39 protein-coding genes and 3 pseudogenes (1 of these 42 running past the window's edge) are annotated in these 57,671 nt (G+C 63.9%); 22 read left to right on the forward strand and 20 right to left on the reverse strand.

What is annotated here, in order from left to right; all coding sequences use genetic code 11:
- Positions 1-126: 126 nt before the first annotated feature.
- Positions 127-775, reverse strand: a pseudogene (locus tag C7402_RS40620) (tyrosine-type recombinase/integrase).
- A 91-nt stretch (positions 776-866) separates the two neighbouring features.
- Here C7402_RS40620 and C7402_RS40625 point away from each other — a divergent pair.
- Positions 867-2,333: a metal-dependent hydrolase family protein gene (locus tag C7402_RS40625; RefSeq protein WP_244315052.1), complete on the forward strand. Its 1,467-nt coding sequence runs from the start codon at positions 867-869 to the stop codon at positions 2,331-2,333.
- 490 nt (positions 2,334-2,823) lie between these two features.
- Here the strand turns inward: C7402_RS40625 and msrA are convergent, their stop codons facing one another.
- The 3 genes from msrA to msrB form a co-directional block, all read right to left on the reverse strand.
- A complete protein-coding gene (gene msrA, locus C7402_RS40630) occupies positions 2,824-3,501 on the reverse strand; it encodes a peptide-methionine (S)-S-oxide reductase MsrA (protein WP_116614610.1) in 678 nt (225 codons plus the stop codon).
- 96 nt (positions 3,502-3,597) lie between these two features.
- A complete protein-coding gene (locus C7402_RS40635) occupies positions 3,598-5,403 on the reverse strand; it encodes a cytochrome c biogenesis protein DipZ (protein WP_116614564.1) in 1,806 nt (601 codons plus the stop codon).
- A gap of 36 nt (positions 5,404-5,439) precedes the next feature.
- Positions 5,440-5,973 carry a peptide-methionine (R)-S-oxide reductase MsrB gene (msrB, locus tag C7402_RS40640; protein ID WP_112174567.1) on the reverse strand — a complete coding sequence of 178 codons (534 nt, stop codon included), beginning with the start codon at positions 5,971-5,973 and terminating at the stop codon, positions 5,440-5,442.
- A gap of 206 nt (positions 5,974-6,179) precedes the next feature.
- On the opposite strand from msrB, the gene C7402_RS40645 reads away from it, so the two are divergent.
- Positions 6,180-6,941 (forward strand): response regulator transcription factor, encoded by a 762-nt coding sequence (locus C7402_RS40645; protein WP_112174568.1) that lies wholly within the window; start codon positions 6,180-6,182, stop codon positions 6,939-6,941.
- Entirely contained in the window at positions 6,938-8,437 is a 1,500-nt protein-coding gene (locus C7402_RS40650) for a sensor histidine kinase (RefSeq protein WP_116614565.1), read from the forward strand. Before C7402_RS40645 ends, C7402_RS40650 begins: the two co-directional genes overlap by 4 nt.
- Before the next feature lie 27 nt (positions 8,438-8,464).
- Here C7402_RS40650 and C7402_RS40655 read toward each other — a convergent pair.
- Positions 8,465-8,660, reverse strand: a pseudogene (locus tag C7402_RS40655) (2Fe-2S iron-sulfur cluster-binding protein); the annotation flags it as partial.
- 187 nt (positions 8,661-8,847) lie between these two features.
- Between C7402_RS40655 and C7402_RS40660 the strand changes: the two are divergent.
- The 3 genes from C7402_RS40660 (at position 8,848) to C7402_RS40670 (ending at position 11,669) form a co-directional block, all read left to right on the forward strand.
- A complete protein-coding gene (locus tag C7402_RS40660) occupies positions 8,848-9,795 on the forward strand; it encodes a LysR family transcriptional regulator (RefSeq protein WP_116614566.1) in 948 nt (315 codons plus the stop codon).
- Between the two features lie 152 nt (positions 9,796-9,947).
- Positions 9,948-11,150 (forward strand): NAD-dependent formate dehydrogenase, encoded by a 1,203-nt coding sequence (locus C7402_RS40665; RefSeq protein WP_116614567.1) that lies wholly within the window; start codon positions 9,948-9,950, stop codon positions 11,148-11,150.
- A 6-nt stretch (positions 11,151-11,156) separates the two neighbouring features.
- On the forward strand, positions 11,157-11,669 hold the full coding sequence (locus tag C7402_RS40670; protein ID WP_116614568.1) for an HPP family protein: 513 nt from the start codon (positions 11,157-11,159) through the stop codon (positions 11,667-11,669).
- A 110-nt stretch (positions 11,670-11,779) separates the two neighbouring features.
- Here the strand turns inward: C7402_RS40670 and C7402_RS46595 are convergent, their stop codons facing one another.
- Entirely contained in the window at positions 11,780-12,028 is a 249-nt protein-coding gene (locus C7402_RS46595; RefSeq protein ID WP_133254637.1) for a hypothetical protein, read from the reverse strand.
- A 38-nt stretch (positions 12,029-12,066) separates the two neighbouring features.
- The gene (locus tag C7402_RS40675) at positions 12,067-12,945 is read right to left on the reverse strand and encodes a LysR substrate-binding domain-containing protein (protein WP_116614569.1); all 879 of its coding nucleotides are present in this window, start codon (positions 12,943-12,945) and stop codon (positions 12,067-12,069) included.
- A gap of 274 nt (positions 12,946-13,219) precedes the next feature.
- Here C7402_RS40675 and C7402_RS46600 point away from each other — a divergent pair, with 274 nt between their 5' ends.
- Positions 13,220-13,549, forward strand: coding sequence for a hypothetical protein (locus C7402_RS46600; RefSeq protein ID WP_133254638.1), 330 nt, complete (start codon positions 13,220-13,222; stop codon positions 13,547-13,549).
- Positions 13,550-14,267: 718 nt separating this feature from the next.
- Positions 14,268-17,120, forward strand: a complete 2,853-nt coding sequence (locus tag C7402_RS40685) for a winged helix-turn-helix domain-containing protein (protein ID WP_244315053.1) — start codon at positions 14,268-14,270, stop codon at positions 17,118-17,120.
- A gap of 45 nt (positions 17,121-17,165) precedes the next feature.
- On the opposite strand, the gene C7402_RS40690 is transcribed toward C7402_RS40685, so the two are convergent.
- Positions 17,166-17,996 carry an enoyl-CoA hydratase/isomerase family protein gene (locus C7402_RS40690; RefSeq protein ID WP_116614571.1) on the reverse strand — a complete coding sequence of 277 codons (831 nt, stop codon included), beginning with the start codon at positions 17,994-17,996 and terminating at the stop codon, positions 17,166-17,168.
- 252 nt (positions 17,997-18,248) lie between these two features.
- Between C7402_RS40690 and C7402_RS40695 the strand changes: the two genes are divergently transcribed.
- From C7402_RS40695 to C7402_RS40730, 8 genes are all read left to right on the forward strand, one after another.
- Entirely contained in the window at positions 18,249-19,448 is a 1,200-nt protein-coding gene (locus tag C7402_RS40695; RefSeq protein WP_116614572.1) for an acetyl-CoA C-acetyltransferase, read from the forward strand.
- A 38-nt stretch (positions 19,449-19,486) separates the two neighbouring features.
- Positions 19,487-19,894 (forward strand): Zn-ribbon domain-containing OB-fold protein, encoded by a 408-nt coding sequence (locus C7402_RS40700; RefSeq protein ID WP_244315054.1) that lies wholly within the window; start codon positions 19,487-19,489, stop codon positions 19,892-19,894.
- On the forward strand, positions 19,891-21,039 hold the full coding sequence (locus C7402_RS40705) for a thiolase family protein (protein WP_116614573.1): 1,149 nt from the start codon (positions 19,891-19,893) through the stop codon (positions 21,037-21,039). Before C7402_RS40700 ends, C7402_RS40705 begins: the two co-directional genes overlap by 4 nt.
- 19 nt (positions 21,040-21,058) lie before the next feature.
- The gene (locus C7402_RS40710; protein WP_244315055.1) at positions 21,059-21,817 is read left to right on the forward strand and encodes an SDR family oxidoreductase; all 759 of its coding nucleotides are present in this window, start codon (positions 21,059-21,061) and stop codon (positions 21,815-21,817) included.
- 10 nt (positions 21,818-21,827) lie between these two features.
- Entirely contained in the window at positions 21,828-22,631 is an 804-nt protein-coding gene (locus tag C7402_RS40715; protein WP_116614575.1) for an enoyl-CoA hydratase/isomerase family protein, read from the forward strand.
- 20 nt (positions 22,632-22,651) lie between these two features.
- On the forward strand, positions 22,652-23,806 hold the full coding sequence (locus tag C7402_RS40720; RefSeq protein WP_116614576.1) for an acyl-CoA dehydrogenase family protein: 1,155 nt from the start codon (positions 22,652-22,654) through the stop codon (positions 23,804-23,806).
- A gap of 74 nt (positions 23,807-23,880) precedes the next feature.
- Positions 23,881-24,783 carry an SDR family oxidoreductase gene (locus C7402_RS40725; protein WP_116614613.1) on the forward strand — a complete coding sequence of 301 codons (903 nt, stop codon included), beginning with the start codon at positions 23,881-23,883 and terminating at the stop codon, positions 24,781-24,783.
- A 107-nt stretch (positions 24,784-24,890) separates the two neighbouring features.
- On the forward strand, positions 24,891-26,546 hold the full coding sequence (locus C7402_RS40730) for a GMC family oxidoreductase (protein WP_116614577.1): 1,656 nt from the start codon (positions 24,891-24,893) through the stop codon (positions 26,544-26,546).
- A gap of 231 nt (positions 26,547-26,777) precedes the next feature.
- Here C7402_RS40730 and C7402_RS40735 read toward each other — a convergent pair whose 3' ends face one another.
- A complete protein-coding gene (locus C7402_RS40735) occupies positions 26,778-28,643 on the reverse strand; it encodes an alkyl/aryl-sulfatase (protein WP_116614578.1) in 1,866 nt (621 codons plus the stop codon).
- 349 nt (positions 28,644-28,992) lie between these two features.
- Between C7402_RS40735 and C7402_RS40740 the strand changes: the two genes are divergently transcribed.
- Both C7402_RS40740 and C7402_RS40745 read left to right on the forward strand, forming a co-directional pair.
- Positions 28,993-30,108, forward strand: a complete 1,116-nt coding sequence (locus tag C7402_RS40740) for a porin (RefSeq protein ID WP_116614579.1) — start codon at positions 28,993-28,995, stop codon at positions 30,106-30,108.
- Positions 30,109-30,140: 32 nt separating this feature from the next.
- The gene (locus C7402_RS40745; protein WP_116614580.1) at positions 30,141-30,491 is read left to right on the forward strand and encodes a BON domain-containing protein; all 351 of its coding nucleotides are present in this window, start codon (positions 30,141-30,143) and stop codon (positions 30,489-30,491) included.
- A gap of 150 nt (positions 30,492-30,641) precedes the next feature.
- Here C7402_RS40745 and C7402_RS40750 read toward each other — a convergent pair whose 3' ends face one another.
- The 8 genes from C7402_RS40750 to C7402_RS40785 form a co-directional block, all read right to left on the reverse strand.
- Positions 30,642-31,874 carry an acyl-CoA dehydrogenase family protein gene (locus C7402_RS40750; protein ID WP_116614581.1) on the reverse strand — a complete coding sequence of 411 codons (1,233 nt, stop codon included), beginning with the start codon at positions 31,872-31,874 and terminating at the stop codon, positions 30,642-30,644.
- 39 nt (positions 31,875-31,913) lie between these two features.
- A complete protein-coding gene (locus tag C7402_RS40755; protein ID WP_116614582.1) occupies positions 31,914-33,335 on the reverse strand; it encodes an aldehyde dehydrogenase family protein in 1,422 nt (473 codons plus the stop codon).
- A 66-nt stretch (positions 33,336-33,401) separates the two neighbouring features.
- On the reverse strand, positions 33,402-34,712 hold the full coding sequence (locus C7402_RS40760) for an MFS transporter (protein ID WP_116614583.1): 1,311 nt from the start codon (positions 34,710-34,712) through the stop codon (positions 33,402-33,404).
- A 103-nt stretch (positions 34,713-34,815) separates the two neighbouring features.
- Positions 34,816-35,640, reverse strand: a complete 825-nt coding sequence (locus C7402_RS40765) for an SDR family NAD(P)-dependent oxidoreductase (RefSeq protein WP_116614584.1) — start codon at positions 35,638-35,640, stop codon at positions 34,816-34,818.
- Positions 35,641-35,684: 44 nt separating this feature from the next.
- Positions 35,685-36,107, reverse strand: coding sequence for a MaoC family dehydratase (locus C7402_RS40770; protein WP_116614585.1), 423 nt, complete (start codon positions 36,105-36,107; stop codon positions 35,685-35,687).
- Between the two features lie 16 nt (positions 36,108-36,123).
- Positions 36,124-36,564 carry a MaoC family dehydratase N-terminal domain-containing protein gene (locus tag C7402_RS40775; RefSeq protein ID WP_116614586.1) on the reverse strand — a complete coding sequence of 147 codons (441 nt, stop codon included), beginning with the start codon at positions 36,562-36,564 and terminating at the stop codon, positions 36,124-36,126.
- A 43-nt stretch (positions 36,565-36,607) separates the two neighbouring features.
- Positions 36,608-37,795 carry a lipid-transfer protein gene (locus tag C7402_RS40780; RefSeq protein ID WP_116614587.1) on the reverse strand — a complete coding sequence of 396 codons (1,188 nt, stop codon included), beginning with the start codon at positions 37,793-37,795 and terminating at the stop codon, positions 36,608-36,610.
- 41 nt (positions 37,796-37,836) lie between these two features.
- Positions 37,837-38,976, reverse strand: a complete 1,140-nt coding sequence (locus tag C7402_RS40785) for an acyl-CoA dehydrogenase family protein (RefSeq protein WP_116614588.1) — start codon at positions 38,974-38,976, stop codon at positions 37,837-37,839.
- A 345-nt stretch (positions 38,977-39,321) separates the two neighbouring features.
- On the opposite strand from C7402_RS40785, the gene C7402_RS40790 reads away from it, so the two are divergent.
- From C7402_RS40790 to C7402_RS40800, 3 genes are all read left to right on the forward strand, one after another.
- Positions 39,322-40,515: an acyl-CoA dehydrogenase family protein gene (locus C7402_RS40790; RefSeq protein ID WP_116614589.1), complete on the forward strand. Its 1,194-nt coding sequence runs from the start codon at positions 39,322-39,324 to the stop codon at positions 40,513-40,515.
- Positions 40,516-40,531: 16 nt separating this feature from the next.
- A complete protein-coding gene (locus tag C7402_RS40795) occupies positions 40,532-41,653 on the forward strand; it encodes an acyl-CoA dehydrogenase family protein (RefSeq protein ID WP_116614590.1) in 1,122 nt (373 codons plus the stop codon).
- Positions 41,654-41,715: 62 nt separating this feature from the next.
- The gene (locus C7402_RS40800) at positions 41,716-43,269 is read left to right on the forward strand and encodes an acyl-CoA synthetase (RefSeq protein WP_116614614.1); all 1,554 of its coding nucleotides are present in this window, start codon (positions 41,716-41,718) and stop codon (positions 43,267-43,269) included.
- A 296-nt stretch (positions 43,270-43,565) separates the two neighbouring features.
- Here the strand turns inward: C7402_RS40800 and C7402_RS40805 are convergent, their stop codons facing one another.
- Together C7402_RS40805 and C7402_RS40810 are read right to left on the reverse strand one after the other, a co-directional pair.
- Positions 43,566-44,456, reverse strand: coding sequence for a 4'-phosphopantetheinyl transferase family protein (locus tag C7402_RS40805; RefSeq protein WP_116614591.1), 891 nt, complete (start codon positions 44,454-44,456; stop codon positions 43,566-43,568).
- 198 nt (positions 44,457-44,654) lie between these two features.
- Positions 44,655-46,230, reverse strand: a pseudogene (locus tag C7402_RS40810) (IS3 family transposase).
- Positions 46,231-46,539: 309 nt separating this feature from the next.
- Here C7402_RS40810 and C7402_RS40815 point away from each other — a divergent pair.
- Positions 46,540-47,289, forward strand: a complete 750-nt coding sequence (locus tag C7402_RS40815; protein WP_208949081.1) for an alpha/beta hydrolase — start codon at positions 46,540-46,542, stop codon at positions 47,287-47,289.
- Between the two features lie 411 nt (positions 47,290-47,700).
- Here the strand turns inward: C7402_RS40815 and C7402_RS40820 are convergent, their stop codons facing one another.
- Positions 47,701-57,671, reverse strand: the 3' portion of a protein-coding gene (locus C7402_RS40820) for a non-ribosomal peptide synthetase (RefSeq protein ID WP_116614593.1). It continues 1,099 nt past the right edge of the window; only the last 9,971 of its 11,070 coding nucleotides appear in the window; its start codon lies beyond the right edge, outside the window; its stop codon occupies positions 47,701-47,703.

The following is a 57,671-nucleotide window of genomic DNA, read 5'->3' on the forward strand; positions in this document are numbered from 1 at the left end:
TCACGCCACCTGCCTGCGTCTCGGCCTAACTCAACTGCGCTCCCAACCGGGCATCACCGGTGGGCCGTTCTGCGCGTTTTTACACGGCCTCGGCCGGTTAGCGCCCGCTCGTCGGCCAGTTCACCGTCATACTTCGGTTTGCTCTGCCATTTCAAGGGCATCGTCTACCTCAATGCCTAGGTAGCGAACGGTGCTCTCGAGCCTGGTATGGCCGAGCAGCAATTGCACCGCGCGGAGGTTCTTCGTTCGCCGGTGGATTAACGACGCCTTTGTACGACGCATGGTGTGTGCCGAAGGCCGTATCGTCGAGGCCGATGGATGAGATCCATCGGTGGACCATGCGGGCATATTGGCGCGTCGAAATATGCGGTGACGCACGCATTCGGCTCAGAAACAGGTAGTCGGCCGATTTCAATCTCCGGGCTTTTATCCGGGCCTCCAAGCTTGGACGGGTCTGCTCGGTGATTTCGAACTGAACAGGTCGTAACGTCTTCTGCTGCATGACCATTGCGCGCGATCCAACGTGGCTACCCTGGCAGACATCCTGCACGAGCAGCCGAGTGAGATCGCATGCCCGTAGTTTGCTATCAATCGCAAGATTGAACATCGCCAATTCGCGGATGTTCGAAGACATCTGCAACCTCGTACGAATCGCCCAGATTTCCGGAGGCTTCAACGGCGGCTTCTGCCCAGTGAGCTTGCCCTTGTTCCACGGCACTCGGTTCGACGCTTTGAAGGCACGAGCGTTCGTTGATTGCCATACTTCCGTATGAATGTCGTTACTGTCCGCTGGTTGTTCCCTTTACCTGTTCAAAGGCCGTAATCAGCGCTTCCGTGCATGGTGTTCAACTCAAATGGGGGTGGATATGGCTTCCGGAAAGTACAGCGGCGTTAACCGAACAAGCCAGGCGTATTCCTGCTTCTGTAACAAGGCGCTTGCCCAGTATGCGAATCGTCGTATCGACGCCGACCTCGCGCGACGCGGATTCCTCATCGGCATGGGGGCGACCATGCTAAGTGCCGTGCTCCCGGAACTCGTTCGGGCGCAGGGTGCGAGTCCCGCCGCCGCTGCGCCGCAGCCCGTCACGTTTACAAACTTCCGACTGTTCGACGGCAAGTCTGCCGGCCTGCGCGATGGGATGTTTCTCGTCGTCGAAGGAAGCCGCATCTCACAGCTGGGGCAAGGCCAGCCGCCCGCTGCCGGCACGAACCGCACTATCGATTGCGGCGGCAAGGTGATGATGCCAGGGTTGATCGAGATGCACTGGCATGCCATGCTCGCCTCACTCCCGATCCAGACGATCTTGCAGGCCGACCTGGGCCTGGTGTATCTGGCTGCGAGTGCGGAAGCCCAGCGTACGTTGCTGCGTGGCTTCACGACGATACGCGATGTGGGCGGCCCGGCATTCGCGCTGAAACAGGCTATCGACGCAGGGATGATTCCTGGCCCGCGCATTTATCCGTCCGGCGCGATGATCACGACGACAGGTGGTCATGGCGATTTTCGCCCGCTCACGGACATCCCGCGTACGACGGGCGAAGTCAGTGCGCAGGAAAGGACCGGCGCGAATGCGATCGCCGATTCTGCGGACGAGGTGCGCTTACGCGTACGCGAGCAGTTCCTGCAGGGCGCAACGCAGATCAAGATCGTGGGAGCCGGCGGCGTATCCACGCCGCGCAGTCCACTCGACATGCTGACCTTCACCGAGCAGCAACTGCGAGCAGCCGTCGAAACCGCGGGCGATTGGGGGACCTATGTGGCCGTTCATGCGTACACGTCGGAAGCCGTGAAGCGAGCGGTGGCAGCAGGCGCGCAATGTATCGAACATGGTCATCTGATGGACGATCATGCAGCCGAGATCATGGCGAAGAACGGGACATGGTTAAGCACTCAGCCATTCGTGAACGAAGACGACGTCGGGCCGCTAGCGGGACCGATCCTCGATAAGTTCCGGGAAGTCATCGTGGGGACCAACAACATGTACAAACTCGCACGCAAGCACGGACTCAAGGTGGCGTTCGGGACCGACCTGATCTTCTCGCCGGCGGTGGCGGCACGCCAGGGTTTGATGATCGGTAATATGGCGCGCTGGTACAACGGCTCCGAGATTTTGCGGATGGTGACAGGGGGCAACGGGGAGTTGCTTGAGCTATCAGGAAAGCGCAACCCCTATCCCGCCAAACTGGGGGTGCTTGAGCGGGGCGCATGGGCCGATTTGCTGGTCGTCGGTGGCAACCCGATCGACAATGTGGGACTGCTCGCCGATCCCGACAAGAACCTGAAGCTGATCATGAAGGATGGGCGCATCTATAAAGATGCCATGCAGACCTAGACCTGCCTCTTCAGGTTGTTGACCAACTGACGGCGCATCATGCCGGCGGCTGGCTGGAGCGGAGCAACGTGAAGTCCGATACACGCCGAGATTAAACAGGCGCTACTGGCAGCGGACGAACTGCAAAAAGTCCGCTGTCTGACTTGATCTGACGTTTGAATGTCAATCAAAACCTCCTGATGAGCGGCCGCAGCCAACTCCAGCCTTTTGCGTTTTGCTTGGGTTCGCCGTGCCTTGTCGCGCCGCGAACGGCAGAAAGCAATCGCATTTCTTGGGCGCCAGCGCGTTGCGACACATTCACTGTCGCAACGATGACTCCTGGACCAGTGCTCCAACCAGACTTGCGAAAAGCCGGATGCATACTCATGTGCGTCGACGAGATGGGGGGCTCAAACTGTTTAAGCGAAGCAGGGTAAAGTCAAACAGAGTAGCTTTTATCTCTTGATCCAGGCTTTTCAATGGATGGCGCAATTGATGCGGTCTACGGAGACTATGGTTTGGTGCTCGCCGTGGTCTGAAACAACACAGGCTGGGTTCGATAAAGCGCGGGAAACAAGCTCTTCAATGCGTCGACCTTCGGCAAATCGTTGATCGCGATGTACGGGTAGTCGGGATGAAGGGCGAGAAAATTCTGGTGGTAATTCTCGGCAGGATAGAAGCCCTTGTACGGCTCGACACGCGTCACAATCGGACTGGCGAACACGTGTGCGCCCTGTAACTGTGCGATGTAGGCCTGCGCCACATTGCGCTGTTGCGCATTCAACGGAAAGATCGCCGAGCGGTACTGGGTGCCGTGGTCGGGGCCCTGGTAGTCGAGTTCCGTCGGGTTGTGCGCGACCGAGAAGAAAATTTGCAGGAGCTTCCCGTAGCTGATCACGGTGGGATCGAAGGTGATCCGCACCGATTCTGCGTGCCCCGTATCGCCATCGCTCACGCGCTCGTATTCGGCCGTATCGGACGCGCCGCCCGTGTAGCCGGACGCCACCTGCGTAACGCCGCGTACGTGTTCGAACACGCCCTGGACGCCCCAGAAGCAGCCACCCGCGATCACGGCGGTTTCCGTATGCGCGTTGCCTGCGTGCTCGTCCTGAACCGGCGCAGGAATGGACACTGCACGCTCGTCGGAATGGGCGCTGCGCTGCCAGAACGCGACGGCGGCCATCACCATCACGAGGGCGCCAAAGTGGGCGATCTTGCTGGATTTCATGAAAAGCGGATTCACGATGTCATCCTTGCCAGACGAAGCAAGTCCGGCCGGTGGGGTTTAACCGAAAGTAAATGCGAAGGCCTGCACGCCCGCATCGAGAAACTGGATCGCGAAGGTGTGATCCGCGACGCCTCCAGGCTGGCGAACGAGTTGATAGAGGCGCTGCCCTGTCACCGTCCCAGCGCCATCCGGCGCGACATCGCTGCCGTGTGCGCCCGCCGGCGCCTTGCCGTCCACCGTCACGCGAAAGCGCACTGGCTTGCCGTCGGGGCCGGGGCCAAGAACCAGATGCAGGTCTCGTGCATGAAAGCGATAGATGATTTCTCCGCCGGGTTTGGCGAGCGTCGCGTGCTCGCCGCCGACGCTCCACTCGCCTGTCAGTCCCCAATGGTTGAGAGCGGGATTCGACGGCGCGCGATAGTCGTGCGCGCGGTCCTGTGCGACGCCACCGGGCGACGCGAAGCCTTCGGCGCGCTCGAATCCGATATAGGTTTCGGGCGAGCGCATGTCGGCATTGTCGGCCTGTAACTGGACGCCGCGCTCTTCGGCGCCGCCCAGGCCGATCGGTACGTTCGCCGCATCCGCGTGGCCCGCTTCCACGAGCAGTTGCTGAATGACGCGTTCGGACTGGTCATACTCGCCTTCACCAAAGTGCTCGTAGCGAATCTGCCCTTTGGCATCGGCAAAATAATGGGCGGGCCAGTACTGGTTGTCGAACGCACGCCAGATCGCGTAGTTGTTGTCGATCGCCACGGGGTAGTCGACGCCGAGATCGTGAACGGCCTTGCGCACGTTGTCGATGTTGCGTTCGAAGGCGAACTCGGGCGCATGCACGCCAATCACCACCAGCCCTTTGTCGCGGTACTTGCTGGCCCACGCCTTGACGTAGGGAAGCGAGCGCAGGCAGTTGATGCACGAATACGTCCAGAAGTCGACGATGACGACCTTGCCGCGCAGGGCCTCGTCGGTCAGCGGCGCCGAATTCAGCCATTGCACGGCGCCCCCTAACTGCGGCAACTGGCCGAGCACCGGTAGCGCTTGCGTGGTCGCGGGGCGCATGGCGTCGGAGGCGCGCATCATGGTGCCTCCGGTCGCCGACATCGTGTTCGCGGCACCGGTCATCGCCATCGCGCGTTGGTGCGACGGTGCGAACGCATCGACGAGACGCTGCTCGAGACCACCCGTCGCCACCGTCGAAATGCGCGTGAGCACGCCCGTGTCCAGACCGAGCGCGATGGCGGCAACACCGGCGAGCATCGCCGCGCCAATACCGCGCCGGATCCACTGGCCCGCCCCCAGTGAGCGCTTCATCGCCGCGAAGACACGGCCGCCCAGCAGCAGCGCGACGGCGAGGGAAGTCGCCGCTCCGGCCGCGTACGCCAGCAACAGCAGCGTCGTGCCGATGCTCGCGCCTTGCAGCGCAGCGCCGGTCAGGACAAGGCCGAGAATCGGGCCGGCGCAGGGCGCCCACAAGAGTCCCGTGGCGACGCCAAGCAGAAACGACGAACCGATGCCTGGCGCGCCGTCGTGCTGCGCGGCGTTGGAGAGCCGGTTGCCCGCGTTCACGAGCGGCTGCATGATGCGATCGGCGAGACCGGGCAGCAGGAGCGTGAGGCCAAATACCGCGAGCAGCACGATCGCGAGCCAGCGGCCATACTGGTTGGCCTGGGCGACCCAGCCGCCGCCGACGGCAGCGAGCGTTGCGACCGCTGCGAAGGTGGCGGCCATGCCGCCGAGCAGCGGCAGGCCGGAGCGCACGAAGGGCTGATCGGCGCGTGCAAAGACGAAGGGCAGCACGGGCAGGATGCACGGACTCAGGATGGTGAGCACGCCGCCGAGATACGCCAGGACGATGAGTAGCATGATGGTGTCGGGAAGGACGATGCGGGTTCGATCGGTTCAGGCCGCGCCAGGCTTGAAGGTCATGGCGATGCCGTTCATGCAGTAGCGCAGGCCGGTCGGCTTCGGGCCGTCGTCGAAGACATGGCCGAGGTGGCCACCACAGCGGTGGCAATGCACTTCGGTGCGGACCATGCCGAACGAGCGATCCCTGTGTTCGGCCACCGCATGCGGGAGCGGCGCATAAAAGCTCGGCCAGCCCGTGCCGCTCTCGAATTTCGTCGTCGAGGCGAACAGGTTCGTCGCGCAACCCGCGCACGCAAAAATGCCGGCTCGGTGTTCGTCGTTGAGCGGGCTCGTGAAGGGCGGTTCCGTCCCCGCATTTCGCAGCACTTCGTACTGGGCGGGCGTGAGGAGCTTGCGCCATTCGGCATCGCTATGCACAACGGCGAAATGTTCGGCGGGCCCGGACGCCGCGCCCGCCGCCGCCGCATCGCCGTCAGGCTGAGCCGCCTTCACGCGCCACTGGCCGAGCGCGGCCATGACGGCGAGCGCGCCGCCGCCCGATAGCAGCAGCCGTCTACGGATATCCATCGTGCTCTCCTTGTGCGGTGCACCGCCGCCCGAGGGGTAGGCGGCGCGCATCCTTTACACGAAGCATAGGCAGCGCCCGATATCGAAGTCCTCACGAAAAGTAAAATTAATTGTGATAACTCTGTGGCGGAATTTCTGCACAATGGTTTTTTCATCGCGCTTCAATCCGGGGCGCGCTGCGCCCTATCGAACGAGCTGAACGACACATGGATCGGACCAAACGCGTACTCATCGTCGAGGACGACGCGGATATCGCCAACGTGCTCATGCTGCATCTGCGCGACGAGCACTACGAGGTGGTCCACAGCGCCGATGGCGCCGAGGGGTTGCGGCTGCTGGAGCAGGGCGGCTGGGACGCCTTGATCCTTGACCTGATGCTGCCGGGAGTCGATGGCCTCGAAATCTGCCGGCGCGCGCGGGCCATGACACGCTATACGCCGATCATCATCACGAGCGCGCGTTCGAGCGAAGTGCACCGCATTCTCGGGCTCGAACTCGGCGCCGACGATTACCTCGCGAAGCCGTTTTCGGTGCTCGAACTCGTCGCGCGCGTCAAGGCCCTGCTGCGCCGGGTCGAGGCGATGGCGAAAGATCTGCGGCTCGAAGGCGGCACGCTGATGCTGGGCGGCTTTTCAATCGATCCAGTCACGCGCGAAGCCCAGGTCGATGGCAAACGCATCGAGCTGACGCCGCGCGAATTCGACCTGCTTTATCACTTTGCGCGCCATCCGGGCAAGGTGTTCTCGCGCATGGAACTGCTCAACGCCGTCTGGGGCTATCAGCACGAAGGCTACGAACACACGGTCAACACACACATCAACCGCCTGCGCACCAAGATCGAAGCCGACCCGGCGCAGCCGGTGCGCATCCTCACCGTGTGGGGACGCGGCTATAAATTCGACCCGCTGGCGCCCGCGGCTTCCGGCAACGCCGCGCTGCGCGACGACAGCCAGGGAGGGGTGCCATGAACCTGTCAGTGACGCAGCGGATATCCATCGTGTTTGCGGTGCTCCTGATCGCGTGCTGCGGGGCGTCGGCCTGGTTGCAGATACGGGATTCGGACCTGCACGATCAGGAGGTCATCCAGGCGCTCTCCCACGACCTGGCCTTCCACATCGCCCGCAACTCCACGCTCATGGGCGCGGACGGTCCCAAGCCCGCGGCGTTGCGCACGTTGTTCGGCCAACTGATGGTGGTGAATCCGAGCGTCGAAGTCTATCTGCTTGACGCGAACGGTCACATCACCGGCGACGATGCCCCGCCCGGACATATCCGCCGCATGCAGGTCGACCTGCAACCGGTGCGGCGTTTTCTGGCCAACGAACCGTTGCCGATTCTGGGCGACGATCCGCGCAGCGCAGACGCGCGCAAGGTGTTCAGCGCCGCCGTCGTTCCAGGCGCCGACGGCCACCCGGCTGGCTATATCTACGTCGTCCTGATTGGCGAAGCGCGCGATGCACTGGCTTCGCGGCTTGCACAAAGCACCGTGCTGCGTACCACGCTCGGACTGATGGCCGTGGTCGCCTCGCTCGGCCTCATTGCCGGGCTCATCGCATTCGGACTGATCACGCGGCCCTTGCGGCGTCTGACCGATACCGTAAGCCGCTTCGATGCATCGATTCGCACCGGCTCGGAACCGGCGCCGCTTGCGCTCAGTCGCACGGCGGCATCCACGGGAACGCGCGACGAGATTGCCATTCTCGAACGCACCTTCGCCCAGATGGCCGATCGCATCGGTTTGCAGTGGCGCGAACTCAAACGGCAGGACCAGGAGCGGCGCGAACTCTTCGCGAACATCTCGCACGATCTGCGCACGCCGTTGACTTCCCTGCACGGCTACCTCGAGACCTTGTCGTTGAAAGACGAGAGCCTGGAGGGCGGCGAACGCCGCCGCTATCTGGCGGTCGCGCTTGCGCAAAGCACGAAGGTAGGGCGGCTTGCGCAATCGCTGTTCGAACTGGCACGGCTGGAGCACGAGAACGTCCAGCTGACGCTCGAAACGTTTCCCCTCGCGGACGTCGTGCAGGACGTGTTCCAGAAGTTCGAGCTGGCCGCGCAATCCCGGAAGATCCGCCTGAAGGCTCAGATTCCGCCGCGTTTGCCGGCGGTTTGCGCCGATCTGGGCATGATCGAGCGCGTGCTGACCAACCTGCTCGACAACGCAATCCGGCATGCGCCTGACGGCGGCGAGGTCAGTGTCGAACTGGCCGGCGAGGGCGACAAGGTGAGCGTCGTGGTCAGTGATACAGGTCCCGGAATCGCGCCCGAACTTCGTGCGAATCTGTTCCGGCGAGCGTTCAGTTCAGGCGACGTACGCCGCCAGGGCGGTTTGGGATTGTTGATCGTGCAACGGATGCTGCAACTGCATGGCAGCGTCATCGAGCTGGTCGAGCGCAACGATCGCGGCGCGACGTTCAGTTTCAAGCTGAACGCCGCGCCAGTGCGGGCGGCGCTCAAGACGTGATCGGCTTGCGCGTGCGGGCTCGCGCCATAGGTCGATCACGATGCGCGAGGAACGGGCGCGCGAGCAACACAATGCGATTTGCTGGTTCGCTGCGCTTTTTTTCCGTGTCGCTTTGCACGGTATCGCGGTGATCGACCACGCCTTCTCATACTGGCGTCGGGCACGCGCCGCAAATACCCATCTCGCACGACAGCGGCACGTTGACGCCGTCTTCCAGCAGGACAGGTCATTCGTGAACTCATCGTAATATATAGCAGAATATAGCGATGGGTGCGCCGCGCTACCATGCCCGGAGCACAAACACGATGACGTTTTGATCCATCAGTTGAAAGTGGCGCGCGCGATGGCACACATGCGCCAGTGCGCCCGCGCACGTGGATCAAGCCGCCGTCCGAACCAGGAGACAAGCAATGTTTATCCGGCAACTCAACTATCTGGTTACGTTGGCCAGGGAGCAACATTTCGCGCGCGCAGCGGAGCTTTGCAACGTAACGCAACCGGCGCTATCGTCCGCCATACGCAGTCTGGAGAACGAACTGGGACTGGTGATCGTCAGGCGCGGCCGACGTTTTCTCGGACTCACCGAGGAAGGCGAGCGGGTGCTGGGTTGGGCCCGTCAGACCATCGCTGCGCTCGACCATATGAGGCAGGATGTCTCCGCTGCGAACCTGCTAACCGGTACGGTCAGGGTCGGCGTGATTCCCACGACAATGCCCGTCGTGAGCCTGCTCATCGCAACCTGTCGGGAAACGCATCCCATGCTGAGGTTCGCTGTGCGTTCACTGAGCTCGGACGCCATCCTGCGGCAACTCGACGAATATGAACTCGATATCGGCTTTACCTATCTCGACGAACACACGCAGGCCGGTTTCGAGGTGATGCAGCTTTATCGCGAACGCTATGTCCTGGTCTCGCCGTCCGGACCGGACGAAAGTGTGCGCGCCGGTGCCGTTCGCTGGGATGCATTGGGCGAATTGCAATTTTGTCTTCTGGATTCCTCAATGCAGAACCGGCAGGTGATCAATGCTGCTTTCCGTCGTGCTGGCATTGAGCCCAAAATCGTACTCGAGGCGGACTCGTTGCTCACGTTGATGTCGAGCGTTCAGCATAGCGGGCTTCACACGGTGTTGCCGCATAGCGTGCTCAGCGTAACGGGCAGCGCCGGGCGGGATGCGGTAACACCGATCGCGCCGGAACTCACTCGCGAGATCGGCCTGATTGCACGCGAACTTCCCTCCCGCCCGCCGCTCGTTGCGGCCTTATGGAAAGCCGCCGGGCGTCTCGATTTGCAGACGCGATTCGACGCATTCCTGGATCACCCGCACGCGATTGTCGACGCGACAACTGCCGTTTCATAAGCCAGACTTATCTGGTGATACGTCGAAACGATTGGATCGACATTAAGCTTCTCGTCGACACTCTGTCCGTCGATCGATCGCAGGTAGCGCGATCGGACAGCCGGCGGCACCAGGCGGCCGGTTCCTCGCCAATCAGAGTGGAGACAGACATCGTGGCAAAAATTGTTTGTGTGCTGTATGACGATCCGGTCAACGGAATGCCGAAGCAGTACGCTCGCGACAGCCTTCCTGAAATTACGCGCTATCCCGACGGCCAGACGACGCCGACACCCCGCGCGATCGACTTCACTCCGGGGCATTTGCTGGGTTGCGTCTCGGGCGAACTGGGTCTGCGAAAGTACCTGGAATCGAACGACCATCAACTCGTGGTGACCTCCAGCAAGGACGGAGCCGACAGCGTTCTCGACCGGGAATTGCACGATGCCGAAATCGTGATCTCGCAACCGTTCTGGCCAGCCTACATGACGGCCGAACGTATCGCGAAGGCGCCGAAGCTCAAGATGATCGTCACTGCCGGGATCGGATCGGATCATACGGATCTCCAGGCCGCCATGGATCGCGGTATCACCGTGGCAGAGGTCACGTATTGCAACAGCAACAGCGTGGCCGAGCACGTCGTGATGACAACGCTTGCGCTCGTACGCAACTATATTCCGTCGCATAACCGGGCCAACAACGGTGGCTGGAACATTGCCGATTGCGTCGAGCGCTCGTATGACGTCGAAGGCATGCATGTCGGTACGGTTGCCGCTGGGCGCATCGGTCTGCGTGTGCTGCGCTTGCTCAAGCCGTTCGACATGAAGCTGCATTATCTCGATCGTCACCGGCTCCCCGAATCGGTGGAGAAGGAGCTGAATCTCACTCATCACGCGAGCCTTGAAAGCCTGACCCGCGTATGTGACGTGGTCACGCTAAATTGCCCGCTGCATCCTGAAACCGAGCACATGATCAACGCGGCGACGCTGAAAAACTTCAAGCGTGGCGCTTACCTGATCAATACAGCGCGCGGCAAGCTGTGCGATCGCGACGCAATTGTCGATGCGCTCAAGAGTGGCCAGTTGGCGGGCTACGGCGGCGACGTCTGGTTCCCTCAGCCTGCACCGGCAGATCATCCGTGGCGAAGCATGCCGCATCAGGGAATGACGCCGCACATCTCAGGCACGAGCCTTTCCGCTCAGGCCCGTTACGCGGCGGGTACGCGCGAAATCCTCGAGTGCTACTTCGAAGGTCGTCCGATCCGCGATGAATACCTTATCGTGCAGGGCGGCAAGCTCGCGGGTGTTGGCGCGCACTCGTACAGTGCGGGCAACGCGACGAAGGGCTCGGAAGAAGCTGCGCGCTTCAAGGCAGCCTAACCGCCCATGACGCCCCCGGTCGCAGCCTCTGCTGGCGCCAACGGGGTCTCGACGCGGCGTGCTCAGGCGGTCGGCATTCTGCTTGCCGGCCTGGGCGCATTCGTCGCGTTGGCTCTCGTGGGCATGCTGGCACAAGAGACCTCGGAACCCTGGATTCTCGGTTCATTCGGGGCCACCTGTGTCCTGCTGTTCGGCTTTCCCTCCAGCCCTTTCTCACAACCGCGAAACATTATTGGAGGCCATGTCCTGACGTCGCTGGCAGGCTTGCTCTGTCTGCATCTGTTCGGCCCGGGATATGTGCCGATGGCCGTCGCTGCCGCGTGTGCGTTGATGTTGATGATGCTTACGCGGACGGTTCATCCACCGGCAGGCAGCAATCCGGTGATTATTTTCGCAGCGCAGCCTGGCTGGTCTTTCCTGCTACTCCCAACGATGATCGGAGCGATCTCGCTGGTATTGATCGGCTGGCTCTATTGGACAGTCGTCAAACGCGGCGTGTGGCCACATCGGGCACGGTGAGGCGTTTATTGTTGGGTTGGTGGCGATCATCTCGCCGCTGGTGCAGATGGGCACGCGGGTGTTCATCTGCACAGCCGCGCGAGCCCGCTGAAGCGGCTGCGCGGAGCGATTCAAGGATCGAGCACAAGATACGACGTCCGGACTCGAGAGCTTGCGCTACTGCAATCGTCGGTGACGAAGATTGCATCGTCGTTCGGAATGGATGCGATGGCGCTCAGCCTTGCATTGATCCTGATGCGATCCGCCGCGGTGCGGGATACACCGTGGCATCCTTGAGCGCTGATCACTGGCACGTCAGCGACGAAAGCAGAAACGAGGCGTGAAAGCAGTCCGGTCAACATAAAGCCGGCGAGCGCCATGAGTGGTGACGCCTGGCAACGGGCTGCTTTTGCCGAATTTACGACGCGCAGGATTCGTTTCCGTCTTCGAGACGCGCACGCAGCCACGCGGTAAAAGTGTCGAGTTCGGCGGGGAGCGACCGGCCCGCCGCAGGCAGCGCCATCAGTCCGAAGGGGAGTTCGGCAAAGCCCCACGGGGCGATCAGTTGCCCTTCACTGAGTTCCTTGCGTACCAGCCGTTTTTCGACGAGCGCCACGCCGAGTCCGGACAGCGCAGCCTCGATGCACAGATGCGTGTGTGGAAACGAGATTTCGCCACCGTCGCCAATGCGCTCCGCGTTCTGCCTGTCCCAATGCGCCCACGCGTTTGTCGTGAACTCGTGCGCGATGCGAATGCCATGTCGTGCCGAAGCCGCGTATGCGGGGAGACAGACGGGCCCAAAGGCGACATGAGCAAGGCGGATGGCGCGTTCGCGATCGCTCTCGGGATAGGACGTGAGATCCCACGCGATGACCAGGTCTGCGCCCTCGGTTCGGATTTCCCGCGCCGACGTCATGGAAAGCCGGATACGGATATCGGGCTGGGCGCGGTAGAAATCCGCCAGATTGGGGACGAGCCAGCGCATGGCGAACGTCGCGCTGCACGCTACATGCAGGCCGGACTGTCGTGCCTGGTCGCGCACTCTGGCATAGCCATGTTCAAGTTGCTCGAACACCGAACTCGCCAGCAGATATAGCGCATGTCCTGTCTGGTTGAGGCGGATTCCTGTCCCGTCACGCGAAAAGAGCGGTGCACCGATATGGCTCTGAAGGAGTTTCAACTGGCGGCTGACCGCGCCGTGCGTGCGGCATAACTCGTCGGCTGTTTTCGTTACCGACTGATTTCTGGCGGTTGATTCGAACGCACGGAGTGCGGAAAGCGGCGGAAGTGAACGCAACGGAGTGTCCTCGGTGAGAAAAACTGACGAAGATCGCAAAAAAGTCGATTTTCACATGCTATCGCGCGGAGCTATCGTTTGGGCTGTAGCTCGCGATGATTGATGAGATGGGACGAAGAGACGGCTAGTGCGCGTCAGCGAGGCGTACGTGCGAGTTCAGGTCGTGCCGGATTGCCTCACTTGTGCTCGGGAAGACATCCGTCAGTAAATCTGTCAAAGACGCAGTCGTTGGCGGGCCGCGAGCGGACATAGATAACACCCGGGAGGTGAAACCATGCTGAAGCAGTTGCTCCCCGCCTTCGTGCATCAATGCGCGCCTGTGGATCCTTATCTACGCGATATATTGCGCCATATGCTGGGCGCGTGGCCGGACGATAGCGAGCGAGTGCTCTGGGGACGCCGCAACTATTTCATGGCGGGGCCTGGCCGGGTCGACGATTGCCTGCGCAAACTTCTCGTCGACGGTCTGGTTCGTGTTGGGAGTTGCGCGGCAGGAGATATCCGTGTCTACCACGCGACACCCAGGGGTTGCCTCGCGATTGGGCTCGATGCGACTCAAACACGTCGAGCACTGGAAGCGGCACACCAGGTGGAGATTTCTTAGCCGTCGGGTCCGGAGGCTCAAGTATGGGCAAGGGCGAATGTTGTGTCTCGGCTTTGGCCGAAATCCGACGTAGAGCAGACTTTCATTGTGAACAAGGGGACGGAAGCTTCTGGCTGAACCCGGAAGTAGGGGAAGCCGTACCGAACCGCCGGGGAGTTGGCGTCTCGAACTTCCGTAGCCGACCCGCAACGGTCATTGCGGGCCCGAAGCCTTACGACCGTACTCATGCCACAGCGGTCATTCGCGTTGACGTACTCCTCCGCAGAAGTGACTGCAACAATGCGCGTCGGAGCCCGTGATATCTGGCCCTCGTAATACGGCGCCGCTCAGGCGCTGCCGGCAGGAGGGCGACAGAATAGAAATTAGAGGCTGGTCACATCATTAACTGCCCACCGGTTTTAGGTGGGCCGGCTTCAGCCGTTCCGCGCTACTTTTCCCCCGTCCCCGCGTTTGCAGTACGCCTCGAGTGGAAGCCATCTGCAATGGCGCTTTGCCGGGGCTCGTCGGTATCCATTCGTGAGCCGGCATTCGACAGGGGCCGTTCGTGGTCCCTGCCTTTTTCAGTGTGTGGTGGGCTGGCGCGCGCAAGCGACGAGGTCATGTCTCTCGCGCGGTCCGAAGTGTAGTATTCGAAAGGTTCAAGCCCATGCCGTGGTGGTCCATGGAAACTGATTCCAGCATATCGGAGAGTCCGGCCAATCCACCCGGTGGCGTGAGCATGGCTACCCTCAAGCCGCTTGTCAGCAGCAAGCTGGCCGTGCCGCGTAGCAACAAGCGCACGCTGGCTCGCGAGGCGCTGACCGCCCGCATGCTGGCAGAACGCCGGCGCCGCTGCTTCGTGCTGCAAAGTCCCGCGGGGTACGGCAAGACTACCGAGCTTGCCGCCTGGTGCCGGGCCCTCGCGCCGCTCGGCTACGACGTGGCGTGGCTCTCGCTCGACGAGGACGACAACGATCCCGGCGTCTGGCTCGAATATCTGCTGTCCAGCGTTGCGCGTGTCGACGCGGCCATTTCGCGCGAAGCCACGTTGCTCGAAGACTTCGGCATGGACCAGGACGGCGTCGAGCGCACGGTCATCGCACTCGTGCGGGGCATCGTGAGCCACCGGCGCGAACTCGTGATCGCGCTAGACGACCTCCACCACCTCACCGACCCGCGCATACTCGAAGCGCTGCAATGGCTGGTCGACTACGCGCCCGCGAACCTGCATCTGGCGTTCGCGTCGCGCGGGCCGATTCCGCTTTCGATGGACCGCCTGCGTGCCCACGACATGACGCTTGAACTCAACATGGGCGACCTGCGTCTTTCCGCCGACGAAGCGGAGGGTTTCCTGAAGGCGCAACTGGGCGACGTCGATGCGGCGAGCGCGCGGCGGCTCAACGAGCTGACGGATGGCTGGGTCTCGGGGCTGCAACTTTTCTCGCTGAGCTTGAGGAAGAAGCGCCGCGCAGCTACGTCAGGCGCCATCGACATGGCCATTCAGGAGCAGGTGCGCGACGCGCGCACGTTCGCGCTCTTCTTCGAACGCGAAGTGCTCTCGAAACTCGCCCCGGCCGAACTCGACCTGCTGACACGCGCGGCGGCGTGTGACCGCTTCTGTGCCTCGCTGTGCACGGCGCTGCTTGCGCGCGATGTGCCCGATCAGGCCGGCACGCTGTCACTGCTCGAGCGCCTCGAAAACGACAATCTCTTCATCACGCCGCTCAACCGGACCGGGCAGGAGACCTGGTATCGCCTGCATCCGCTGCTCCAGCAAACCTTGCTCGAACGCTTCGAGAGCTGGAGCGAAGGCGCGCAGCGCGCCGTGCATGCCTGCGCGTGGCAATGGTTCCTCGCGCAGGGGCATCTGGGCGAAGCGGTGCATCACGCGCTCAAGGCGGGCGAGGCCGCGCAGGCGGCCGCGCTGATCGAGCAGTTCGCACAGTCGCTGTTCTTGCACGGCCAGATGCGCACGCTCGCGGCGCTCGTGCGCCAGTTGCCGCCCGCGCAGGTGCAGTCGAGCCTGACGCTGCGCATCTGGATGGCGCGGCAGCAACTGTTTCACCTCGAATTGGCGGCTTGCGCCGCGAGTCTCGACGCACTCGAAGCCGATTTGCCCGCCAACGCCGCCGCCGACGCCTTTACCGTGCTGGTGCTGCGCGCAGCGCTGGCGATCCAGCGCGATCACGCCGTCACCGCCATTGCATTACTGCCGCGACTGCTCGATCCGCCGCCCACGGCCGACCGCGTGACGCTCGCGGGGCGCAACAACGTCGTTTCGTGGATCTACATGCAGCGTGGCGAATACGAGCAGGCACGCGACATACAGTTCGCCGCGCAGGCCGATGGCGCGAGCGGTGGCGCGCCGCTGCTCGGAACCGGCGCCGGCTCGCTCATGGGGCGTTGCTTCGTAGGCCTGAGCTATGCGCTGGAAGGCCAGATGAACCAGGCCGAGCGCATCTACCGCGCCGTGCTGCGCGAAGCCGAGCGGCATGGCCGCTCCTGCAATCAGGCCGCCTGCGTGGCGGCGGCCTTGCTGAGCGAAGTGCTCTACGAACAGAACCAGAACGAGGCGGCGCGCGATCTGCTGGAACGGCGCGTCGATGTGCTCGAACGCGTGGCGGTGTCGGACGTCGTGCTGCGTGGGCTTCTCGTGCTGTCGGGCGCGCGCTGGGCGGCGGGCCACCGGCTCGACGCCTTCGCATGGCTCGAACGGCTGGAGGAAATCGGCGTGGCTTCAGGCTTGCCGCGTGTGCTCGGCGTGAGTCTCGCAACGCAGGTGTTTCGTCGTCTTGCGCTCGGCGAGGTGAGCGCAGCGCAGGCGTGTCTCGAACGATTGCAGGCGCTCGACGAAGATGCCGAAACGGGCAAACGCGGCGGCGAGGGTGCTGCGCACGAGCCGGCCAGCGGCACGGCTCTTTTCGACGGCTTACACTTCGCGGCGCGCGCCGCAACCGTGCGCTTCCTGATCGCGACGGGGGACCTTGAGCAGGCCGCGCTGCGTCTCGACGCGCTCGCTGCCTGGTGCGAAGCGTGCGGGCGTTTCGGCCTCGTTGCGCCATTGCGGCTGCAGCGCGCTGTGGTGGACCGGCGCCTCGCGCGGCCCGCGCCGGCGCGAGCGAACGTGATGGAAGCACTGCGTCTCGGACATCGGCTCGGCTTGCTGCGCAGCCTGCTCGACGCCGACCCATCGGCGCTTGAGCTGATCGGCGAAGTGGCGCGCGAGGCGCCGCTCGATCCCGTGCTGGCTTTCTATGTCGAACGCCTGCACGCCGCCCGGCCGCCGTGCGCCGAGTCCGTGGAAACGGGCGGCAATGGCAAGGCGCGGCGGCGCGCTACCCCGGCCGGCATCAAGGCGCTGAGCGAGCGCGAAATGGACGTGGTCGGCCTGCTGGCCGAAGCGCTCAGCACGAAGAAGATCGCGCGCACGCTGGGCCTCTCGCCCGAAACCGTGAAATGGCACCTCACCAACATCTACGGCAAGCTCGGCGTGAGCGGGCGGGACGAGGCGGTCGAGCGCATGCGCGACCTCGATTGGGCCGGCCAGCAGGAAAGTGGGACACGCGGCGGTTCGCTCGATCCGGCGGCGTAAATGCCTGAGCGGCTGTCTCGCTGAAGACTCGGTCGCGCGTCACGCTCATTCGCGCTGCTGGCGATCCCAGTCGTAGCGGGCGGGCTTGCCTTCCAGAAATGCGGCGATGGCCTCTGCGTGATAAGGCACGCTCGACGCGAGGGCCTGTGCCGCGCATTCCAATTCGGCGAGCGGCGCATACGGCGTCTCGAAGCTCTGGTTGAGCAGCCGTTTGGCGAGCCCCATCGCTTCGCGCGGAGACGTCACGAAGCGCCGTGCGAAGCTGCGCGCTTCCAGCGCGAGCGTCTCGGGCGAGTGAATCGCGTGCACGATGCCGAGCGCCTTCGCTTCCTCGACACCGAGTTTGCGTGCCGTCAGCGCGAGTTCCTTGGCGGCAGCCATGCCCACGGCGCGCGGCAGGAGCCACGCCGCGCCCAGATCGGGCACGAGGCCGACTTTCACGAACGACATGCAGAAGAACGCACGCGATGAGGCCAGAACGAAGTCGGCGGCCAGTGCGAGCGAAAATCCGGCTCCGGCGGCAGGACCGTCCACCGCAGCGATCACCGGGACTTCGAGGTTGCGCAGGCGCTGCATCCAGCCATGTGCTTCGAGCACGCGACGGCGGATCGCTTCGGGTGACCCCGTTTCGGGACGCTCACGCGCCTCGACCATCGACTTCAGGTCGCCGCCCGCGCAGAAGCTGCCGCCGATACCGGTCAGGATCAGTGCGCGAATGTCGCGCTCGCGTTCCACGGTATCCACGAGGTCGGCATAGTCGGCGCGCAGTTCCAGCGAAAGGGCATTGCGCGCCGCGGGGCGCTGGTGCGTGAATTCGGCTACGCCGTCTTCAATGCTGAGCGTGGCGTGGCGGAACTGGATCAGGTTTGCGGGCATCGGGCTCTCCGGTAACGGTTGTGGCGCGGCATTCATTGCGTGGAAGCGGTGCCGCTTGACCCTGCCAGTTTTCCCGGCCGCTGCGTGTGCGTACCCACCGCCGATGGGGGGCGCTATCCAGTCGCCGTCGTCTGCGCTGGGCGCCATTCCGAGGCCGCCCCCCCATGGGCGGTGGCTTTCTGTACCCCCCACGCTGGTCTACTGAGGTCCATCGCGCGCCGCAGGCTTTTGCGCGCTCATTCCCGACCCGCCATGGCACACGCTTATATCGCTTCTCCGCTCCGCACGCCCGTCGGCAAGTTCGGCGGCTCGCTCACGCCGCTTTCTGCCGCCGACCTCGCCGCGCACGTCCTGCGCGCCGTTTTGCAGCGCTCGGGCGCAAGCGGCGATGCCGTCGACGAAGTCATCGTCGCCCAGTCGTACCAGTCCAGCGAGGCGCCGTGCATCGGCCGCTATGCGGCCTCGCTGGCGGGGCTGCCGGAACACGTCTCGGGCTACGCCGTGGACCGGCGCTGCGGCTCGGGCCTCCAGGCCGTGATCGACGCGGCCATGCAGATCCAGACTGGTGCCGCCGACTGCGTGCTGGTGGCCGGGGTGGAGAGCATGAGCAACATCGAGTACTACAGCACACGCATGCGCTGGGGCGCGCGGCTTGGCGACGCCGCGTTCCACGACCGCCTGGAGCGCGGCCGCGTGAACTCGCAGCCCGTGAGCCGCTACGGCGTGATGGCGGGCGGCGCGGCGGAAACGGCTGAAAATCTCGCGCGCGATTACCGCATCACGCGCGCTGAGAGCGACCTCTACGCGGCGCGTAGCCACCAGCGCGCGAGCGAGGCCTGGAAGAGCGGCCGCTTCGAAGCCGAAGTCGTGGCGGTGCCCGTGCCGCAACGCAAGGGCGAACCGCTCTGGTTCTCGCGCGACGAAGGCGTACGCGAAGACGCGAGCCCCGAAGTCATGGCGAAGCTGCCCGCGCTGCTGCGCGACGGCACTGTGACCGCCGGCAACGCGTGCCAGCAGAACGACGCAGCTTCGGGCTGCCTCGTGGTTTCGGAGGCGTGGCTCGCGAGACATGGCGTGCAGCCGATGGGCCGCTTCGTGGGCTGGGCGGCGACGGGCTGCGACCCGCTGCGCATGGGCATCGGCCCGGTGCCGGCCGTGGCGCGCCTGCTGCCGCGGATCGGCCTCTCTCTCGCCGATATGGACCTCATCGAGATCAACGAGGCGTTTGCCGTGCAGGTGCTGGCCGCGCTGCGCGAATGGCGCATTGAAGGCGACGAGCGCGTGAATGTCAACGGTTCGGGCATTTCGCTGGGGCACCCGATCGGCGCCACCGGCGTGCGCATCATGACCACGATGCTGCACGAGATGGCCCGGCGCGGCGCGCGTTACGGCCTCGAGACGATGTGCATCGGCGGCGGTCAGGGACTTGCCGCGGTGTTCGAGCGCGTGTGAGCGGCACACCCACACCGGTTAATCAATCAGGATGACATATGAATTCGAAGAACGATGGAGACATGCGCCGCACCTCCGAGGACCCCTGGCGCGTGTGCGATGACCGCGTCGTCCTGCAGGCATATCGCCATGCGGGCCGCGCGGAGCTGTATTTCCCGCCGCTGCCGCTCACCTCGCCGCAGCGCGAGCGCACGGAGCTGGTCGGCTTGCAGGGCACGCCTACGCTCTACAGCTACACCGTCATGTATCCGAGCCCGAAAACCGGCAAGCCGCCTGTGGCGCTCGGCTACGCGGATTACCCCGAAGGCGTGCGCATTTTCGGGCGGCTCGTGTATCCGGATGGCCGGCGCCCGGCCATTGGCGATGCACTTGCGCCGTGCCTGATCGACACCGAAGAGGGCACCGTGTATGCATTCGAACCGCAAGACAAGGAGCCGCGCGCATGAAGACGCCCATTTACGTTGCCGGCGTCGCCATGACGCCGTTCGGCCGCCACGAAGGCTCGATGCAGGATCTCGCGCAGCGCGCGGTGCAAGGCGCGCTCGTCGACGCCGGCATTGAAGCCGAGGCCGTCGAGGCGTATTACGCCGCGAACGTGTTCGGCGGCATGGTGCTCGGCCAGGTGCTGCTGCGCGACCTGGGCGTGACCGGCCCCGCGATCTACAACGTCGAGAACGCCTGCGCGAGCGGCGCGACGGGCGTGCATCTCGCGTGCCACGCGCTGGAAGCGGGCCGCTACGACACCGTGGTCGTGCTCGGCGCGGAACAGCTCACGACCCTGGGCGGCGGTGCGCTGCCGCTGCAACGCAACGACTACATGACCGAGATGTTCGCACGCGCGGGACTCACGCTGCCTTCGGTCTACGCGATGCGCGCCACGCGCTACCTGCACGAGTTCGGCGTCGACCCACAGGCGCTGGCCGAGGTCGCGGTGAAGAATCGCCGGCACGGCACGCTCAATCCGTACGCGCAAGCGCGTAGCGCAGTGAGCGTGGACGACGTGATGAACTCGCGCATGGTGTTCGACCCGCTCACGCTGCTCCAGTGCTGCCCGTCCGCCGTGGACGGCGCGGCCGCGCTCGTGCTGACCACGCGCCGCCCGGCACAGCGCGCGAAGCCGGTTCGCGTGTTGGCTTCGGTCGTGCAGTCGGGCAAGCAGGACGTGGGCACCGAAGACATCCTCGCTGCCGAGATCACGGCGCGTGCCGCGCAACTCGCGTATCGCGAGGCGGGCGTGACACCCGCCGATATCGACATGATCGAACTCCACGACGCCTTCACGATTGCCGAACTGATCTATTACAACGCGCTGGGCCTGTGCGAGCGCGGCGAAGCGCACGAACTGCTGCGCTCGGGCGCGACGGCGCTGGGCGGCCGCGTGCCGGTGAACCCAAGCGGCGGCCTGCTCGCGAAGGGCCATCCGCTGGGCGCGACGGGCGTCGCACAAATGGTCGAGGCGGTGTGGCAGCTCGAAGGTCGCGCGGGCGAGCGGCAGATCGCCCACGCCTCGATCGCGCTCACCCAATGCACGGGTGGCGGCATCGCAGGCGTCGATCATGCGGCTTCGGCCGTGCATATTCTCGGCCACTGAACTTATGGATTCCTCTCTAATGAACGGACAGTCTGAAACTCAGGTTGCCATTGTGACCGGCGGAGCGCAGGGCATTGGTCTCGGCATCGCGAAGGCCTTGCTCGACGTGGGCCACAAAGTCGCCGTATTCGATCTCAACGTCGCCGCACTCGACACGCTCGCCACGCATGCCGGCCCGCACGCGGATCGCCTGCTTGCCCTGCGTGTGGATGTGACCTCGGGCGAGCAGGTGAGCGACGCCGTCGCGCACATTGCCTCGCGCTGGAAGACGCCCGACATTCTCGTCAACAACGCGGGCGTGACGCGCGACAAGCGCTTCGCGAAGATGACCGAGGAAGACTGGGACTTCGTGATCCAGGTGAACCTCAAGTCGCAATTCCTCTGTGCGAAGGCCGTGGTGCCGGGCATGGTGGAACAGGGCCATGGGCGCATCGTCAACATCTCGTCGCGCGCCTGGCTGGGCGGCTTCGGGCAGTCCAACTACTCGGCGGCGAAGGGCGGCGTGGTGAGCCTCACGCGCTCGCTCGCCATCGAGCTTGCAAAGCACGGTGTCACGGTCAACGCGATCGCGCCAGGCATCGTCGAGACGCCGCTCATGGCGACCTACACCGACGAGCAACGCGACCGCCTCAAGGCCACCGTGCCAGTGGGCCGTATCGGCCAGCCAGAAGATATTGCGCACGCCGTGCTGATGTTTGCCGACCGCGCGGCGTCGTACATCACGGGGCAAACGCTCTACGTGTGCGGCGGCCGCTCGCTGTCGAGCCCGAGCGTTTGAGGAGGGCGGCATGACGATTCACTACCGGCTGGAAGGCCACGTGGCGGTGCTCACGCTCGACGCGCCCGAGTCCATGAACGCGCTGACCGTGGACGAGCTGCTCGCGCTGCGCGAGCGCCTCGCGGCGTGCCAGGACGACGACGCCGTGCGCGCCATCGTCATCACGGGTGGCGGCGAGCGCGCGTTCTGCACGGGCGCGAACCTCAAGGCCACGCTGCCGCCAGAACACGGCTTCGCGGCAGGCGCGTTCAAGCGCCGTCGCGCCGAGGCGGCGCAAGGCGGCTATACGCGCCTGCTCGACTTCAGCGACCTCGAAATCTGGAAGCCCATGATCGCCGCCGTGAACGGCTACTGCCTGGGCGGCGGCCTCGAACTGGCGCTGCAGTGCGACCTGCGCGTCGCGTCGGAGCAGGCCAGTTTCGGCCTGCCCGAAGTGAAAGTGGCGAGCGTGCCCGCGTGCGGCGGCGTGCAATACCTGCTGCGCGCGATTCCCGCCGCGCATGCCATGAAGCTGGCCATGACGGGCGATCGGATCGACGCGCCCGAGGCATTGCGCATGGGCCTCGTGAGCGACATCGTGAGCGCAGCCGGGCTGATCGATTTCGCGCTGCAGATCGCCAACCGTATCGCGGCCAATGGGCCGCTTGCCGTGCAGGCGGTCAAGCAGCTGGCCGTGCAGACCTCGCATCTGGAGCCGCGCGACTTCGTGGCGCAAGCCAACCGTCAGTGGGGGTTGCTGCGCGACAGCGCGGATCGCCTGGAAGGGCGCACGGCGTTCGCGCAAAAGCGTGCGCCCGTGTATCGGGGCGCTTGATTCGAAAGGAATCCTGACTGATGAATTTCTCACTGACTGAAGACCAGGCGTTGATGGTCGATGCCGCGAAGCGCATGGTCCAGACGAAGATCGACCCCGTGCTGCGGGCCCATCCCGCCGACAAGCCGCTGCCGAAGGCGGCGATGCTGGACATCTTCGCCGCGTTCGCGGAACTCGGCATCACCGCGCCGCGCGTGCCGGTCGAGGCGGGCGGCGGCGGCCTCAAGATGCTCGACTACGGGCTGATCCTTGAGCAGTTGCCGCCTGTCGTTGCGCTTTCTCTGGCCTCGCACGAAGGCACCATCCTGCGCATCCATCTGGGCTGCCCGGAGGCGATTCGCAAGCGCTATCTGCCCGACCTGATCGCCGGACGCAAGATTGCCTGCACGGCCAACACCGAAGCCAACGCGGGCTCCGACTCGGGCGCGATCCGCACGAAGCTCGAAATCGAAGGCGACGATGCGTATCTCACGGGCCGCAAGATGTGGATCACCAATGCGTCGATCTGCGACGTGGTCAACGTCTCGTGCTCCACGGGTCTCGACGAAAATGGGCGCCCTGTCACGCGCCGTGCGCTCGTCGACCGCAGCGAAGTCGAATTCGACGTTCGCGAGACGGGTATCACGGGGCTGCGCCAGGGTCATCTGAGCGAGCTGGTGTTCGAGCGCACGCGCGTGCCTGCCAGCCATATCGTGGGCGAGGCCGGCGACGCCGCGAAAACGCTGACCATGGCGTGGAACGGCAACCGCCCGCTGCTCGGGCTCATGTGCGTGCATCTCGCGCAGAAGGCGTTCGAACTCGCACGCGACTACGCGCAGCAGCGCCAGCAGTTCGGCAAGCCGCTCGCAAGCCATCAGCTCGTGCAGCGCGATCTGGCCGATATCGAAACGGCCATCGTGTCTTCGCGCCTCATGTGCTACTACGCGCTCGACGGCATCGACCGGGGCATGCGCGCGAACGGAACCTCGGCCATGGCCAAGCGTTACGCGACGCAGGCATGCGAACGGGCCATCCATCTCGCGATGCAGGTGCACGGGGCGATGGGTATCAGCGAGGAGCTTGGCCTCGAGCAGATGTGGCGCGATGCGCGCGTGTTCCAGGTGCCTGACGGCATGAACGGCATTCTCGCCTTGATCCAGGGACGAGAAATCACCGGTATGGCGGCATTTCGCTGAGGCATCGGCGACGATGCGCAGCGAAACCCCTCAAGACTGCTAACGAAGATGGAGACAGGAAGATGAGCGAACAGATGATGGAAGGCAAGGTCGTGGTCGTGACGGGCGCCGGGCGCGGCATTGGCCGCGAGATTGCGCTGATGATGGCGAAGCACGGCGCGAAGGTGGTCGTGAACGACGTGGGCGTGACCGTCAACGGCGGCGAGAGCACCGAAGACCCGGGCCAGGACGTGGTGGACCTGATTCGCGCGGGCGGCGGTGAGGCCATCGTGAGCCGCGAGAGCGTGGCGGATGCGCAAAGCGCCAACCGTATCGTCGAAGCCGCCGTGGAAACGTTCGGTCACATCGACAGCGTGGTCAACAACGCGGGCATTCTGCGCGACCGCATCTTCCACCAGATGACGCCCGAAGAATTCGACGCCGTGCTGCGCGTGCACCTGTACGGCAGCTTCAACGTGAGCCGCGCGGCGGCCCCGCATTTCAAGGCGCAAAAGGGCGGCAGCTTCGTGCACATGACCTCGACCTCCGGCCTGATCGGCAACGTCGGTCAGGCGAATTATGCAGCGGCCAAGCTCGGCATCGTCGGATTGTCGAAGTCGCTCGCGCTCGACATGGCGCGCTCGAATGTGCGCTCGAACTGCATCTCGCCGTTCGCGTTCAGCCGCATGGTGGGCTCGATTCCCGAGACGCCGGACCAGGCCGAACGTCTCGCGAAGGTGCGCTCGATGACGCCCGCCGACATCGCACCGCTCGCGGTGTTCCTCGCCAGCGACGCCGCAGCCGCCGTCAACGGTCAGGTCTTCACCGTGCGCCGCAACGAAATCTTCCTGATGAGCCAGCCGCGCCCGATCCGCTCGATGCAGCGCAGCGACGGCTGGACGCCGCAAGCCCTGGCTTCGCACCTTGCCCCGGCAATGGCGGCTTCTTTCGTGCCCGTGGAAGTGTCGGCCGAGGTGTTCAACTGGGACCCGGTGTAACGCCGGGTTCCGCGCAGCGCCGCCGGCGCTGCGCTTTCAGTGAACGTCGCGCGTGTTTCGCATCAAAGCGCGAGCAGGGCGGGCGCTCCGCCGCAACGAAGGGTGCAATGGAAACGAGTTTTGACTATATCGTGGTGGGCGCAGGTTCGGCGGGCTGCGCCGTGGCGGGGCGCCTCGCACAGGCGGGCGGCCACAGCGTGGCCGTTCTCGAAGCGGGGCCGCACGATCACAGCGCCGCCGTTACGACGCCGCTCGGCCTCGTGCTGACCACGGGCAAGGCGGGGCCGCGCAACTACGGCTACCGCACGCAACGTCAGCCGCTGCTCAACGAGCGGCGCGGCAGGCAGCCGCGCGGGCGCGGACTGGGCGGAAGCTCGTCGATCAACGGCATGGTCTATATCCGCGGCGTGCCGCGCGACTATGACCGTTGGGCCGAGGCGGGCTGCGAAGGCTGGTCGTGGGAGGACGTGCTGCCGTATTTCAGGCGCTCGCAGTGCAACGAGCGCAACGGCGGCCGCGACGACGCGCTGCATGGCGGCGCGGGCCCGCTCAACGTGGCGGATCAACGCTCGCCCAGCCCGTTCTCGCGCTATTTCCTGGAGGCGGCGCAATCGGCCGGCTATCGCTACAACCCGGACTTCAACGGCGCGGCGCAGGAAGGCGTGGGCTATTACCAGCTCACGCAGCGTAACGGCGAGCGCTGGAACGCGGCACGCGCGTATCTGCACGGCGGCGAAGCGGGGCGCCTCAGCCGCTTGCCGAACCTGCACGTGCTGACCGATACGCAGGCCGTGCGCATCGTTTTCGAGGGCATACGTGCTACGGGTGTGGAAGTGCGCCGCGGCGATGAGGTGCAAACGCTCACAGCGCGCCGCGAAGTGATCGTGAGCAGCGGCGCGTTCGGCTCGCCGCAACTGCTGATGGCATCGGGCATCGGCCCGGCCGACCATCTGCGCGAACTGGGCGTATCCGTGGTGGTCAATTCGCCCGACGTGGGTCGCAATCTGCAGGAGCACGTTGACGTACTGCTCTACCAGCTCAAGGTGGGCAGCACCGACCTGCTGGGGCCATCGGTTGGAATGGCATGGCGCATGTTCAACGAATGGCGGCGCTACGGGCGCGAGCGCACGGGCATGCTCACCGGCAACGTTGCCGAGGCGGGCGGCTTCTTCAAGAGCGATGCCGGTCTCGACGATCCCGATCTGCAGGCGCATTTCATGACCGCCGCCGTGACGCATCCCATGCGCTGGGGGCAGGGCTACTCGTGCCATATGTGCGTGCTGCGTCCGCATAGCCGCGGCCTGTTGCGGCTTGCCTCGCCCGATACGCGCGAAGCGCCGGTGATCGACCTGAACATGCTGACCGACCCGCGCGACATGGAGGCGCTCATCAAGGGCGTGCACATCCTCAAGCGCATTTTCGATCAGCCGGCGCTCAAGCGCTTTGGCGGCGTGTTCGGCGACCCGCACCTGCGCGCCGACGGCAGCGACGATGACGCGATACGTGAAATCATCGCGCAGCGCGCCGATACCGCGTTCCATCCGGTGGGTACCTGCCGCATGGGCAGCGACGAGCATGCGGTCGTCGACCCGCAGTTGCGTGTGCGCGGCGTGGAAGGCCTGCGCGTGGTCGATGCGTCGATCATGCCGACCATCGTGGGCGGCAACACCAACGCACCTGCGATCATGATCGGCGAGAAGGCGGCGGATCTGATTCTCGGGCGACGGACGGCGGTGCTGGAGGCGACGACCGAAACAGCCTGAATCGGCCTGAACCGATAGCCGCAGAAACAACAAGCGCGCATCTAACCGATGCGCGCTTCGCCATTTCTGAAGCACAGTGTTTTGCCTTGCCTTGCCTTGCCTTGCCTTGCACGCAGCTAATACGAGAGTCGCGCGACTTCCATTCCCTTTCCGCAAAAGACAGACAAACGAAAACGAGCCCTGTAGGGCTCGTTTCACTTCAACGCGCGACGACGAAACTTCAGCTTGCCGTCACGGTTCGACGACATTGAACATCGGATTGAAATCGTCGAGCATGTCGAGGAGTCTCAGCACGGCGGAGAGCTTGCCTTCCACGGCAATCGCGCCTTTCTCCACCAGCTCCGCGAACGTCTCGGCGAGCGTGCCGGCGCCCATCTGCAGGCCCGCGAGCCCCGCACGTGTGAATGCCACGCGCGCGTCGGGCGTGCCGCGCGCGGCACCGGGCAGCCACGTCATGGCGCAGTTCTCGAGACGCATGGCCCAGCACTCGCCGGCCTGCGGGTTCGACCATTCGATTTCCATCTCTTCGCCTTGTGCCTTCTCGCCGTCCAGGCGCACGGCGAGGTAGTCGAGCAGCAGTTCGACAGGCAGCACGGAAACCAGATCACGGCTCACGCTGCGGCGGCGCAGCTTCGGCGCGCCTTTGCGCAGTTCCTGGGCGCCGAGCAGATAGGCGTTGCGCCACGTCGACGACTCGGCGGCGAAGCCAAGCTGTTCCAGCGCGTCCGCGCAGAGCTTGCGGGCCGCCTGATTCGCGGGATCGGCGAACACGAGGTGATTCGTGACTTCGGCCACCCAGCGGTATTCGCCGCGCGAGAAGTCGGCCTGCGCCTTCTCCAGAACGGCTTGCGCGCCGCCCATGTAGGCGATGTAGCGCGGACCGGCAAGCTCCGGCGGCAGCAGGTTCAGGTGGGACGGATTGCCGTCGTACCAGCCCAGATACTTCTGCACGATCGCGCGCACATTGTGAGAGATCGTGCCGTAGAAGCCGCGGTTCGCCCAGGTCTTCGCGAGCGATTCGGGCAGCGCGAGCACTTCGGCGATCTCGACGCCCGTGAGGCCATGATTCATCAGTCGCACGGTCTGGTCGTGCAGATACTTGTAGAGGTCGCGCTGCTGCCGCAGATAGGTGCGAATGCGCTCGTTGCCCCAGGTCGGCCAGTTGTGCTGCGCGAACACCACGTCGGCCGTGGGCGCGTAGCGGTCGAGCGCTTCGTTCAGATAGCGCGACCATTGGCGCGGATCGCGCACTTCGGCGCCGCGCAGCGGGCAGAGATTGTGCATGGTTTGCACGCCGATCTCGGCCGTGTTCAGCGCGCGCAACTCCGGAAAATGCATGAACATTTCGGAGGGCGCTTCGCTTTCGAGCGCGAGATGGAAAATGATCTTCACGCCGTCGATCACGTGCGTTTCGACTTCGTTCTCGATCGTCATGGTGGGCGCAATCAAGGTGCCCGTGCCCATGGGAATCGCCTTGCCGATACCGCAATCCACCTGACCGCACACGTGCTTCGGCAGGCTCAGGCCCGACTGAAACATGCCCCGGCGCATCATGGCGTTGCCGGCGATCACGTTCTCTGAAACCGTGTGCCACATGAAGCCGCGTGGGGCGATGATCGGGACGTTGCGCGCGTGGGCGTCTGCTTCGTCGAGCGCGCCGCGCGCGCCGCCGTAGTGGTCGGCGTGGCTGTGCGTGTAGATGAGCGCTGTGACGGGACGATCGCCGCGATGCTTGCGGTAGAGCGCAATGGCCGCGGCGGCGGTTTCGGCCACGGTGAGCGGATCGATCACGATCACGCCCGTGTGGCCCTCGATGAAGCTCACGTTCGCCACGTCGAAGCCGCGCACCTGGTAGATGCGCTCGGTTACCTTGAACAGGCCGTGATGCATGTTCAGGCGCGCCTGGCGCCACAGGTTCGGGTGCACGGTGGGCGCGGGCTCGATGTCGTCGAGGAACGCATAGTCCTTCAGGCTCCAGACAGGGCGGCCCTTGCTGTCGAGGATTTCGGCGTCGGGTATCGTGCCGATGAATCCGCGCTGCGCGTTTTCGAATTCGATATCGTCCAGGTCCGGCTGGACGGTCTCCAGTGTGTTCATAGGGATTCCTCGGTGGTAAGGGGCGGCGCCAGGCGCCGCACGCGGGAGTGGGGGCGTCTCGCGCGCCCACCCCCGCTGCCATGACACGGTATGCGTCTGCCCTCAACCGGATCCCACCGCCAGTGGGGGGGAGGCCGCCCCCGCCTGTCCCCTCTATGCACGCCGCTTCACGCGCGTTTTAACGCGTCACCGGGTTATCCCACCCCCACCATTCCGGTAGGTCGCGCGAGCGCGTTCCCCCCCAGACTCGACGCATGAACAGCCGGCCGGGCACGATCGAAAGGCAGGCTCCCGCTTTCTGGCCACTCGCACCTTCGAGGTGCGAAATACACAAAGAGAGGAGACGTGCATGCGTTTAGTTAGTCGAGGCATTTGCGGGGCAGCCATGCTCTGCGCAGCGGGTGGGGCCGCGGCGCAGTCCAGTGTCACGCTGTATGGGGTCGTGGACGTGTTTGGGCAATACCTGAACAACGGCGGTCAAAGCTCGTTCTCCGAGCGCAGCGGCGGCAATTCGGGCTCGCTGTTCGGTCTCAAGGGCAGCGAAGACCTGGGCGGTGGCCTGAAGGCGGTGTTCACTGTCGAAAACGGCTTCAACGTGAATAACGGCGCGTTTTTCGCGGATACGACGGCCATGTTCTACCGGCAGGCCTGGGTGGGCATGACGGACGAAAAATACGGATCCCTGACCTTCGGGCGCCAGTACCAGCCCACGTTCTGGGCGGCGTATCCGGGCGATCCGTTTCGTGCCGACGAGGCACTCTCGCCGAGCGCGTCGGCCGTGCTTGCCGTGGACCGCAACACGCTGGCCGTTCCCAACATCACGGGCCGCACGAGCAACTCGGTCATGTATCAGTCGCCGCTCCTGTACGGCCTGAAGTTCTACGCGATGTACGGCTTCGCCGCCACGGTCACGCAACCGATACCGCAGACATCGGGCAATATGCTCGACCTCTCCCTGACCTATACCGGCTATGGCCTGTATGCGGGCTTTGGCTACCAGTATCAGCATCCGGGCACGGAGAACTTCCCGGGCATTCCGGCCGCCGTGAACCTGGCCGCCACCGAGCACTTCTCGGGCGCGCTCGCTTACCGCTTCGGCATTGTGAACTTGCAGGCGCAGTACTTCTACAACCGTCCCAAGGACGTGCCCGCGGGTTCGGTGGCGGCGCTCCTGAATGCCGCGCACTCCTATAGCGTTGCGGTAGTGGGCGCGACGATCCAGGCCACGCCCGCCGACGCCATCCTGATCGCGGGCTTCGAGCGCAACGTGCGCGGCATCGACGACCGCACGCCCGGCATCCAGATCGGGTACGACCACAACCTGTCCAAGCGCACGGCCATCTATGCGCGTGTGGGCTACATGAAGAACCACGGCACCGCCATGATGAGCTGGTCGGGCGTGACGGTGACGGGCCACGACACCTCGCAGACGCTTGCCGTTATCGGCATGACGCATCGTTTCTAAAAGCGTCGTCGCTTTCTACTGGAGAGAACAACATGAAACCCACCCACACCGGCGCGCTCGCAATCGGCGTGCTCCTTGCCATGATGTCGCTGAGCGCGCTCGCGCAATCGACGGATGCGCCGGCTTCGGCGCCCGCTGGCGCCTCCATGACCGCGAAGCAGGCCAGGGCCGCCAATCGCGCGCTGCAACGCAGGGTCGTACAGGCGCTGGCGAAGACGAGAGGCGTCAACGCCACGGCCATCGCCGTGCGTGCCGATAACGGTGCGGTGACGCTCTCCGGCACCGTGCCCGAGCAAGGTCAGATGGACGTCGCAACCAGCGCCGCGAAAGCCGTGCCGGGCGTGACCTCTGTGAGGAACGCGTTGACCTTGTCGACGTTCTGATTGTCGTAACGCGAGGAGGGCGGCCTGCCACTTTCCATTGGCACGCCGCCCTTGGCTTTTGCTCCGCACGCGTAAAAGAAGGCGGGAGGCCGATGTCGTGAACATCTGCCTCCCGCCTTTTTCAATGCCGTTACGGTGACGCTGAAAGCCTCAGAACTGCGTCTCGCCATCGAGCAGCTTGCGTGCGATGGTGCGCCGCTGGATTTCGGAGGTGCCGTCCGGGATGCGGACCGTGCGCGCATAGCGGTAGGCCTTTTCGAGGCGCAGTTCGTTGGTGAGGCCCATCGCGCCGTGCACCTGGATGCAGCGGTCGAGCACGCGGCCCACCATCTCCGTTGCCGACGCCTTCACGATCGACACTTCCCGGGTGGCGGGACGGCCTTCGTCGATGAGCCACGCGCAGTGGCGCAGCATCGACTTGGTCGCGTAGATGTCCATCGCGCAGTCGGCCAGCATGAACTGCACGGCCTGATGGTCGGCAATCGGGCGGCCGAAGGTCTTGCGCACTTTCGCATACTCCACGGCCCGATTGAGGCCCCATTGCGCGAGGCCGAGGCACGACGCCGCCATGCTCAGGCGACCTGCGTTGACGCCGTCGAGCGCGACCGAGAGGCCGCGGTCCACCGGCCCGAGGCGATGGCTGTCGGGCACGCGCACGTTTTCGAGCGCAACGATGCCGGTTTCCGAGCCGTGATGGCCCATCACCGGAATCACGCTCGGCACCGAGAAGCCCGGTGTGCTCGTGGGCAGGAAGAAGCCCGTCACGCCGCCGCGATGTGCGCGTGCCTCTTCTTCGTTGGTGATCGCGAAGATCATCGCGTAGTCGGCATAGGGTGCATTGGTGATCCACTGCTTGGTGCCGTTGATGACCCAGTGATCGCCGTCGCGCACGGCGCGCGTGCGCATGCCGAAGACATCCGAGCCCGCGTCCGGCTCGGAGAGGCCGAAGCACATCGTCTTGTCTCCGCTCGCGAGCGCTTCGTGACAGGTGGCGAGCACGGCGGGATCGAGATGGCGCAGCACCGGCGAAAGCCCGTTGGTGAACGGCGAGGGCAGCACGACCGTGTGGACGAGATGGCGCGACGGCCCGCAGTGCGCGTTGAGCCGCTCCTGGATATACACGGCGGCCTGCGAGCCGAGGCCGCCGCCGCCGAGCGACTCTTCTGCGAGCGCGGTGTAGAAGCCCAGTTCCGCCGAACGCATGCGCACCTGGCGGCGCAGCGCGAGCACTTCGGGACGATAGCGGCCGTCTTCGCTGTATGCGCGGTGCTCGCTGTCGAGCAGCGCACGGTGCTCGTGTTCGAGCGGCGTGACTTCGCGGTCGATGAAGCGAATGAGCGCGTCGCCGAAATCGACCCATTCGCTGGGGATATCGAAATTCATTACGGGGTTCCTGTCTGGAGTGGACTGTGCAGCATGGCTTCAGCGCGTCACCGATTTGTATTCGAGGTATTCGCCGAAGCCTTCCTCGCCGTACTCGCGGCCGTTGCCGGACGTCTTGTAGCCGCCGAAAGGCAGCGCGAAGTCGGGCGCCGCGCCATTGATGCGGACCATGCCAGCGCGCAGGCGGTCGGCCACACGGCGGGCGCGGTCGGTATCGCTGGAATAGACGTAGGCGGCGAGGCCGTAGGGCGTGTCGTTGGCGATGGCGATGGCGTCTTCCTCGTCGTCGTAAGCGAGCATGGCGAGCACCGGGCCGAAGATCTCTTCGCGTGCGATGGTCATGTCGTTGGTGACGTTTGCGAAAACGGTGGGCTTCACATAGAAGCCGCGCTCGCAGCCTGCGGGCTTGCCCGGGCCGCCAGCCACCACGAGCGCGCCTTCCTCGATGCCGGTCTCGATGAGCCGTTGCACTTTCTCGAACTGGCCGCGATTCGACACCGGGCCCATGCGCGTGGCGGGGTCGGCGGGGTCGCCGACGTTCACGCGCCGGGTTGCCGCCGCCGCGACGGCGAGCGCTTCGTCGTAGCGTGCGCGTGGCACGAGCACGCGCGTGGGCGCCACACAGGTTTGGCCCGAGTTGGTCATGCACTGCATGATGGCGCCCGTCACGGCGGCAGGCAGGTCGGCGTCGTCGAGGATCAGCAGCGGCGACTTGCCGCCCAGCTCCTGCGTCACGCGCTTGACGGTGGGCGCGGCGCTCATCGCCACTTCCACGCCAGCGCGCGTGGAGCCGGTGATCGACACCATGTCGACCTCGGGATGCGCGCTGAGCGCGGCGCCGGCCACGCGGCCTTCGCCGAAGATCATGTTGAACACGCCGGGCGGCACCCCGGCTTCGTGCATGACCTCGGCGAAGAGCATGGCGTCGAGCGGCGCGATCTCCGAAGGCTTGAGCACCACGGTGCAGCCCGCCGCGAGCGCGGGCGCGACTTTCGCGGCGATCTGGTTGAGCGGCCAGTTCCAGGGCGTGATGAGCGCGGCCACGCCGATGGGTTCGCGCCGTACATAGTGCGGGCCATGCTGCCGCTCGAACACGAAGTCGCGCAGCGTGGCGAGCGCGGCTTCGATCTGCGTGAGGCCCACTGGCGCATGCATGTTCTTGCAGAGCGCGATGGGCGCGCCGATCTCCAGACGCACGGCTTCGGCGATCTCGTCCATGCGGGCGCGATAGCAGGCGATCATGCGCTCGAGCAGCGCGATGCGCGTTTCGCGCGACGTTTGCGACCAGGCGGGAAACGCGGCGCGGGCGGCGGCCACAGCGCGATCGACGTCCTCGCCGGTACCCATCGCGAGCGTGCCGATGAGCGATTCATCGGCGGGATTGACGATTTCGGTGAACGTCGCGCCGCTGCTGGGCGCAACCCATCCTCCGTGGATGTAGAAGCGGTTCAGCGTCTTCATGGGGAGTCCTGTTGATTGTTGCTGCTGTGTACGGTGAAGCGAATGTTGTGAGCGCCCACCGTTTGCTCAGGCGGCACTCGACTGCGCGTGCGCGGCGGCCGTGCCCAGTTCGCGGCGCGAACGCTCGGGGTGCAGCCAGCGCAGTGCAAGCAGAGCGGCGGCGAAGGCCAGCACTGAGCAGGTCGCGAAGCCGGTCTCGCAAGCCCCGGCGAATTGCGCGCCGCGCGCCTGCACGATCGCGCCCATGAGTACGGGCGAGAACGCGGCGCCCAGGCTGGCGACAGCGGTATGAATGGCCAGCACCGCGCCGCGCTGGTACTCGGGCACGACTTCGGCGAGCAGAGCGGGCCCAATCGCGAAGCAGACGGTGGGCAGGGCGGCGCCCACGGCGAGCAGCAGCACCTTCTGGCTCGGCGATAGACCGAGCAGCAGTGGCAGCACGTAGACCAGGCCGCTCACGATGAGCGCGGCGCTCACGAGCTTCACGCGTGCCACGCGCGTGCTGGCGCCGCGTTCGAGCATGACCTGCGAAAGCCAGCTCAATCCGATGTTCACTGGCGTGGCGGTGACGACCACCGCCGCGAACCAGCGTCCGGCCACGATGCCGGGATAGCCGAGACCTTTCTCCAGGTACGTGGGCAGCCAGGTGAGCACCTGGCTCAGCGACCAGTAGGCGGCGAAGCCGATCAGGAACACGCAGAGCACGGAGGGGTCGGTCAGCGTCTTGCGCAGCGGCCGGTGTGGCACGGCTGCGCCGTCGCCATGCGTCGCATCGGCGTGGGCCTGCGCGCCGACGAGGTTGCCCTCGCGCCCGAACACGAGCCACAGCACGCTCCAGAGCGCGCCCACGCCGCCGAGCAGCACGAAGTTCATGCGCCAGCCCCACACGCGTGTGATGTGCGGAATGACGAGGCCCGCCAGCAACAGGCCAACGCCCGCGCCCTGGCTGACGATCGCAACCGGCAGATTGCGCTTGCGGTCCGGGAACCACTTATAGAGCGCATGGACCGTCACGGGCAGGAACGGCCCTTCGGCCGCGCCGAGCAGCACACGGCACGCAAGCAGCGAAAGCGCGCCCGTCGTCATCGCCTGGGGCACCTGGACGATGGCCCACGCCACGCCCATGGCGAGCAGCAGCCAGCGCGTCTGGAAGCGACTGGAGAGCAGGCCCACGGCGATCGTCGAGACCGAGAACAGCCAGAAGAAGCCGCCCGCGATCAGGCCGAACTCGGCGGGATTCAGATGCAACTCGGCGGTCATGGGCACGGCGATCATGCCGATCACGACCTTGTCCAGGAAGTTGATGAGCGCAAGCCCCGTGAGCAGGACCGTCATGGTCCACGCGGGCCGGGGCTGGAAGTCGGACGAAGCAGTCATGGCGTGGGCTTGTTCAAGCGGCCCGCCGCCCGGAGCACGGTTGTGCTTGCGGTGCTGGCGGCCATTACGTGAGGCCTGGTTATGTCAGGTTGTGGTGTGCGCCTTACTGCGGCGAGCCCGACACGGCAACGACCTGGCCCGTGATGTAGTTCGACTCGGGCGAGCAGAACAGGTACACGGCGCCCGCGGCTTCCTCGGGCGTGCCGCCGCGACCCAGCGGGCAGCGCTGCGCGTGCGTCTTGATGAGCTCGGGGTTGATGCCCACGCGAATGTCGCGGCCTTCGATCTGCACGGTCGCGCCCGCCGACGCGTCCGCGTCCGTCATGCGCGTGTGGATCAGGCCGAACGCCACGGCGTTGACATTGACCTTCATGCGGCCCCACTCGCGCGAGAGGGCGCGCGTCATGCCGATCACGCCCGCCTTCGCCGACGAGTAGTTCGTCTGCCCCGCGTTGCCGTTGAGCGCCGAGACCGAGGAGATGTTCACGACCTTGCGGAACACTTCGCGTCCTTCGGCGGCTTCGGCCTGATACTGCGCCTTGATGTGCGGGTAGGCCGCGCGCAGGATGCGAAAGGGTGCGGTGAGGTGGCAGTCGAGAATCGCATACCACTGCTCGTCGGTCATGCGCTGGATTACGTCGTCCCACGTATAGCCCGCGTTGTTGACGATGATATCGATGCCGCCGAACGCCTTCACCGCCGTGCCCACGTAGCGCTCCGCGAAGTCGGGCGCGCTCACGCTGCCCACGCACGCCACGGCTTCGGCGCCGCTCTTGCGCAGCAGATCGACCGTCTCGTGCGCGGGATCCGCGTCGAGATCGTTGACGACGATGCGCGCGCCTTCACCGGCGAGCTTCAGCGCGATCGCCTGACCGATGCCGCGTCCCGAGCCCGAGACGAGGGCTACTTTTCCGTCGAGTTTTCCCATTTCGATTCCTTGAATTTCGCTTGATGCATCAGCTTGATGCCTCGTTATGCGCGGCAAGCCACGACCGCTTCGCCCAGCACTGTGGGCTCGCCGTACTGGTTGGCCGTTTGCAGTTCGATGCGCACGCGCGGTTCGCCGGCGCTTTCGAACTTCTCGACCACCTTGCCCGTGCAGGTGATCTGATGGCCGAGATGCGTGATACCGACGAAGCGCACGCCGAACTCGCGCAACTGGCGCGGGTCGGCCCACTGCGTGAGCAGGCGGCCGAGCCACGCCATGGAGAGCATGCCGTGCGCGAACACGTCGGGCATGCCGGCCTTGCGCGCGTAGTCGAGGTCGATGTGGATGGCGTTGTGGTCGTTCGACGCGCCCGCGAACAGCGCGAGCGTCGTGCGGTTGACCGGTGCGAGCGTGAGTGGCGACAGGGCGTCGCCCACGTTGACTGCGTTGAAGTCTGGTTGGCTCATGGTGTATTCCTTCCGATCAGCCGTTACGGTGGACGAGCACGCTGCGCAGGTCGGCCACGTGTTCGCCGCGTGCGTTGGTGACGCGCGTTTCGCGCACGAGGAAGCTGAGCGCACCGCCTTTCTTCTCGTAGATGTCCGCAATACGGCTTTCGAACAGCAGCTTCTCGCCCGCATAGGCGATGCGGTGGTACACGAACGACTCTTCGCCGTGGAGGATGCGCGAGGCGATGATGCCGGCTTCCTCGCGCCACTCCGCTGACGACTGCGTGAGTTCGAGCGAGAACAGGAAGGTGGGCGGCAGCGGCAGTCCGGCATGGCCCGCGTCGCGGGCGGCGGCTTCGTCGAGATAGACCGGGTTCGTTTCGCCGGTCGCCTTGGCGAAGAGCGCGAGTTGCCCCGCCTCGGCGGTTGCGTAGAACGACGGCAACGCCTTGCCGATAATGGTTTTGTTGAGCATGTCGATGAGTGACGGAGGTTGAACGAACGCGCCTGCGGGGTTCTCAGGCCGCCTTCTTGTAGGCCGTGATCACGCACGCGCCGCCCAGGCCCAGGTTGTGCTGGAGCGCCACCTTCGCATGGGCCACCTGGCGATCGCCCGCCGTGCCACGCAGTTGATGCACGAGCTCGAAGCACTGCGCGAGACCCGTCGCGCCGAGCGGATGGCCCTTCGAGAGCAGGCCGCCCGACGGATTCACGACCCAGCGCCCGCCGTAGGTGTTGTCGCCCGCTTCGACGAGCTTTTCGCCTTCGCCTTTGCCGCAGAGCCCGAGGCCTTCATAGGTGATCAGTTCGTTCTGCGCGAAGCAGTCGTGCAACTCGATTACGTCGATGTCTTCGGGGCCGATGCCGGCCTGCTCGTACACCGAGCGCGCCGCCGACTGCGTCATGCCTACGCCCACGAGGTCGATCATGTCCGGGTTCTGGAACAGCTCCGGGCCGTCGGTGGTGAGCGCCTGGCCCGCGATCAGCACGTCGGTGCGCAGGCCATGGCGGCGCGCGAAATCCTCGGAGCACACGATCGCGGCCGCGGCACCGCAGGTGGGCGGGCAGGCCATCAGACGCGTGAGCACGCCTTCCCACACCATGGGTGAGGCGAGCACATCTTCAGGCGTCACGACCTTGCGGAAGATGGCGAGCGGATTGCGCGCGGCGTGTTGGCTCGCCTTCGCGCGGATCTTCGCGAACGTCTCGAGCTTCGTGCCGTACTTTTCCATGTGGGTCTTGCCCGCACCAGCGAACATACGGATCGCGCCGGGTTCGGGCGACTCGGGCAGCAGCCTGTCGGAGACTTCGATGAACTTCGACATGGCGCGCGGTCGGTCGTCCCAGTGGCTCTTCAGCGCGCCCGCTTGCATTTCCTCGAAGCCGAAGGCGAGCGCGCATTCCACCATGCCGCTCTTCACCGCCTGATGCGCGAGGAAGAGGGCGGACGAACCCGTAGCACAGTTGTTGTTGACGTTGACGACAGGAATGCCCGTCATGCCCACGTGGTAGAGCGCCGTCTGGCCGCAGGTCGAATCGCCGTACACATAGCCTGCGTAGGCCTGCTGCACAAGTTCAAAGGGCACGCCCGAGTCGGCGAGCGCCTGGCTGATCGCCTTGGCGCCCATTTCGTCGTAGTGGGCGCTGGCGCCCGGCTTGGCAAACGGAATCATGCCGACGCCGGCCACATAAACGTTGCGTGTCATGCCAAATCTCCTCCAGGTTTCGAATCAGTCAAGAGCGGTGTTCAGAGCGCACGCGAGATGAGTTCGCGCATCACTTCGCTGGTGCCGCCATAGATGCGGTTCACGCGCGAATCCACGAACGCGCGCGCCACGGGGTACTCGAGCATGTAGCCGTAGCCGCCGTGCAGCTGCACCATGTCGTCGAGCGCCTTGCCCAGCGTTTCGGTCACGAAGAGCTTCGCCACGGCTGACTCTTCGAGCGTGAGGCGGCGGCGCATGTGCTCGCCGAGATAGTGGTCGACCATCAGGCGCACGGCCGTGGTCTGGGCCTGGATGTCGGCGAGCTTGAAGCGCGTGTTCTGGAAGTCCCAGACCGTTTGCCCGAAAGCCTTGCGCTCCTTCACGTAGTCGATCGTTTGCGCGAGCGTCGTTTCGAGCCGTGCGGCGGCGGCCACGGCGATCGAGAAGCGCTCCTGAGGCAGCTCCGCCATCAGGTAGCGGAAGCCCTGGCCTTCCTCGCCGAGAAGGTTGCCCACCGGCACGCGCACGTTGTCGAAGAAGAGTTCCGCGGTGTCCTGAACATGCAGGCCCACCTTGTCGAGCTTGCGTCCGCGCCGGAAGCCTTCGCGGTTCGCCTCCACGACGATCAGGCTGATCCCTTTGGCGCCGGCCGCCGGATCGGTCTTGCAGACCACGACGAAGAGGTCGCCGCAAATGCCGTTGCTGATGAAGGTCTTGCTGCCATTGATGACGTATTCGTCGCCGTCGCGCACGGCCGTGGTACGCACGGCTTTCAGGTCGCTGCCGGTGCCAGGCTCGGTCATGGCGATGCCGAGCACGATTTCGCCCGAGCACGCGCCGGGTAGCCACTTCTCTTTCTGCTCCGCGTTGCCGATGCGCGCGATATAGGGCGCGATGATGTCCGAGTGCATGTTGAAGGTGACGCCGGAGAGCCCGCAGCGCGCGACTTCCTCGGCCATCACGGCGCTGTGGCCGTAGTCGCCGCCACCGCCGCCGTATTCGGTCGGCAGCGTGACGCACAGGAGGCCTTCGCGGCCCGCCTTGCGCCAGACTTCGCGCTCGACCATGCCGGCCTCGTTCCAGGCGGCCTGGCGCGGCAGACATTCGCGCTCGAAGAAGCGGCGCACAGTGGTTCGGAACATCTCGTGGTCTTCGCGGAAGACCTGGCGTTGTATCTGCATCTCGGATTCCTCGTTCTGCGCTGCGGTCCCGGCGGCAGTCCGCACGCCGGGTTGAGGCGTGCCGGGCGGCTGGGCCTCTTGTGAAGGTGATGGTCGTGCGGGGCGCATTGCGCAAGCCCACCGTCGATGGGGGGGATGGCCGCACGGCGCCCGGGTCGCCGTGCGGGTGCGCCCGCGCGGGCGCCGGTACGAACCCGGGCGGGGTGGCCCCCCCACCGGCGGTGGGCTTTGCCACGGCAGGCGCGCCTACGCTTGGTGCCCATGGCGTTCGCAGGCGCCGCGCATGGAGCGCGCGTCGGGCGGAATTCATGGCACCCATGCCCGTCGTCAGAGGAGGAGACACCGATGGACCTGCGCTTTACCGCAGAAGAAGTGGCGTTCCGGCAGCAAGTCCGGGCGTTCACGCGAGAGCACCTGCCGCGCGACATACGCGAGAAGGTGGAAAACCAGCAGCGCCTCGGCAAGGACGACTTCGTGCGCTGGCACCGCATCCTGCACTCTCGTGGCTGGGGCGCGCCCGCGTGGCCGAAGGCGTTCGGCGGCACCGGCTGGGACCCGATGCAGCGGCTCATCTTCGAGATCGAGACGATCGGCGCCGGCGCGCCAAGGCTCATTCCGTTCGGACTCTCGATGATCGCGCCCGTGCTGATGAAGTACGCGAGCCCCGGGATGCAGGCGCGCTTCCTGCCGCGCATTCCCTCGATGGAGGACTTCTGGTGCCAGGGCTATTCCGAGCCCGGCGCGGGCTCCGATCTGGCAGCGCTGAAGACGCGCGCCGTGCGCCGTGGCGACCGCTATGTGGTGAACGGCCAGAAAACATGGACCTCGTACGCCCAGTACGCCGACTGGATCTTCTGCCTCGTGCGCACCGACAGCGAGGCAAAGCCTCAGGACGGCATCTCGATGCTGCTCATCGACATGCAGAGTCCAGGCGTGAGCGTGCGCCCGATCCGCACGCTCGACGGCGGCGAGGACGTCAACGAGACGTGGTTCGAAGACGTGGAAGTGCCGGTGGAAAACCTCGTGGGCGAGGAGAATCGTGGCTGGACCTACGCGAAGTATCTGCTCGGTCACGAGCGCACCGGCATTGCCGGCATCGGCCAGTGCCATCGCGAGATCGCGCGCCTCAAGCGCATCGCCGCGGCCGCACCGGACGGCCGCGGCGGCGCCATGATCGACGACGTGCGCATGCGCGAGCGCATCGCGCGTGTGGAAATGGATCTCATGGCGCTGGAAATGCTGTTGCTGCGCGTGGCCACCCAGGCGGCCGGACAACCGGGCCCGGAAGCGTCGGTCGTGAAGATTCGCGGCTCCGAGATCCAGCAGGAGATCGCCATGCTGCAACTGGAAGTGGCGGGGCCGCACGCGTGGCCGTTTGCGCCCGATTGGCTGGAGCCCGATGCGCAGCTGCCCACCGGCGGCCCCGCATGGGCCAGCGCCGCGAGCGCGAGTTACTTCGACATGCGAAAGACCTCGATCTATGGGGGCACGAACGAAGTGCAGCGGGGCATTATCGCCCGCATGATCCTGAACACCTGAGCAGAGCGACACGCAGATGGATTTCAACTACAGCGAAGAGCAGCAGATGCTGGCCGACAGCCTGCGCCGCTTCATCGGCGCGGAGTATCCGTTCGCCGTGCGCCGCACGATCGCGCGCTCGCGTGCGGGCTTCGACCGCGGAGTCTGGGCCACGCTCGCCGAAATGGGCGTGCTCGGGCTCACGATTCCCGCGGCGTTCGGTGGCTTTGGCGAGAGCGCGGCGAGCCAGCTCGTCGTGCAGCGCGAACTGGGGCGCGGCATTGTGCTGGAGCCCGTGATTCCGTGCGCCGTGATCGCGGCGGCGGTACTAGCCGGGTTCGGCAGCGCGCCGCAGAAGGACGAATGGTTGCCCGCCATTGCCACGGGCCAGCGCGTGCTCACCGCCGCGTGGCTCGAACCGGCTTCGCGCTATCGTGCTGACCTGGCCCAATGCACGGCCACGCGCGAAGGCGCCGGCTGGGTGCTCGACGGCGTGAAGTGCCTCGTCTGGCACGGCCAGGGTGCAGATGCGTGGATCGTGAGCGCGCGCCTGAACGGCGCCGTGGCGCTCTTTCTCGTGCCGCGCGATGCGGCGGGTGTGACGCTCACGGCGTATCCCGCCATGGACGGGCAGCAGGGCGCGGATCTGCGCCTCGACGGCGTGCGCGTTGCCGCAGACGCATTGATTGGCGGCGAAGCGCAAGGGCTGGAGGCGCTCGAACACGGGCTCGACCACGGCATCGCGGCGCAGTGCGCGGCGGCGTCGGGCGCGATGGAGCGGCTCATCGAAATGACGCGCGATTACCTGCTCACGCGCCGCCAGTTCGGACAGCCACTCGCGGCGTTCCAGGCGCTCCAGCACCGGCTCGCCGACATGCTCGTGCAGAAAGAGTGCGCGCTTTCGATGGCCTATGTCGCGGCCAGGGCACTCGACGAACCGGACCTCGCCACGCGCCGGCGCATGGTTTCGGGCGCCAAAGTGATCGTGGCGCGCGCCGCGCGCTTCGTCGGCCAGCAGGCGGTCCAACTGCACGGCGGCATGGGCATGACCGACGAGCTCGAAGTGAGCGATTATTTCCGGTATCTGACGATGACGGACGTGCTGCTAGGCGACACCGACTCGCACATGGAACGCTACAGCGCAGCCATGGCGGCATGAACCGGCGGCGCATTCGCGCGACTCGCGAACGACGCCGGCAAACGAACTATCAGGAGACGAAGTTGCACCTCACGAACAGCCTCCATCGCTGCCTTCAGCAAACCCCGGAGAAGATCGCCACGATCTTTCGCGGCCGCGTGCGCCGTTACGACGATTTCTGCGCCCGCGTGGCACGCCTCGCGGGCGCGCTCCAGACCACAGGCATGGCAGCCAACGACCGGGTGGGCGTGCTCGCGCTCAATTCGGACCGCTTTCTCGAAACCTGCATGGCCGTCTGGTGGGGCGGCGGCGTGCTCAACCCGGTGAATATCCGCTGGAGCGTGCCCGAAATTGTCTACTCGCTCGACGACTGCGATACCGGCATCCTGTTCATCGACGATCATTTTCTGCCGATGGCGGCAGGCATCGCGAAGACGGCGAAGCGGCCCCCGCGGTTCGTCTACATGGGGGAGGGCGAGACGCCGGATGGTATGCAATCCTATGAATTAGCGATTGCCGGGTGCGCTCCTGTCGAGGACACCTGGCGCGGCTACGAGGATCTTGCCATCATCATGTACACGGGCGGCACCACGGGCTTCCCGAAGGGCGTGATGCAGAGCCATCGCAACATCTGGAGCGGGTGCATTCAGCGCGTGGCGGAGGCGCGGCCCATCCGGGATGGACGCAGCTTGCATGCCGCGCCGCTCTTTCATATGGCGGCGCTCTCTCGCGCGCTCAACCAGTTCATCGCAGGCGAGACACACGTCATCATTCCGGCGTTCAACGCGCTGGAGGTGCTGGAGACGATAGAACGCGAACGCGTGACGGAAGTCGGCCTCGTGCCGACCATGATCCAGGCGCTCATCGACCATCCCGAATTTGGCAAGCGCGATATCCGCAGCGTGAAGCGGCTTGTGTACGGCGCGTCGCCCATCGTGCCCGCTGTGCTCGAACGCACGATGGCGCTGCTGCCGGGCGTGGAGTTCTCGCAGTCGTACGGGCTTACCGAAGCGATGGTCGTCACGACGAACCCGCCCGGGAACCACGACGAAGCAGGGCGTGCGAGCGGGCTGTCGCTTTCGGTGGGGCGCGCGGCGTGGGGCACGTCGGTCAGGATCGTCGACGAGGCTGGCAACGAGGTGCCGCGCGGCACCGTGGGCGAGATCGCCATTCGCGGGCCGAGTGTGACGCGTGGCTACTGGAACAAGCCACAGGAGACCGCCCAGGCGCTGTGCGACGGCTGGCTGCACACCGGCGACGGCGCTTACATGGACGAAGCCGGGTACATCTTCATCGTGGACCGTATGAAGGACATGATCGTGAGCGGCGGCGAGAACGTCTATTCCGCGGAGGTGGAAAGCGCTGTTGGCCGCCATCCAGCGGTGGCGATGTGCGCGGTGATCGGCATCCCGAGCGAGGCGTGGGGCGAGACAGTACACGCGATCGTTGTGCTGAGGGCCGGACAGACGGCGACGGAAGGCGAGATTCGCGAATATTGCCGCTCGCTGATCGCCAACTACAAGTGTCCGAAGAGCGTTGAGTTCCGCACGGAAATGCCGATTTCCGGTGCGGGCAAGATTCTCAAGCGCGACCTTCGCGCGCCCTACTGGGAAGGGAAATCGAAAAGGGTGAATTGACCGCTGTGCCAGTGCCGCCTCATGACCGTGCATCTGGTCGGAGGCCCTTCGGTGGCTTTGTCACCTTGCCGATCACCGGACGAATCGTGTGCAGGCGAGACAGTCGCTCAGAAAACAGCAGACGGATTTCGGGTGAGACCGATCAAAAACGAACTTTACTAGACTCCGACTGGCCCTGTTTGCAGGGGGCAGGTCAGCAGAGCCTTGGAATTGCGGCATAAATCAGTCCAGGAATTTGGCCGCACCCCCGTCGGGTTCATTAGACCACTATAACCTGATTTACTGACACAGCAAGATTAGGGTTGCAGTGGAACGGTTTCCGCGAAACGTACACGGAAAGATCCTGACGTGCCAGTGCGAATGGCGACAGCAGTAATGCACGATTTCTCTGGTTTGTGAGTCACGAACTGCCAATTGCTCAAAAGATCGTCTACGTCAGGGCCGAACACCGCACTGGCTATCCCGCAGGATATCGAGAACGCGACCTGATCGGGCTCGATAGAAAGTCCAATGCCGGTCGCCTTTAACCACGCTTCCTTGAGTGTCCATAGTTCAAAGAACCGCGACGACCTTTGTTCGGCTGGGACGGCGCGCAAGGCGCGCCGCTCTTCTGGTGCGAGACAGCGGTTTGCCAGGCTTGCGATATCGATAGACCTGTCAACCCGTTCAATGTCGACGCCAACGTCGGCACTGCGCGTCACTGCGCAGACTACGAACGTTGAGGTATTCGAGAGGTTGAATCGAAGCGGTGGGTGCCCGTCGGAGCCAGGTTCGAGTTCTGGCTTTCCGTGAGTACCGGCAACGAAACGCAGTGATCCCGGGTTCTTGCCGAGATAACGTGAGAGGACGCATCGAGAGAGCGCGCGCGTCACGAGATATTCCAGCTTCAGGTGATCGAACGCGAAGCGACTGAATCGTTCGTGCTCGAGTGGACTGAGCAGACTTGCATACCTGGCACGCAATTCTGGCGTATCGCACGCTGACGTCCGGGCGTACCAGACATGTACCTCACTGTCAGGGAGCGAGAGCGAAGCGGGCGATGGAGCCACGTAACTGGTAGAACCCGGAAAATCCATTGCATGGTAATTCGAGTGGCGGGTTTCAGGGGAAAGCGAAATATCGCTGGGGAGAATGGTCGTGACTGCACCCGTAGTGCAGTTCCCCCGTTTTTCGCTTTTCAGAGGCATCGGATTATGCAGTCGCTCCTTGTCTGCGTAGCGGCAAGCCAATCTTGCATGAACCGGGTAACATGAAGCTGGGCCATCTCAGGGGAAACTCACGTCCCATCACTTGACTCACGATCTCCACGAACATGGCCAACCTGACTTTAGCGAGTGGGTGATAGCGGGAATTTTCAAGCTAGTTGTCGCCTCAACGAATAAATTTCAGCCAGCCTTTCGCTCCTGATTAAGGCGTTGTTGAGGGATGCCCCGATCATCGATGCGGTCAGGGTTGAGATGCGCAGCATCGACCCGCTGCCAGTTGCGCGTGGGGCCTTTCCATCGCAGCGGGTTGCGTTGCCGTGCAGTCTCATAAAGCGCCACTCGTCGATCCAGAATGTCCTGGTCGAGGTTGGCATGGCGCTGCGCCGGCGTCACGAACTGGATCGCGCTGTGACGATGCTCGTGGTTGTACCAGCACACCAGCGCGCCCACCCAGGTGCGCGCGGCGAGCAGGGCGTCGAAGGCTTTGAGCGGGTAAGCGCGCCGGTACTTCAGGGTCTTGAACAGCGACTCAGAATAAGGATTGTCGTTGCTCACGCCCGGGCGACTCAACGACGGCATGACACCCAGCGCCTGGAGGGTGGCGAGCTTCGTCGCGCCTTTCATCGGGCCGCCATTATCCGAATACAGAATCACTTGGTTCGCCTGTATCGCTTCGCGCGCGCAGAGGTCCTTGAGGACTTCGCTGGCCAGTACGCTGCTTTCCTCCGCATAGACCTGCCAGCCGACTATCTTGCGGCTGAACACGTCCAGAAACAGGTACAGATAGAAATACTGCCCGCGAACTGTCGTTGGCAGGTACGTGATGTCCCAACTGTACAACTGGTTCGGTGCGTCGGTGCAAACCGAACGGGGTTTGCTGCGAGAGTGGGCTGGCCGTTCGCTGCGCCGGTGGGCGAGTTGCTTCTCGGCCTTCGGTACCCGGTAGAACGTCGATTCCGAGGCAATATAGCGTTGCCTGTCTGCCAGTCGCGGCACGATCTGGCTTGGCGGCAGATGACCGAATTCGGCCGAGTTCGCGACCGCCAGAAGCTCGGCGCGCTCCTCGGCAGAGAGCTTGTGGCGCGGCTCGTGGTGCCGTAACGTGCGCCCGTCCACCGCGTCAGGTTCGCCCCGATACCAGCGTTGAACTGTCCGCGCGCTGAGCCCCAGAATCTTGCACGCGTGTGCCTGGCGAGCCCCGGCCAGGGTCGCCTCGTTGATGAGGCCGATCAATGCCTTGCGCTCTTCAGGGGCTGTCATTCGGCCTCGTCCCCGAGGAGCGCGCGGTATTTTTTTGCAGCACCAGTAGCGCCACAGCTTCGGCCAGCGCCTGCTTCTTGCGCTTGAGTTCACGCTGCAGTTGCACATTGGCCTGCTTCAGATCCCGTACTTCCTGAGCGCTCTCACGTCGGCTAGCGGCTGCGCCGCCGGCGCAAAAATCCGCACGCCACTGCACGAGATGATGCGCAAACAGGCCGCGCTCCCGGCACCAGCCGTTCAATGCTTCGTCCACCAAGCCGTGGCTCTCCTGCAAGGCCATCAGGCGTTCTTCCAGCGACCAGCCTTCCGGACGTCTTGCATGTTCAGAACTCGAGCTCCGGCTCGAGGCGGCGGTGCCTCTCATCCAATTCCTTAATGTCAGTACGTTCACGTTCAATTCGTTAGCCACGGCTCCAACCGTTCGGCTCCCGCGCTGCAGGACCTTCGACAGCGCCTGCTCCTTGAACTCAACAGAATACGTTTGTTTCGTCTTCAACCTGTACCTCTGACTCTTCTTGATAAGAAAGTTCAGAGGCGACAACTACTATGACGCCGGGGGGATAGCATAGCAGTATCTGATCGTCAGAATAAGGCATAATTTCCGGCTTCATCCAATCAAATTTGGCCACAACGATTGCGCCCGACTATCTGGCAAGAGCATGTATTCCTGATCTTTCCGGACTGTTATATCTGAACCAGGAATTGACGAGTGACACGAATAGTATTCTCAGGAATTTGCATTACGCTAGTTGCCATATTGCTCTATTCTGGACTATGCGCTTTCCTTTACTTTCGGCAACGGAAGTTGATCTACTTGTCACCGTCCTCCGTACTGGATGCCCCACCTGACGATTCCATCTTCCGTTCCGTGCAAATCGACGTCCCAAGCGGTGATCGATTGATCGTGTGGGTCGCGGCGCCGGCGAGTCGCGATGTACCGACGGTTGTCTTCTTTCACGGCAACGGCGCGGACCGTCGAGACTTTGCCGAAATGGGGGAGGCGCTTCACCAGCGCGGTTGGGGTGCCGTGCTTGCCTCATATCGCGGCTACTCAGGCAATCCTGGGGAGCCAACCGAAGAAGGATTGATGGCCGATGCGCGGGCGACGCTTGTGGCCGCGGGATCGTTCTGTGGTCCTCTCATCCTGTGGGGGCATAGTCTAGGCAGCGGCGTTGCCGCCCGCATGGCAAGCGAAGGCCTTGCAACTGCACTGGTTCTGGAAGCCCCTTACACTTCTTTGACGGACCTAGCGGCACTGCGTTTTCCCATGTTACCTGCACGCTGGATCCTCATCGACACCTTTGATACTGCCGCTCTCGTACCCCGCATCGGGGTGCCCGTTTTGATTATTCATGGCATGGACGATCCGGAAATTCCAGTGTCAATGGGGCTTAAGCTTGCAAACCTCTGGGGAGCGCGAGCGTGCTTCATGCCGCTTGAGGGATGTGTAGGACATTCCCCCCACCACATACTCGACCTTCCAGCCGTCGTGGTGCGCTGGATGAATGGTGAGTTGTCTTCATCTGCTGTGGAGCCGGTCAAGTCAGTGGCATGATGCAAGTTGTTGATATGTTCATCCGATATCAATACTGTCAAACATGCTATCGATTCTCGGATTGAGAAATGTGTGTGAGGCTTCTGTCTCAGCGGCAGATGGAATTGAGCCTGACGGTGGAAACCGTTACACGCTGTTCTCCCGTCATTCCTGTCCACATTGACCCACGGCGGGTTAACACACGGGAATACCGAAAGTGCGTCGCATGCGCTCCCGGTCGCCCCCAACGGCGGAATGACGGCGACAGGTCCGGGAGTAATTTCTTGCATCACATGCGTCAATGGATTTGACATGGCGCGGTTCATCGTCTGCAACATGCGCGGACCTCGTGCGTTCCTCCGGTGTCTGCAGCCACCCTGGCGGCGGCAGACACCTCCATATGCACGCGATTTAACTCAGGTGCAGATCGAATCAAGATGGAAGGCACGCGAGATAGCGGTTCAGGATCTCACGATAGTCAGTGCTCCAGCGCGATACCTCTTTCTGCGATAGAAAAGCGCGGTCGAACGTGAAATGAACCTGAAGCTTCTGCTGATCGCGGTCCAGGCTTACATGGCAATTCAGCGGATACTCGAAGCGATCGTTCCATCCAGCATCGAGCAATTCCATGCCGGAAATCCTGCGTGCTTCAGCGAGCGAAAACGCGTTATGAAAATTCGTGAAATTAAATGTCGCAAAGAATAAGTCATCGACTCCATGCAGATCACAGATCCGGTTGAGAGGAAAAAGCGTATGCGATTCAGTTTCGATCAGCGCTTGATGGACCATCCGGATGTGTTCCTCAGCCGTTGCTGTCCCCAAAACCGGAGATGAGACGGGCACGAGATTCCAGAATAGACCGAGGGCCGTCAAGGGTTCGGAAAGGCGGTCCGTTCTACCATTGGCGATTACGCCAATCGTGGCCTTTCCCGCTTGAACCTTGTTCTCAATCAGCGCGATATAGGCGGCAAGCGCGATTGCCTTGACCGACACATGTAGCGATGAAGCAACCTCGTACAGACATGCGGTTGTGTCAGCATGAAACGCCACACTGCACTCACCGCGGCCCGACGCATCTGCTCTCAACCGGCGGTATCGCTTGAGCGGCGCGCTACCGTCACAGGCTAACGTCCGCCCGCGCCAGAATGACGCCGTTGATGTATCCATTTCGCACTCGCGGGTTAGTGCAACATATTCCCTGAAGACATTTTGTGCCCGGGGAGGTGGTTCGACTGCCCGTCCAGATTGGCTAACACGCGAAGTGCGTATGCGCTCGTAGAGACTCCAGATTGACCGAAGGAAATGTTGATTACCCCAGCCGTCGTCGATGGCATGGTGGATGGAAATTAACAGGACGAAGATATCGTCGTCGAGACTCAGCCAGTTGAAGCGGAGCCCCGCGAAGCTGTCGTGCTCGCTGAAAAGCGGCAAGTGGCGATCCTGCGCGAGCAGTTGCTCGAATGCCAATGCCTGCTGTGCTTCAGATTGTCCTCGCAGATCGTGAACGTGTAGCTCGACTTCGAGCTCGCGGGCAACGCCTTGCCAGGCAGCTCCGCCGCCGGCTCTCAAAAGGCGGGTACGCAATACCGGCTGGCTGTCCACGACGAGTTGAATCGCCTCGCGCATCGACTCGGCACACGGTCTCTCCTGGCGGATACGGGACCACATCTGCACGTGGTAGATGCCGTCGCCGACCTGCACGCTTTGATCATAGGCGTCTACCATCCTTTGCTGCATCGCCGTGAGCGGATAGGCGTCTTCAATCAAGTCGCAGTACTGAGCCGACAAGGACGGATCGAAGTCCACCAGGTTGGGCAACCTGAGCGTCGAAGAGGTTGGCGTTTCGCCCTGTGCTGCAAGCCTTTCGCCGACGCCGGGGCCGCGTTGAATCGCATTTGCATCGGCAATCTGGCTCAGCTCGGCTGCCGTGTGATGCTGGTACATGTCGCGTACAGTCAGTGAAAGTCCCTGTTGGCGTGCGGCATGAACGATCGTCACCGCGAGCATCGAGTCGCCACCGAGGGAGAAGAAGTCGTCGTGAATGCCGACGCGTGCCACGCCGAGTGTGCTCTTCCAGATCTCGCAAAGCACCTCCTCGGTCGGTGTGCGAGATCCGACAAAGGGAGTCGAATTCACGAGGTGTCTGTCACGCACCTGCGCAAGCGCCTTGATGTCCACCTTGCCGTTCGCTGTCGTGGGGAAGGCATCGAGCACACCGAAGGCCGACGGCACCATGTAGTCGGGTAATTGCGCGCAGAGTTCATCGCGCAGGGTCGCGGTGTCGGGCGCGTGTCCTTCGCGCGGGACGATGTAGGCGACCAGACGCTGGTCGCCTGGGATTCCCTGTGCGATTACGAGTGCCTGTGCAACCCCTTCGGCCTGGGACAATGTGGCCTGCACTTCGCCAAGCTCGATACGAAACCCCCTGATCTTGACTTGCTGATCCTTTCGTCCAACGTATTCGAGCGTGCCGTCGGCTCGATATCGCACAAGATCCCCGGTCCGGTACATCTTCGCCCCGTCGTCTGAAAACGGATTGCGCACAAACCGTTCTGCCGTGAGCGCGGGCTTGTTGAGGTAGCCGCGCGCAACGCCGCCTCCCGCAACGAACAGTTCGCCCACGACCTGGTGCGGAACGAGGTCACCTTCCTCATCGAGCACGTAAAGGCTCAAGTCGGAAATCGGTACACCGATCACACTCGCCGTGCGCTGGCTATCCGTCGCAGTGAGTGCGTGCCAGGTGACATGCACGGTTGTTTCTGTAATGCCGTACATATTCACGAGCCGTGGACGCCGATCGCCGAAGCGGTCGAACCACGGGGCGAGACTCGAGAAGTCGAGTGCTTCTCCGCCGAAAATGACGTAACGCAGGGCCAGATCCACGTCAAGCGATCCGGCTTCAAATGAAAGCGCGCGAAACGCAGTGGGGGTTTGATTGAGTACCGTGACGCGCTCTTTTTCCAGCAGTGCGAGGAATTCCCGCGGCGAGCGTGTGACCAGATAGGGGACGATGACCGCCCGGCCGCCATACGCGAGTGCCCCCCAGATTTCCCAGACGGAAAAGTCGAAGGCGTACGAGTGGAAAATTGTCCAGACGTCGTCCTGGCCGAAGCCGAACCAGCGCTCGGTCGACTTCAATAGACGGCTCACCTGACGGTGCTCGATGAGCACGCCCTTGGGTTCCCCCGTTGAGCCCGACGTGTAGATGACATAGGCCAGGTGATCGGGCCGCAAGCCGAAGCTGCGCGACGGCACACGCGTGGCGGGCAGGCGATTCAGCTTTTCGCTGAGCTGTGCATCGTCCAGGTGGACGATCTGCCCTACCTCAAGGACATCGGGCGGCAACCGGTGCGCGAGACTGTGCTGTGTGAGGACGATGCGAATCGCACTGTCCTCCACCATGTACTTGAGTCGTGCGGCTGGATAGTCGGGATCCAGTGGTACGTATGCACCTCCTGCCTTCAGGATGGCGAGCATCCCGACGATCATTTCCGTCGATCGTTCGACACACAGGCCAATCAGGGTGTCCGGCCGTACTCCGCATTCGATCAGGTATCGGGCCAGACGATTCGAACGCTCATCCAGTTCCCGATAGGTCAGTCTTGCGCTTGTGCAATTGACCGCAATGGCGTCGGGACGCTGTGAGACATGCTTTTCGAAGAGTTCATGCAGACAAAAGGCATCGAACGTTTGCGGCGCTGAGCCTGCGATGCTCGGCCCGGATCCGGCGCGCAGCAGTTCTGCCCGTTGCGTGTCGTCGAGCAGGGGGATCTGTGCGAGCGGCATGTCCGGGTTGCGTACGGCGTGGGCGACCAGACGGGAGAAGTGACCGGCCAGTTGCTCGACATACGTCTTGTCAAAGAGAGACGTGTTGTATTCCCACGTGATATCCAGCCCGGTATCTTCGCGCTTACGGACGTACAGGGTGAGGTCGAACTTGGCTGTGCCGGTATTCACGATGGTCGAACGCGCGTCGATTCCGGGAAGCGCAAACTTCGTTTGCTGTTCGTTCTCGAGAACGAGCATGATCTGGACCAAAGGCGCATGACTGAGGGCGCGCGGCACGTCGAGCGCTTCGACGAGCTGGTCGAAGGGGACATGCTCGTGCGTGAACGCTTCCAGGATGCATTCCTTGCTCTGACGCACAAGCGCAGAGAAGTTCGGCCGATTCGACAGATCGCTACGCAGGACGAGCGTATTGACGAACATGCCAATGAGGGGCATGAGTTCAGCTTGCCCGCGATTGAGAGCAGGCGTGCCGATTATCACATCGTCCTGATTGCCGTATCGGCCGAGCAATGCGGCGAACGCGGAATGAAGCGCCATAAAGAGCGTGGCACCGTGCTGCGAGGCGACGGCCTTCAAGGAAGCCGTAAGCGGCCCGTCTATGGTCGTGTTCACCACGGCGCCGCCCATGCGGAGTACTGCGGGGCGTGTATGTGAAAGAGGCAGGGTATGGACAGCTGGCGCATTGGCGAGCTGTTTCTTCCAGTAGGCGATATCCGCGGTGTTCACTCCCGCGATCCTGACTTTTTCGTCGCGGCCGCGCCGCATCTGCGACCAGGCAATGTCCGCAAACTGAATGATCAGTGGCGCAAGCGGATTGCCTTGCCCTGCCGAGAATGCACGATAAAGGGCTTCTGTCTCGCTGAGCAGGATTCCAGTCGACCATCCGTCGGCCGCGATATGGTGGACGTTCAGCAGGAGCGCATGACGTGCGTCCGCGAGCAGGAACAATGTCGCGCGGAACATTTCACCACTGGAAAAATCGAAGGGATGGCAAGCGGACTCACGAACACGGTGCGCCAGCGCCGCGTCCGGTTCTCGAGCACCGCGCAGATCTTCCACCGTCATCGTCCAGGCCGCCGCATCGAGAACCTGCTGGAAAGGCTGGCCTTCGTGCGTCACGATGCGGGTGCGTAGAGCGCCATGGCGCTCTACGACCGTGTGCAGCGCGCGTGCCAACGCCGACGTATCGAGCTGACCGTCGAGCTCGAGAAGGACCGGTACGTGATAGGCCGCGCTACCCGGGTTGAGTTCTTCAACAAACCATAGCCGTTTCTGTGCGGGAAGAAGTGGAGCCCGCGCCCCGAGTGGCGCAGTTGCGAAGTCCGGCGATGCACTGGTAGCTGATCCGCCCATCGAGGAAGCGAGCTTCTCAATCGTCGGGGCCTCGAAAAGCGTCCGCAATGGCACGGCAATACCGGTCGCCTGCCGGATGCGCGCGAGCACCTGGGCCGCCAGTAGCGAGTGCCCACCGAGGTCGAAGAAATTGTCGTGTATGCCGACGCGCTCGACTTTGAGAACATCTTGCCAGATGCGCACCAGTTCCTGCTCCTCCCGGGTGCCCGGCGCGACATATTCGCTGCCAGAAGATTCATGACCTGGCATTGGAAGCGAGCGGCGGTCAATCTTGCCACTCGGTGTCAGGGGCAACGCTTCAAGCTCGACGAACGCAGCCGGAATCATGAATTCCGGCACGCGCTGTTTGAGTTCGCGACGCAGGGAATCCCGGTCCAGGCGCATCCCAGGCCTCGCCACGAAGTAGCCGACCAGTTGCTTGAGGCCCGGGCGGTCTTCACGAGCGACCGCCGCCGCCGAGGCGACTGCCTCGACGGTCAACAAGGCCTGTTCGACCTCTGCAAGTTCGATCCGGAAGCCGCGGATTTTTACCTGGTGGTCGGAGCGTCCAAGATATTCGATGTTCCCGTCCGGCTGGTAGCGCGCGACATCACCCGTTCGATACATGCGGGCACCAGGAGCACTTGCAAATGGATTCGGTACGAAGCGGTCTGCGGTGAGACCGCCGCGCCGCCAGTAGGATTGCGCGATATGGATGCCGGCAATGTAAAGGTCCCCGCGCACGCCTGGGGGAACCGGTTGCATGTACGCGTCGAGAATGTAGATTTGCGAGTTGGCCAGGGGTTTGCCGATGGGGGGCAGATCTGGCCATGTCTGCGGATCACCGGTCAGACGGAAACCAGTCACGAAGTGGCTTTCGGTCGGACCATACTGATTGTGCAGAAGGCCGCCAGGTATCTTCCTGAACAGGTCAACCACCTCGCCAGTCACCTGAAGCTGTTCTCCGCCGCAGACAATCTCGCTCAGCCTGCCCACGGTTCCGAGCGCGCGAGCCGCATCCGCGATACCTTGCAGCGCAACGAACGGGATGAACATCCGTGCCACGTCATCCTGGATCACGAGTTCGAGCAATTGCTGAGGGTCTTTGCGGACCTCGTCACTGACCATGACGACGGTGCCCCCTGCTGCCCACGTCGAAAAGAATTCGTCGAAGCTGACGTCGAAGCTCAACGGAGAAAACTGCAGGGTCCGTGCACCGGATGGCAGCGTCGACTCGGTCAACTGCCACTGCACGAGGTTAGTCAGCATCTCGTGTGTGAGGGCGGCGCCCTTGGGAAGGCCCGTCGAACCCGAGGTATAAAGTACGTAGCATAGCGCCCGTAGATCGAGGGCGATGCCGGGATCGGTCGCGGATTCGGTCCAGGCTGCTGCGCAGTCGTCTATCGTGACAAGCTGGGCGTCGTTTTCGTCGACACAATGGAGCAGGTGGGTCTGTGTGACGATAACGGGTGCTCCCGCATCTTTCGCCATGAAGCGCAGGCGCTCCTCGGGATAGCTCGGGTCCATGGGCACGCAGGCGGCGCCGGCCTTCAGAACGGCGAGAATCGCGATTGCCACATCGAGAGAGCGTTCGAGGCAAATCCCTACCAGCGAATGAGGCATAACGCCCACACGCTGCAAATGGCGCGCGAACTGGTTCGCGCGAGCGTTGAGAGCCGCGTAGCTGTATTCACTGCCGTTGAAGCGAGCCGCGGCACTGTCAGGCATGCGCCGGGCGACTTCCTCGAACAAGTGATGAACAGGCAACTGACGTATCGGTCTCGCAGTTGCGTTCAGCGTGCCGGTAAGGTAGTCGCGCTCCGCGTCCCTCATGATTGGCAACATGCCCGCCTTCAGATCGGGACTTGCGCAAGCGCTTTCAACGAGCGTCTGAAAGTGACCCGCCATGCGCTCGATGGTCGTACGCTCATACAGGTCCGTATTGAACTCCCAGCGGCAGGTATAGTCACCGGTCGTCGTCCGGGACATCTCGAGCGAGATATCGAACTTTGCGGATTGACATTCGATGTCCAGCGATCGTGCCTGCAGGCCCGGCAGTTCGAGACGTTGCGCCGGAGTGTTGTCGAGACTGAAGAGAACCTGAAAAACCGGGTGGCGACTTGTGTCGCGAGGTACATTGAGCGTTTCGACGACTTTTTCGAACGGTATGTCCTGATGCGTGTAGGCCGATATTGTGGTGGCCTTGACCTGGGCGACGATTTCGCGAAACGTCGGCTCGCCGCTCAGTCTGGTTCGCAACGCGAGCGTGTTCGCAAAGAAGCCAATCAAGGGATTGGTCTCTGCGTGGGTGCGGTTCGCAATAGGCGTTCCGATGACGAGATCGTCCTGATTCGCGTACCGGTTCAACAGGACATTGAATGCCGCGAAGAGCGTCATGAAGGGTGTCGCGCCGAGTGCGAGGCTCAGACGATCAACCCGTTGCGACAGCCCTGCGCTGAACGCGAGACGCAGCGCGTCGCCAGCCGACGTCTGCATTGACGGACGCGGCCTGTCTGTCGGCAACTCCACCGTGGCAGGCGCACCTCCCAGCAGCGACTTCCAGTAGTCGGTCTGGCCGGCAAGACGAGTCTCGGTGAGCCGTGTTCGTTGCCACTGTGCGTAGTCGCCATATTGAATCGATAGCGGTGCGAGCGTCGAAGTCGCGTCACCGCTGCCCGAGAACAGGGTATAGCAGGCAATGAGTTCCTGCATCAAAACGCCGACCGACCAGGCATCGGTGACGATGTGGTGCATCGCGGTCACAAAGACATAACGCGATTCGTCTGTCCGTACAAGGTGAGTACGGAGGAGCGGACCATTGCGCAGATCGAAAGGCGCAAGGGTTACGTACTCGATTTCGGCGGCCACACGCTGCTGCACATCCATGCCACGTGCATCGACATATACCATCGCATCCAACGGCTGCGCATGAACGACCGCAACTGTCCGGCCGTCGTCGTCCTCGTCGAATGTCGTGCGCAACACCTCATGTCGGCCGACGATCCTGGACACACTGCGCGAGAGCGCCTGCACATCGAGCGTACCCGTCAACTCAAGTGCTACCGGAACAACGTATGCCCTGTCGTCGGGCTTGAGGCGGTCCAGAAAATAGAGGCGCTCCTGGGCGAACGATGCCGGCCGCCTCGTCCGGGCTTCGCTACTTGCAGTGATGGGCGGTGCAACGGTGTCTGGTGCGGCTTCATTGAGAATGTCGCTTTGCGCGGCGGCGAATTGACGAATGGTCGGCGCTTCGAATAGCCACTTGATCGGAGCTTCGATCCTGAGTGTCTGGCGTACCCGCGCGATGACCTGGGTGGCGAGCAGGGAGTGCCCACCGAGTTCGAAGAAGTTGTCGTCGATACCGATACGTTCGACACCGAGCAGCTCGGCCCAGAGCGTAGCGAGCATGGTTTCGGTTGGCGTGCGCGGTGCGACGTAGGGTGTGCCATTGACGCTGGCCTCGCGCGACGCGCCGTCGGGCTCAGGCAGGCGTTTGCGCTCAAGCTTGCCGTTGACATTGAGCGGCAGCGCATCCAGACACATCCAGATGCCGGGCACCATGTAGTCGGGCAGGCACTGCAGCAGATGCGCGCGCAGGGCGGCGTTGTCCAGGCTGCGGCCCGCACGCATGACCACATAACCCACAAGCTGCGCTTCATACAGTTCGCCCTGGGTGCCCCCCTTGACCGCCACCGCCGCGGCGAGCACGTCGGGGTGCGCCTGCAATGCGTTTTCGATTTCGCCAGGCTCGATGCGCAGGCCACGCAGCTTGACCTGATCATCGCTGCGGCCGAGGAACTCCAGCACGCCGTCGCGGCGATAGCGTGCGCGATCGCCTGTCCGGTACAACCGGCTGCCCACGACACCGTAAGGGTTTGGAATGAACTTCTCCGCAGTCAGCCCGGGGCGCTTCAGGTAGCCTCGTGCCAGCTGCACGCCACCGATAAACAGGTCGCCTTCCACGCCTGGCGGAACGGGGCGCAGTTCCCCATCGAGCACGTACATCCGGGTGTTGGCCACGGGCCGGCCGATCGGGACCGAAGCGGCCGTCGGATCGCCGCCCGGCTCGCAATGCCAGAACGTCACATCGACGGCCGCCTCCGTGGGGCCGTAGAGGTTATGCAGTTTCACCGGGTTGAAGTGGCGGTGGAACTGCTGTTGCAGCGCACAGGGCAACGCCTCTCCGCTGCAGAAGACCTGGCGCAGGGCGTGTTGTGTCAGATGCATGCCGGCGTTGAGAAATGCCTGCAGCATCGAGGGCACAAAGTGCAGGGTCGTGACCCGGTGGCGCTGGATTGCATCGGCCAGATAGGCAGGGTCCTTGTGTCCCTCGGGCTTCGCGATGACGAGCCGCGCACCGTTCAGCAGCGGCCAGAAAAACTCCCAGACCGAGACGTCGAACGTAAAGGGCGTCTTCTGGAGCACGGTATCGTTCGGGCCCAGGCCATATTCGTGCTGCATCCACAGCAACCGGTTCACGATGGCGCCGTGCGTGTTGAGCGCGCCTTTGGGGTTGCCGGTGGAGCCGGAGGTGTAGATGCAGTAGGCCAGGTGCGAGGAGGTGCAGACACCGGCCGGGTTGTGGTCGGGGGCGTACGCGAAGGCGGTCTCGTATCCATCCAGGTAGACGGTCTGCGCATGTTGCAGATGCGGGGCGCAGGGCAGATGCGATTGCGTGATCAGCACGGCTGCTGCGGTGTCGCCGAGCAGGTAGGCCAGGCGCTCCGCGGGGTAGGCCGGATCGAGCGGGACATAGGCGCCGCCTGCCTTGAGCACGCCGAGCAGGGCGACGATCATGTCGACGCTGCGCTCCATGCAGACGGCGACAAGCCGGTCGGGGCCCACGCCGTGTTCGCGCAGGTGGTGGGCCAGGCGGTTGGCCCGCGCATTCAACGCGCCGTAGGTGAGCGGCTCGTGATTAGGCTCGCGGTCGAAGCTCACGGCGATCGCGTCGGGGGTGAGCCGAACCTGGGCCTCGAAAGCTTCGGCCAGCGTGGGCGCCGGCGCAGGCCATTCGATGTGCGTGTCGTTCCAGTCCATGAGCACGACGCGTTGCTCTGCGCCGCCCATGAGTGGCAGATCGCCGATCCTGCGTTGCGGTTCGGCCGCGACGGCTTCGAGGATGACGCGGTAGTGGCGTGCCAGTTGCTCGACGGCCTCCCGGTCGAAAAGATCGGTGTCGTACTCGAAAACGCCGGTGACACCCTGGCTTGACGAACGCAAATCAACAGTCAGGTCGAACTTTGCCGTCGGGGTTCGAAGGGGGATACCTGTCACCTGCA

Source organism: Paraburkholderia unamae (assembly GCF_003096875.1).
In the GTDB taxonomy this organism is placed as follows: domain Bacteria; phylum Pseudomonadota; class Gammaproteobacteria; order Burkholderiales; family Burkholderiaceae; genus Paraburkholderia; species Paraburkholderia unamae.

What these genes read in the sequence shown, in the direction of transcription:
- C7402_RS40645 (WP_112174568.1), top strand. Translation starts at nt 6,180, where the DNA reads ATGGATCGGACCAAACGCGTACTCATCGTCGAGGACGACGCGGATATC.
- C7402_RS40745 (WP_116614580.1), top strand. Translation starts at nt 30,141, where the DNA reads ATGAAACCCACCCACACCGGCGCGCTCGCAATCGGCGTGCTCCTTGCC.
- C7402_RS40625 (WP_244315052.1), top strand. Translation starts at nt 867, where the DNA reads ATGGCTTCCGGAAAGTACAGCGGCGTTAACCGAACAAGCCAGGCGTAT.
- C7402_RS40755 (WP_116614582.1), bottom strand. Translation starts at nt 33,335, where the DNA reads ATGAAGACGCTGAACCGCTTCTACATCCACGGAGGATGGGTTGCGCCC.
- C7402_RS46595 (WP_133254637.1), bottom strand. Translation starts at nt 12,028, where the DNA reads ATGGCGCTCGCCGGCTTTATGTTGACCGGACTGCTTTCACGCCTCGTT.
- C7402_RS40660 (WP_116614566.1), top strand. Translation starts at nt 8,848, where the DNA reads ATGTTTATCCGGCAACTCAACTATCTGGTTACGTTGGCCAGGGAGCAA.
- C7402_RS40795 (WP_116614590.1), top strand. Translation starts at nt 40,532, where the DNA reads ATGGATTTCAACTACAGCGAAGAGCAGCAGATGCTGGCCGACAGCCTG.
- C7402_RS40790 (WP_116614589.1), top strand. Translation starts at nt 39,322, where the DNA reads ATGGACCTGCGCTTTACCGCAGAAGAAGTGGCGTTCCGGCAGCAAGTC.
- C7402_RS46600 (WP_133254638.1), top strand. Translation starts at nt 13,220, where the DNA reads ATGCTGAAGCAGTTGCTCCCCGCCTTCGTGCATCAATGCGCGCCTGTG.
- C7402_RS40725 (WP_116614613.1), top strand. Translation starts at nt 23,881, where the DNA reads ATGATGGAAGGCAAGGTCGTGGTCGTGACGGGCGCCGGGCGCGGCATT.
- C7402_RS40730 (WP_116614577.1), top strand. Translation starts at nt 24,891, where the DNA reads ATGGAAACGAGTTTTGACTATATCGTGGTGGGCGCAGGTTCGGCGGGC.
- C7402_RS40770 (WP_116614585.1), bottom strand. Translation starts at nt 36,107, where the DNA reads ATGAGCCAACCAGACTTCAACGCAGTCAACGTGGGCGACGCCCTGTCG.
- C7402_RS40650 (WP_116614565.1), top strand. Translation starts at nt 6,938, where the DNA reads ATGAACCTGTCAGTGACGCAGCGGATATCCATCGTGTTTGCGGTGCTC.
- C7402_RS40715 (WP_116614575.1), top strand. Translation starts at nt 21,828, where the DNA reads ATGACGATTCACTACCGGCTGGAAGGCCACGTGGCGGTGCTCACGCTC.
- C7402_RS40710 (WP_244315055.1), top strand. Translation starts at nt 21,059, where the DNA reads ATGAACGGACAGTCTGAAACTCAGGTTGCCATTGTGACCGGCGGAGCG.
- C7402_RS40685 (WP_244315053.1), top strand. Translation starts at nt 14,268, where the DNA reads ATGGCTACCCTCAAGCCGCTTGTCAGCAGCAAGCTGGCCGTGCCGCGT.
- C7402_RS40785 (WP_116614588.1), bottom strand. Translation starts at nt 38,976, where the DNA reads ATGCAGATACAACGCCAGGTCTTCCGCGAAGACCACGAGATGTTCCGA.
- C7402_RS40760 (WP_116614583.1), bottom strand. Translation starts at nt 34,712, where the DNA reads ATGACTGCTTCGTCCGACTTCCAGCCCCGGCCCGCGTGGACCATGACG.
- C7402_RS40765 (WP_116614584.1), bottom strand. Translation starts at nt 35,640, where the DNA reads ATGGGAAAACTCGACGGAAAAGTAGCCCTCGTCTCGGGCTCGGGACGC.
- msrB (WP_112174567.1), bottom strand. Translation starts at nt 5,973, where the DNA reads ATGGATATCCGTAGACGGCTGCTGCTATCGGGCGGCGGCGCGCTCGCC.
- C7402_RS40750 (WP_116614581.1), bottom strand. Translation starts at nt 31,874, where the DNA reads ATGAATTTCGATATCCCCAGCGAATGGGTCGATTTCGGCGACGCGCTC.
- C7402_RS40700 (WP_244315054.1), top strand. Translation starts at nt 19,487, where the DNA reads ATGAATTCGAAGAACGATGGAGACATGCGCCGCACCTCCGAGGACCCC.
- C7402_RS40690 (WP_116614571.1), bottom strand. Translation starts at nt 17,996, where the DNA reads ATGCCCGCAAACCTGATCCAGTTCCGCCACGCCACGCTCAGCATTGAA.
- msrA (WP_116614610.1), bottom strand. Translation starts at nt 3,501, where the DNA reads ATGGTGATGGCCGCCGTCGCGTTCTGGCAGCGCAGCGCCCATTCCGAC.
- C7402_RS40735 (WP_116614578.1), bottom strand. Translation starts at nt 28,643, where the DNA reads ATGAACACACTGGAGACCGTCCAGCCGGACCTGGACGATATCGAATTC.
- C7402_RS40695 (WP_116614572.1), top strand. Translation starts at nt 18,249, where the DNA reads ATGGCACACGCTTATATCGCTTCTCCGCTCCGCACGCCCGTCGGCAAG.
- C7402_RS40705 (WP_116614573.1), top strand. Translation starts at nt 19,891, where the DNA reads ATGAAGACGCCCATTTACGTTGCCGGCGTCGCCATGACGCCGTTCGGC.
- C7402_RS40780 (WP_116614587.1), bottom strand. Translation starts at nt 37,795, where the DNA reads ATGACACGCAACGTTTATGTGGCCGGCGTCGGCATGATTCCGTTTGCC.
- C7402_RS40805 (WP_116614591.1), bottom strand. Translation starts at nt 44,456, where the DNA reads ATGCCTCTGAAAAGCGAAAAACGGGGGAACTGCACTACGGGTGCAGTC.
- C7402_RS40775 (WP_116614586.1), bottom strand. Translation starts at nt 36,564, where the DNA reads ATGCTCAACAAAACCATTATCGGCAAGGCGTTGCCGTCGTTCTACGCA.
- C7402_RS40720 (WP_116614576.1), top strand. Translation starts at nt 22,652, where the DNA reads ATGAATTTCTCACTGACTGAAGACCAGGCGTTGATGGTCGATGCCGCG.
- C7402_RS40670 (WP_116614568.1), top strand. Translation starts at nt 11,157, where the DNA reads ATGACGCCCCCGGTCGCAGCCTCTGCTGGCGCCAACGGGGTCTCGACG.
- C7402_RS40635 (WP_116614564.1), bottom strand. Translation starts at nt 5,403, where the DNA reads ATGCTACTCATCGTCCTGGCGTATCTCGGCGGCGTGCTCACCATCCTG.
- C7402_RS40740 (WP_116614579.1), top strand. Translation starts at nt 28,993, where the DNA reads ATGCGTTTAGTTAGTCGAGGCATTTGCGGGGCAGCCATGCTCTGCGCA.